At 37.1% G+C, this 56,507-nt stretch carries 62 protein-coding genes, 1 tRNA gene and 2 pseudogenes (1 of these 65 running past the window's edge); 31 read left to right on the forward strand and 34 right to left on the reverse strand.

Translation table 11 applies throughout. The features are described 5' to 3' along the window. From H4J67_RS00005 to sufB, 10 genes and pseudogenes are all read right to left on the reverse strand, one after another. Positions 1–323: pseudogene (locus tag H4J67_RS00005) on the reverse strand (lipoyl synthase); the annotation flags it as partial. An 83-nt stretch (positions 324–406) separates the two neighbouring features. Continuing rightward, on the reverse strand, positions 407–493 hold the full coding sequence (locus tag H4J67_RS21150) for a hypothetical protein (protein ID WP_259369188.1): 87 nt from the start codon (positions 491–493) through the stop codon (positions 407–409). Continuing rightward, positions 487–906, reverse strand: coding sequence for a glutaredoxin domain-containing protein (locus tag H4J67_RS00010; protein WP_182202492.1), 420 nt, complete (start codon positions 904–906; stop codon positions 487–489). Before H4J67_RS00010 ends, H4J67_RS21150 begins: the two co-directional genes overlap by 7 nt. 72 nt (positions 907–978) lie before the next feature. Further along, positions 979–1,437, reverse strand: a complete 459-nt coding sequence (locus tag H4J67_RS00015; RefSeq protein ID WP_182202494.1) for a SufE family protein — start codon at positions 1,435–1,437, stop codon at positions 979–981. Next, positions 1,437–1,997 carry a putative Fe-S cluster assembly protein SufT gene (sufT, locus tag H4J67_RS00020; RefSeq protein WP_182202496.1) on the reverse strand — a complete coding sequence of 187 codons (561 nt, stop codon included), beginning with the start codon at positions 1,995–1,997 and terminating at the stop codon, positions 1,437–1,439. Before sufT ends, H4J67_RS00015 begins: the two co-directional genes overlap by 1 nt. A 70-nt stretch (positions 1,998–2,067) precedes the next feature. After that, positions 2,068–2,424 carry an iron-sulfur cluster assembly accessory protein gene (locus H4J67_RS00025; RefSeq protein WP_182176394.1) on the reverse strand — a complete coding sequence of 119 codons (357 nt, stop codon included), beginning with the start codon at positions 2,422–2,424 and terminating at the stop codon, positions 2,068–2,070. Positions 2,425–2,454: 30 nt separating this feature from the next. Then, complete coding sequence (locus H4J67_RS00030) at positions 2,455–3,702, reverse strand: aminotransferase class V-fold PLP-dependent enzyme (protein ID WP_182176393.1); 1,248 nt, start codon at positions 3,700–3,702, stop codon at positions 2,455–2,457. 2 nt (positions 3,703–3,704) lie between these two features. After that, positions 3,705–5,027: a Fe-S cluster assembly protein SufD gene (gene sufD, locus H4J67_RS00035; protein WP_182176392.1), complete on the reverse strand. Its 1,323-nt coding sequence runs from the start codon at positions 5,025–5,027 to the stop codon at positions 3,705–3,707. A 2-nt stretch (positions 5,028–5,029) separates the two neighbouring features. Further along, a complete protein-coding gene (gene sufC, locus H4J67_RS00040; protein ID WP_182176391.1) occupies positions 5,030–5,803 on the reverse strand; it encodes a Fe-S cluster assembly ATPase SufC in 774 nt (257 codons plus the stop codon). 94 nt (positions 5,804–5,897) lie between these two features. Beyond that, positions 5,898–7,340, reverse strand: a complete 1,443-nt coding sequence (gene sufB, locus H4J67_RS00045) for a Fe-S cluster assembly protein SufB (RefSeq protein WP_182176390.1) — start codon at positions 7,338–7,340, stop codon at positions 5,898–5,900. A gap of 456 nt (positions 7,341–7,796) precedes the next feature. On the opposite strand from sufB, the gene H4J67_RS00050 reads away from it, so the two are divergent. From H4J67_RS00050 to H4J67_RS00060, 3 genes are all read left to right on the forward strand, one after another. Next, the gene (locus tag H4J67_RS00050) at positions 7,797–8,255 is read left to right on the forward strand and encodes an SUF system Fe-S cluster assembly regulator (RefSeq protein ID WP_182176389.1); all 459 of its coding nucleotides are present in this window, start codon (positions 7,797–7,799) and stop codon (positions 8,253–8,255) included. Between the two features lie 1,651 nt (positions 8,256–9,906). Continuing rightward, positions 9,907–11,037 carry an FIST signal transduction protein gene (locus H4J67_RS00055; protein WP_182176388.1) on the forward strand — a complete coding sequence of 377 codons (1,131 nt, stop codon included), beginning with the start codon at positions 9,907–9,909 and terminating at the stop codon, positions 11,035–11,037. Next, the gene (locus tag H4J67_RS00060) at positions 11,030–12,931 is read left to right on the forward strand and encodes a bifunctional diguanylate cyclase/phosphodiesterase (protein ID WP_182176387.1); all 1,902 of its coding nucleotides are present in this window, start codon (positions 11,030–11,032) and stop codon (positions 12,929–12,931) included. Before H4J67_RS00055 ends, H4J67_RS00060 begins: the two co-directional genes overlap by 8 nt. 161 nt (positions 12,932–13,092) lie before the next feature. On the opposite strand, the gene H4J67_RS00065 is transcribed toward H4J67_RS00060, so the two are convergent. Further along, entirely contained in the window at positions 13,093–14,166 is a 1,074-nt protein-coding gene (locus tag H4J67_RS00065) for an OmpA family protein (protein WP_182202497.1), read from the reverse strand. A gap of 261 nt (positions 14,167–14,427) precedes the next feature. Here H4J67_RS00065 and H4J67_RS00070 point away from each other — a divergent pair, with 261 nt between their 5' ends. The 4 genes from H4J67_RS00070 to H4J67_RS00085 all read left to right on the forward strand — a co-directional run bounded on the left by H4J67_RS00070 (position 14,428) and on the right by H4J67_RS00085 (position 16,691). Beyond that, complete coding sequence (locus H4J67_RS00070) at positions 14,428–14,694, forward strand: hypothetical protein (protein WP_182202499.1); 267 nt, start codon at positions 14,428–14,430, stop codon at positions 14,692–14,694. Then, positions 14,694–15,518, forward strand: coding sequence for a mechanosensitive ion channel family protein (locus H4J67_RS00075; RefSeq protein WP_182202501.1), 825 nt, complete (start codon positions 14,694–14,696; stop codon positions 15,516–15,518). Before H4J67_RS00070 ends, H4J67_RS00075 begins: the two co-directional genes overlap by 1 nt. A gap of 19 nt (positions 15,519–15,537) precedes the next feature. Then, positions 15,538–16,071 carry an RNA polymerase sigma factor SigX gene (sigX, locus tag H4J67_RS00080; protein ID WP_182176383.1) on the forward strand — a complete coding sequence of 178 codons (534 nt, stop codon included), beginning with the start codon at positions 15,538–15,540 and terminating at the stop codon, positions 16,069–16,071. A 110-nt stretch (positions 16,072–16,181) separates the two neighbouring features. Further along, on the forward strand, positions 16,182–16,691 hold the full coding sequence (locus H4J67_RS00085; RefSeq protein WP_182202503.1) for a DUF3016 domain-containing protein: 510 nt from the start codon (positions 16,182–16,184) through the stop codon (positions 16,689–16,691). Between the two features lie 91 nt (positions 16,692–16,782). Here the strand turns inward: H4J67_RS00085 and H4J67_RS00090 are convergent, their stop codons facing one another. After that, complete coding sequence (locus tag H4J67_RS00090; protein ID WP_070374891.1) at positions 16,783–17,094, reverse strand: hypothetical protein; 312 nt, start codon at positions 17,092–17,094, stop codon at positions 16,783–16,785. 38 nt (positions 17,095–17,132) lie between these two features. Continuing rightward, positions 17,133–18,149, reverse strand: a complete 1,017-nt coding sequence (gene epmB, locus H4J67_RS00095) for an EF-P beta-lysylation protein EpmB (RefSeq protein WP_182176380.1) — start codon at positions 18,147–18,149, stop codon at positions 17,133–17,135. A 56-nt stretch (positions 18,150–18,205) separates the two neighbouring features. Between epmB and efp the strand changes: the two genes are divergently transcribed. Further along, entirely contained in the window at positions 18,206–18,775 is a 570-nt protein-coding gene (gene efp, locus H4J67_RS00100; RefSeq protein WP_070374890.1) for an elongation factor P, read from the forward strand. Between the two features lie 153 nt (positions 18,776–18,928). Here efp and yjgA read toward each other — a convergent pair whose 3' ends face one another. Beyond that, the gene (gene yjgA / locus H4J67_RS00105; RefSeq protein ID WP_182176379.1) at positions 18,929–19,453 is read right to left on the reverse strand and encodes a ribosome biogenesis factor YjgA; all 525 of its coding nucleotides are present in this window, start codon (positions 19,451–19,453) and stop codon (positions 18,929–18,931) included. Positions 19,454–19,560: 107 nt separating this feature from the next. On the opposite strand from yjgA, the gene pmbA reads away from it, so the two are divergent. Beyond that, entirely contained in the window at positions 19,561–20,928 is a 1,368-nt protein-coding gene (gene pmbA, locus H4J67_RS00110) for a metalloprotease PmbA (RefSeq protein WP_404842765.1), read from the forward strand. A gap of 113 nt (positions 20,929–21,041) precedes the next feature. Here the strand turns inward: pmbA and mgtE are convergent, their stop codons facing one another. From mgtE to H4J67_RS00170, 12 genes are all read right to left on the reverse strand, one after another. After that, positions 21,042–22,400 carry a magnesium transporter gene (gene mgtE, locus H4J67_RS00115; RefSeq protein ID WP_070374888.1) on the reverse strand — a complete coding sequence of 453 codons (1,359 nt, stop codon included), beginning with the start codon at positions 22,398–22,400 and terminating at the stop codon, positions 21,042–21,044. A 119-nt stretch (positions 22,401–22,519) separates the two neighbouring features. Next, positions 22,520–22,795: an HPr family phosphocarrier protein gene (locus H4J67_RS00120; RefSeq protein WP_070374887.1), complete on the reverse strand. Its 276-nt coding sequence runs from the start codon at positions 22,793–22,795 to the stop codon at positions 22,520–22,522. 13 nt (positions 22,796–22,808) lie between these two features. Beyond that, positions 22,809–23,663 (reverse strand): RNase adapter RapZ, encoded by an 855-nt coding sequence (gene rapZ / locus H4J67_RS00125; protein ID WP_182176378.1) that lies wholly within the window; start codon positions 23,661–23,663, stop codon positions 22,809–22,811. Positions 23,664–23,694: 31 nt separating this feature from the next. Then, complete coding sequence (gene ptsN, locus H4J67_RS00130; protein ID WP_182176377.1) at positions 23,695–24,150, reverse strand: PTS IIA-like nitrogen regulatory protein PtsN; 456 nt, start codon at positions 24,148–24,150, stop codon at positions 23,695–23,697. A 45-nt stretch (positions 24,151–24,195) separates the two neighbouring features. Next, entirely contained in the window at positions 24,196–24,483 is a 288-nt protein-coding gene (gene hpf / locus H4J67_RS00135; RefSeq protein WP_182176376.1) for a ribosome hibernation-promoting factor, HPF/YfiA family, read from the reverse strand. Positions 24,484–24,506: 23 nt separating this feature from the next. Then, positions 24,507–26,015, reverse strand: a complete 1,509-nt coding sequence (locus tag H4J67_RS00140; protein ID WP_182176375.1) for an RNA polymerase factor sigma-54 — start codon at positions 26,013–26,015, stop codon at positions 24,507–24,509. Positions 26,016–26,094: 79 nt separating this feature from the next. After that, a complete protein-coding gene (lptB, locus tag H4J67_RS00145) occupies positions 26,095–26,826 on the reverse strand; it encodes an LPS export ABC transporter ATP-binding protein (RefSeq protein ID WP_070374882.1) in 732 nt (243 codons plus the stop codon). Continuing rightward, positions 26,823–27,365, reverse strand: coding sequence for a lipopolysaccharide transport periplasmic protein LptA (lptA, locus tag H4J67_RS00150; protein WP_070374881.1), 543 nt, complete (start codon positions 27,363–27,365; stop codon positions 26,823–26,825). Before lptA ends, lptB begins: the two co-directional genes overlap by 4 nt. Beyond that, a complete protein-coding gene (gene lptC, locus H4J67_RS00155) occupies positions 27,346–27,912 on the reverse strand; it encodes an LPS export ABC transporter periplasmic protein LptC (RefSeq protein ID WP_182176373.1) in 567 nt (188 codons plus the stop codon). Before lptC ends, lptA begins: the two co-directional genes overlap by 20 nt. Further along, on the reverse strand, positions 27,909–28,454 hold the full coding sequence (gene kdsC, locus H4J67_RS00160) for a 3-deoxy-manno-octulosonate-8-phosphatase KdsC (RefSeq protein WP_182176372.1): 546 nt from the start codon (positions 28,452–28,454) through the stop codon (positions 27,909–27,911). Before kdsC ends, lptC begins: the two co-directional genes overlap by 4 nt. A gap of 1 nt (position 28,455) precedes the next feature. Then, the gene (locus tag H4J67_RS00165) at positions 28,456–29,421 is read right to left on the reverse strand and encodes a KpsF/GutQ family sugar-phosphate isomerase (protein ID WP_182176371.1); all 966 of its coding nucleotides are present in this window, start codon (positions 29,419–29,421) and stop codon (positions 28,456–28,458) included. Between the two features lie 43 nt (positions 29,422–29,464). Beyond that, entirely contained in the window at positions 29,465–30,448 is a 984-nt protein-coding gene (locus H4J67_RS00170) for a calcium/sodium antiporter (protein WP_182176370.1), read from the reverse strand. 316 nt (positions 30,449–30,764) lie between these two features. Here H4J67_RS00170 and mlaF point away from each other — a divergent pair, with 316 nt between their 5' ends. The 10 genes from mlaF (at position 30,765) to H4J67_RS00220 (ending at position 37,477) form a co-directional block, all read left to right on the forward strand. After that, positions 30,765–31,571: a phospholipid ABC transporter ATP-binding protein MlaF gene (gene mlaF, locus H4J67_RS00175; protein ID WP_182202505.1), complete on the forward strand. Its 807-nt coding sequence runs from the start codon at positions 30,765–30,767 to the stop codon at positions 31,569–31,571. Then, positions 31,571–32,347, forward strand: coding sequence for a lipid asymmetry maintenance ABC transporter permease subunit MlaE (mlaE, locus tag H4J67_RS00180; RefSeq protein ID WP_220471601.1), 777 nt, complete (start codon positions 31,571–31,573; stop codon positions 32,345–32,347). The genes mlaF and mlaE overlap by 1 nt, the downstream gene beginning before the upstream one ends. Before the next feature lie 56 nt (positions 32,348–32,403). Then, on the forward strand, positions 32,404–32,871 hold the full coding sequence (mlaD, locus tag H4J67_RS00185) for an outer membrane lipid asymmetry maintenance protein MlaD (protein ID WP_070374874.1): 468 nt from the start codon (positions 32,404–32,406) through the stop codon (positions 32,869–32,871). A 29-nt stretch (positions 32,872–32,900) separates the two neighbouring features. Beyond that, on the forward strand, positions 32,901–33,533 hold the full coding sequence (locus tag H4J67_RS00190) for an ABC transporter substrate-binding protein (protein WP_182176368.1): 633 nt from the start codon (positions 32,901–32,903) through the stop codon (positions 33,531–33,533). A 37-nt stretch (positions 33,534–33,570) separates the two neighbouring features. Further along, a complete protein-coding gene (locus tag H4J67_RS00195) occupies positions 33,571–33,885 on the forward strand; it encodes a lipid asymmetry maintenance protein MlaB (protein ID WP_182176367.1) in 315 nt (104 codons plus the stop codon). 12 nt (positions 33,886–33,897) lie between these two features. Beyond that, complete coding sequence (locus tag H4J67_RS00200; RefSeq protein WP_070374871.1) at positions 33,898–34,155, forward strand: BolA family protein; 258 nt, start codon at positions 33,898–33,900, stop codon at positions 34,153–34,155. Between the two features lie 28 nt (positions 34,156–34,183). After that, on the forward strand, positions 34,184–35,446 hold the full coding sequence (murA, locus tag H4J67_RS00205) for a UDP-N-acetylglucosamine 1-carboxyvinyltransferase (protein ID WP_182176366.1): 1,263 nt from the start codon (positions 34,184–34,186) through the stop codon (positions 35,444–35,446). 277 nt (positions 35,447–35,723) lie between these two features. Further along, entirely contained in the window at positions 35,724–36,173 is a 450-nt protein-coding gene (locus tag H4J67_RS00210; protein WP_182202507.1) for an SMI1/KNR4 family protein, read from the forward strand. Beyond that, positions 36,163–36,765, forward strand: a complete 603-nt coding sequence (locus H4J67_RS00215; protein ID WP_182176364.1) for a flavin reductase family protein — start codon at positions 36,163–36,165, stop codon at positions 36,763–36,765. Before H4J67_RS00210 ends, H4J67_RS00215 begins: the two co-directional genes overlap by 11 nt. Before the next feature lie 151 nt (positions 36,766–36,916). Then, complete coding sequence (locus tag H4J67_RS00220; protein WP_182176363.1) at positions 36,917–37,477, forward strand: TrmH family RNA methyltransferase; 561 nt, start codon at positions 36,917–36,919, stop codon at positions 37,475–37,477. Between the two features lie 43 nt (positions 37,478–37,520). On the opposite strand, the gene H4J67_RS00225 is transcribed toward H4J67_RS00220, so the two are convergent. Further along, positions 37,521–38,378 carry an endonuclease/exonuclease/phosphatase family protein gene (locus H4J67_RS00225; protein ID WP_310740480.1) on the reverse strand — a complete coding sequence of 286 codons (858 nt, stop codon included), beginning with the start codon at positions 38,376–38,378 and terminating at the stop codon, positions 37,521–37,523. A gap of 409 nt (positions 38,379–38,787) precedes the next feature. Next, on the reverse strand, positions 38,788–38,979 hold the full coding sequence (locus H4J67_RS00230) for a DUF3185 family protein (RefSeq protein WP_182202509.1): 192 nt from the start codon (positions 38,977–38,979) through the stop codon (positions 38,788–38,790). A gap of 441 nt (positions 38,980–39,420) precedes the next feature. Here H4J67_RS00230 and H4J67_RS00235 point away from each other — a divergent pair, with 441 nt between their 5' ends. From H4J67_RS00235 to H4J67_RS00250, 4 genes are read left to right on the forward strand one after another with little or no spacing between them, the layout of a single operon-like run. Next, complete coding sequence (locus tag H4J67_RS00235; RefSeq protein WP_182176361.1) at positions 39,421–40,383, forward strand: CsgG/HfaB family protein; 963 nt, start codon at positions 39,421–39,423, stop codon at positions 40,381–40,383. 11 nt (positions 40,384–40,394) lie between these two features. Continuing rightward, a complete protein-coding gene (locus H4J67_RS00240; protein ID WP_182176360.1) occupies positions 40,395–40,700 on the forward strand; it encodes a hypothetical protein in 306 nt (101 codons plus the stop codon). Between the two features lie 16 nt (positions 40,701–40,716). Further along, the gene (locus tag H4J67_RS00245; RefSeq protein WP_182202511.1) at positions 40,717–41,073 is read left to right on the forward strand and encodes a DUF4810 domain-containing protein; all 357 of its coding nucleotides are present in this window, start codon (positions 40,717–40,719) and stop codon (positions 41,071–41,073) included. Positions 41,074–41,078: 5 nt separating this feature from the next. Then, positions 41,079–41,777 (forward strand): GNA1162 family protein, encoded by a 699-nt coding sequence (locus H4J67_RS00250; protein WP_182176358.1) that lies wholly within the window; start codon positions 41,079–41,081, stop codon positions 41,775–41,777. A 125-nt stretch (positions 41,778–41,902) separates the two neighbouring features. Here the strand turns inward: H4J67_RS00250 and H4J67_RS00255 are convergent. Then, positions 41,903–42,208, reverse strand: a pseudogene (locus H4J67_RS00255) (ABC transporter permease); the annotation flags it as partial. 347 nt (positions 42,209–42,555) lie between these two features. Beyond that, on the reverse strand, positions 42,556–42,912 hold the full coding sequence (locus tag H4J67_RS00260; RefSeq protein WP_182176357.1) for a hypothetical protein: 357 nt from the start codon (positions 42,910–42,912) through the stop codon (positions 42,556–42,558). A gap of 1,016 nt (positions 42,913–43,928) precedes the next feature. On the opposite strand from H4J67_RS00260, the gene H4J67_RS00265 reads away from it, so the two are divergent. From H4J67_RS00265 to H4J67_RS00285, 5 genes are all read left to right on the forward strand, one after another. Continuing rightward, positions 43,929–45,254, forward strand: coding sequence for a site-specific integrase (locus H4J67_RS00265; protein ID WP_182202512.1), 1,326 nt, complete (start codon positions 43,929–43,931; stop codon positions 45,252–45,254). Beyond that, the gene (locus H4J67_RS00270; RefSeq protein WP_182202514.1) at positions 45,254–46,246 is read left to right on the forward strand and encodes a hypothetical protein; all 993 of its coding nucleotides are present in this window, start codon (positions 45,254–45,256) and stop codon (positions 46,244–46,246) included. The genes H4J67_RS00265 and H4J67_RS00270 overlap by 1 nt, the downstream gene beginning before the upstream one ends. 99 nt (positions 46,247–46,345) lie before the next feature. Beyond that, positions 46,346–46,534, forward strand: a complete 189-nt coding sequence (locus H4J67_RS00275) for an AlpA family transcriptional regulator (RefSeq protein WP_182202516.1) — start codon at positions 46,346–46,348, stop codon at positions 46,532–46,534. Next, the gene (locus H4J67_RS00280; protein ID WP_182202517.1) at positions 46,534–46,785 is read left to right on the forward strand and encodes a hypothetical protein; all 252 of its coding nucleotides are present in this window, start codon (positions 46,534–46,536) and stop codon (positions 46,783–46,785) included. The genes H4J67_RS00275 and H4J67_RS00280 overlap by 1 nt, the downstream gene beginning before the upstream one ends. Positions 46,786–47,082: 297 nt before the next feature. Then, positions 47,083–47,658, forward strand: coding sequence for an inovirus-type Gp2 protein (locus H4J67_RS00285; protein WP_182177218.1), 576 nt, complete (start codon positions 47,083–47,085; stop codon positions 47,656–47,658). 118 nt (positions 47,659–47,776) lie between these two features. On the opposite strand, the gene H4J67_RS00290 is transcribed toward H4J67_RS00285, so the two are convergent. Both H4J67_RS00290 and H4J67_RS00295 read right to left on the reverse strand, forming a co-directional pair. Further along, entirely contained in the window at positions 47,777–49,090 is a 1,314-nt protein-coding gene (locus H4J67_RS00290) for a hypothetical protein (protein WP_182202519.1), read from the reverse strand. Positions 49,091–49,496: 406 nt separating this feature from the next. Then, positions 49,497–49,721 (reverse strand): hypothetical protein, encoded by a 225-nt coding sequence (locus H4J67_RS00295; RefSeq protein WP_182202521.1) that lies wholly within the window; start codon positions 49,719–49,721, stop codon positions 49,497–49,499. Positions 49,722–50,414: 693 nt separating this feature from the next. On the opposite strand from H4J67_RS00295, the gene H4J67_RS00300 reads away from it, so the two are divergent. Next, a complete protein-coding gene (locus H4J67_RS00300; RefSeq protein WP_182174982.1) occupies positions 50,415–51,101 on the forward strand; it encodes a PEP-CTERM sorting domain-containing protein in 687 nt (228 codons plus the stop codon). Positions 51,102–51,857: 756 nt separating this feature from the next. Here H4J67_RS00300 and H4J67_RS00305 read toward each other — a convergent pair. Together H4J67_RS00305 and H4J67_RS00310 are read right to left on the reverse strand one after the other, a co-directional pair. Then, positions 51,858–51,934: transfer RNA gene (locus H4J67_RS00305), tRNA-Ile, on the reverse strand. 178 nt (positions 51,935–52,112) lie between these two features. Beyond that, positions 52,113–55,133, reverse strand: a complete 3,021-nt coding sequence (locus tag H4J67_RS00310) for a choice-of-anchor B family protein (RefSeq protein WP_182202522.1) — start codon at positions 55,131–55,133, stop codon at positions 52,113–52,115. Between the two features lie 142 nt (positions 55,134–55,275). Here H4J67_RS00310 and H4J67_RS00315 point away from each other — a divergent pair, with 142 nt between their 5' ends. Both H4J67_RS00315 and H4J67_RS00320 read left to right on the forward strand, forming a co-directional pair. Continuing rightward, positions 55,276–56,127, forward strand: a complete 852-nt coding sequence (locus H4J67_RS00315; RefSeq protein WP_182176349.1) for an MbnP family copper-binding protein — start codon at positions 55,276–55,278, stop codon at positions 56,125–56,127. Beyond that, a protein-coding gene (locus H4J67_RS00320) for an MbnH family di-heme enzyme (protein WP_182176348.1) crosses the window boundary here: on the forward strand, positions 56,120–56,507 show its 5' portion. 776 nt of this gene lie beyond the right edge of the window; 388 of the gene's 1,164 nt are visible here — the first part of the coding sequence; its start codon is at positions 56,120–56,122; its stop codon lies off the right edge, out of view. Before H4J67_RS00315 ends, H4J67_RS00320 begins: the two co-directional genes overlap by 8 nt.

Below are 56,507 nucleotides of genomic sequence, written 5' to 3' on the forward strand. Positions count from 1 at the left end.
CCATGCGCGACATCACAAAATGGACAGCGGCGAGTACAAATAGCACCCAAGATCATAAACGTTGCTGTGCCGTGGTTAAAACATTCATGTAAATTAGGACATGACGCTTCTTCACACACTGAGTTTAAATTATGCTTACGCATCGCTTGTTTAATTTCTGTTACCTTAGCGGTGTTACTTGGTATCTTTATTTTTAACCAACTAGGTTTTTTTAAGGTGGTTTCTTTTTCACTCGCAATAATTTTTACTGGAATAAAAGCCAACTTATCCGCATCACGAAGTTTTTCGCCAGCGACCAATAGTGATTGTTTAATGTTACTCATGATAGTGATCGACCTTGAGGCCAAAAAGTGACCTCCTACGTTTATAAGATACGGTATTGATTACGCTGTTGGCAGCTGTGTTTCTAGGTTATCAATTGCGTGGACAGGTGCATTATTTCAGACATTAAAGGCGCAATGGCTGAGAGTACCAACTTATGTTTAGCTAACATGCTTTTGCCCTCAAGTTTTGCTGTGACGACACGAAGGCTGAAACTGCATCTTCAAGTGGAACGGGTATAGTGCTCGCTTTAGTCTGCTTTGTCGCAGCACTTTTCACGGCTGCTGAAATAATGACTTTTAACTCGCCATTTTGATTGAGTTCGCTGATAATATCGCCGTCGCCAATCAACTGACCATTAGCCCAAACTTGAGGGAAAATTGGCCAATCTCTGTATACGGGTAATGCTGCTCGAATTTCTGGATTAGCTAATATATCCACAGAAACAAAATTTTCACTGCAAGCAATTAAGGCTTTTACGGCGATAGCAGAAAACCCGCATAGAGGTCGTTCTGACGTACCCTTCATAAAAATGATAACTGCATTATTATTGATATGTTCTTCAATTTCTTTCATTATATCCATTTATCACTTCTCGTAACCTTTATTATTAACTTATTGATATATTGGTTAATTTAGTTTTAATTGAAATGTGCTTCAACTATATTGCTTGGCGATGTGTAATATTTTTTTAACCATGGCACGTAAACCATTACCACGCATCGAACTTAAATGACTGAATAAATCAATGTCAGTAAAGAAGGCGTCGATATTAAAATTGGTTACTGCTTGAGGGGTTCTTTTATTAAAGGCACTGAGGACAATTGCCGCTAATCCTTTAACAATTTGAGCTTCGCTATCGACAGCCATCAACAACATATTATTTATTTCATCATATTCGCATATCAGCCATACCTGACTTTGACAGCCAACGATAAGATTTTCGTCTGTTCGATAGGATACGGGTACGGTAGAAAGCTCTTTGCCGAGGTCGATGATATAACGGTAACGATCCTCCCAGTCATCAAAGAAAATTAGTGTGTCTTTGATGTCTCCCGACTTGATTTCACTACCAAAAGGACTTTCTGATAAGCTGGCAATAGATAATTTAGTCATCAGAATAATCCCAGCTCTAATTGTGCCTCTTCCGTCATCATTTCACGACTCCATGGCGGGTCAAGTACTAAAATCACGTTTACCGTATCGACATTAGGCACTAGCCCAACTTTGTATTTTACATCCTCGACCAGTACGGGTCCCATACCACAAGCTGGAGCGGTTAATGTCATGGTTATGACGACGGTATGACCGGTTATTTTACAGCCATAGATCAAACCTAAATCAACAATGTTGACCGGCATTTCTGGATCGTAAACAGCAGATATCGCCTTCCAAACATTACTTTCCAGCACGGTTTTATTACCAGAGTGACCATCGGAGTCATCGCCTGATTTCTCTTCTGACAACTCAAAGACCAAGACAATAGGTTCAAAGCCGAGCGCATCACCATCAGTACCGTCAACGCGTGCCATATTACCGTTAATCAGCACGGTATATGCTCCGCCTAATGATTGGGTTAGAGTGACGAAGGTATCTTTTTTAATGGTGATTGGAGTTCCGTCGGGCACTAATCGTGCTGGACATTCTCTGTTCACTAAAATTATTTTTCTTTCCATAATATGCTTCTGTATGCCCCATTATTTATTAACGACTCATCAGTATTCTTCAATTTTTTTGAGTGAATAATTAGACTGAAAAGCTTTCACCACAACCACATTCTGCTGAGCTATTCGGATTAATAAACTTAATCACTTTGTTCAATCCCTGGGTAACACAATCAATTTCAGTGCCATTAACAAAGGGTAAGGCTTCTTGAGTGATGTAGAGTTTTAATTCATCGTCATTAATGGTGACTAAATGTTCTTCCGTACTGGGATTGTCAATAAAATCCAACACATATTTAAAACCATTGCAGCCACTTTTCGTTACTGAAAAACACAATCCAACTGCCTGCTTGTTTTTTATTTTTTGAGACAAATAAACACGAGCACTATCACTTAAAGACACACGTGGTTTATTTGGTTCAAAAGTCATTACAGTCATAATATTACCCTTGTTAATGTCAATTTTTCGTTAGAGGAATGTTCTTACTTTAGTCAATGCTGCAAATAACTTTGCCACTTCTTCTTCGGTGTTATACATAGAAAATGATGCGCGTACCGTGCCCAAAATGCCCAGTTCATTCATTAACGGCATCGTACAGTGATGACCCGTTCGAACAGCAATACCTTGTTGATTAAGCAAAGTACCTACATCGCTTGGATGCGCATCACCCATGAGAAAAGAAAAAATAGCCGTCTTATTTTCTGCTGTGCCGTAAATACGAATATCATCCATACTATTGGCTAACGCTGAACAATAATTAGTCAATCGCTGTTCGTGTGCTATAGCGCCAACTCGGTCAATGCTGTTTACATAATCGATGGCTGCTGCGAGTCCTATTGCACCCGCAATATTCGGTGTGCCAGCTTCAAATTTATAGGGTAATTCATTCCAAGTTGACTGTTGAAATGTGACCGTTTTTATCATCTCTCCGCCGGTTTGAAACGGGGGTAATTGCTCTAAATGAGCTTCTTTACCATACAACACACCGATCCCCGTAGGGCCAAATAACTTATGCCCTGAGAAGACGTAAAAATCACAATTCAGCTCTTGGACATCAACAAAACCATGACCAATGGCTTGTGCGCCATCTATCACTGTTATGGCATTAACTTGCTGTGCAGATTGCACTATTTCTTTAACCTGATTTATCGTACCAAGTGTGTTGGAGACATGTGTCATAGCAACAACTGCGGTATTTTTATTGAGTAACGTCTTATAAATTGAAAAATTTAGTTCGCCTTTTTCATTTATAGGAGCTACCACAAGTTTGGCACCACTTCGCTTTGCTGCCACTTGCCAAGGCACAATATTGGCATGGTGCTCCATTGCTGAAATAATAATTTCATCACCTGGTTTTAAAAAGCTTTGCGCTAATCCACTGGCAATTGTATTGATCGCTTCTGTTGTGCCTCTTGTCCACACTATTTCATGAGCATGTTTTGCATGAATAAAATTTTGCACTTTACTACGTGCATTTTCAAACAGCTCAGTAGCATTATCACTCAGCGTGTGAGCACCTCGATGCACATTAGCGTTATTCATACTATAAAATTGGCTAATAGCATCGATGACAATCTGTGGTTTTTGAGTGGTTGCCGCGTTATCCAAATAAATTAAAGGTTTACCTTTAACCTTTTGATCTAATATGGGGAAATCTTGCCGAATTTTTGCAATATTAAACCTGTTGTCTTGCTCAACTGCATCTATAGAAGACATCGTTATCTTTCTCCTTCGTGGTGTAATGAGGAAAGTAAACTAGATGAACGCTGTGTAACAAACTCTCGCACACTATTGTGTGGTAGTTGTTCGACTATTTCAGCAATAAAAGCCAGGCTCAATAGACGTTTAGCTTCGACCCTTGGAATACCCCTAGATTGTAAATAAAATAATGCTTCACTATTGATTTGACCCACTGTAGCACCGTGTGAACATCTTACATCATCAGCATAAATTTCCAGTTCAGGTTTAGTATTGATGGTGGCAGTGCTTGAAAGTAATAAGTTTTTGTTACTGAGCTCGGCCAATGTTTTTTGAGCGTTTGGATGAATATGAATGCGGCCATTGAAGACAGCATTAGCTTGGTCATCCACTAAACCTCGAAATACTTCATTGCTGCTACAATTTGGTGCGATATGTTGCATACAAATATGGTTATCAATGGTTTGTTGATGGCGACCGTAAAAACTGCCTCGAATATCATTACTTGCATACTCCCCCTGCAAAGACACCGTAAGATCATTACGTTTCAATTTAGAAGCAAGGCTAATTTGATGTTGCTGATAAGTGCTATGATGCCCTTGTTTTACACGATGATTGCATATGCTCGTGACACTCTCATCAAGTTGCAGTCGGCTATGGGTGATATGCGCCTTGTCATTTACAAAACATTCAATCACAGTATTAACCATTGACGTGTGTTTGAGTGGTGCGTCTTCATGCTCGATTATTGTCGCTTTACTGCCGGTTTCAGCAATAATTAATAATCGCATCATGTTTGTTTTCGGCTGAGCACCTTGTGTCAGATTTACGATGTAAAAGGGCTTGTCGACCTCACAATGCCCTGGGATATGGATAAGTAAACCATCTTCAAGTTGTGCACTGTTAAGGCTAGAAAAATAGTCGTGGTAGTAGTTATGACTGGTATCTAAATGATCAATAATGAGTTGCTGCTGAGCGGTGTTAGCTTTAGAGAATAAAGTGCTGTAAGGGTTACTATCAAGGTGTGATAATCCATTCGCAAATACACCGTTGACAAAAACTAAACGATACGCATTAAGGTCCTTTATTAAAGACTGCGAAAGTAATTCATCAATGTCGTCGTCACTTTTTGAATCGAGTACTTGTATGCTTTGTACGTCGAGTTGATCATCAGCTAACAATTCTTCAAGTTTAAGATATTTCCAATCTTCGGTTTTTTTGGTTGGTAATTGCAGCGCTTTTAAGCGTTCACTTGCCGCATCACGAATACCTTGTAACCACAGATTTTTTTGAGAGGTATACTCGTTGCTAAAGTCAGTCGTTATTTGCTGTAGATTATTCATGGTTAAACCTTAAGTGGATTTGCTGATTGCTCAGTTCCACTTTCTAACCAACCGTAGCCTTTTTCTTCTAACTCTAACGCCAGCTCACTTCCACCAGATTTAATTATTTTCCCGTCGGCTAATACATGTACAAAATCAGGTTGCACGTAATCCAATAATCGTTGGTAATGAGTGATCAAGATAAAGGAACGATCTGGACTGCGTAACTGATTGATCCCATCAGCCACTACTTTAAGTGCATCGATATCTAAACCTGAATCAGTTTCATCAAGTAGGCATAACTTTGGCTCTAACATTAGCATCTGCATAATTTCATTGCGTTTTTTCTCACCACCTGAAAAACCTTCATTCACACCACGCTTTAAAAAGCCAGCATCTAAATCAACCAGTCGACATTTCTCACGCGCCAGCTTCATAAACTCTACCGCACTCAAAAGAGGCTTGTTTTGATATGTATGGAGACACTCAAGGGATGTTTTTAAAAACTCAAGGTTACTGACTCCCGGGATTTCAACCGGGTACTGAAAGGCAAGAAAAATGCCTTCTCGTGCACGATTTTCAGGCGCAAGTGTTAATAAGTCTTTGCCTTCAAAGATGACGGTTCCATCGGTCGCATCATAGTTATCACGACCTGCTAGTACATTGGATAGCGTGCTTTTTCCGCTCCCATTTGGTCCCATAATGGCGTGGACTTCACCAGGTTTAACCTCAATATTTAATCCTTTGAGGATCTCTTTCCCATCAATCTTGGCTTTTAAATTTTTAACGTTTAGCATCTATTGACCTCATTATCTTTTAATCAAGTTTTATCAGTGTGGTAATACGACTGATGTCTGTTTCATGAAATTTTTTTGATCCCTTCGCAGCGCGTTATCCAACGGCACCCTCTAAGCTGATCTCTAATAGCTTCCCAGCTTCAACAGCAAATTCCATTGGCAACTCTTTGAAAACTGATTTACAAAAACCATTAACAATCATCGATACCGCTTTTTCAGGATCGATACCGCGTTGTTGGCATAGGAATAACTGATCTTCACTGACTTTTGATGTTGTCGCTTCATGTTCGACAATCGCACTTGGATTTTTGCTAACAATATAGGGGAAGGTATGTGCAGCACATTTATCACCAATTAAGAGTGAATCACATTGGGTGAAATTACGTGCACCTTCTGCTTTTGGTGATATATTGACTAATCCTCGATAGGTATTAGATCCTTTGCCAGCTGAAATGCCTTTTGAAATAATAGTACTGCGAGTATTACGACCTAGATGGATCATCTTGGTCCCAGTATCCGCTTGTTGTGCGTTTCGGGTTAAGGCCACTGAATAAAATTCACCAACACTGTTATCGCCAAGTAATATTACGCTTGGGTACTTCCATGTGATGGCGGAGCCTGTTTCAACTTGAGTCCATGATATTTTTGCGTTGGTATGGCAGATACCGCGTTTGGTAACAAAGTTATAGATACCTCCTTTACCGTTTTCATCCCCGGGATACCAGTTTTGAACAGTAGAATATTTAATTTGCGCGCCTTCTAGTGCGACTAACTCAACCACTGCCCCGTGCAGTTGATTTTCGTCTCTTGAGGGCGCGGTACAACCTTCAAGATAGCTCACATAGCTACCTTCATCAGCAATAATCAAGGTACGTTCAAACTGACCCGTGTTCATCTCATTAATCCGGAAGTAGGTTGACAACTCCATTGGACACCTAACCCCCTTAGGTATATAAACAAACGAACCGTCACTAAATACCGAACAGTTTAAAGCGGCATAATAATTATCTTTAACGGGCACCACAGAGCCCAGGTATTTTTTAATTAATTCAGGATGTTCGATGATTGCTTCTGAAAGTGAACAGAATATTACGCCAGACTCGGCAAGCTTTTCTTTAAAAGTGGTAATAATAGAAACACTATCAAATACTATATCAACGGCCACACCAGCCAGCATTTCTTGTTCATGCAATGGAATACCTAGTTTTTCGTAGGTACGAAGCAGTTCAGGGTCAACTTCGGCTAAACTTTTAGGTGCGTCGTCCTGACTTTTGGGACTTGAATAGTAGGCAATGGCTTCAAAGTCTATTTCAGGGTAATTGACTTGCGCCCATTCTGGACGCTTCATTTCTAGCCATTGTTGGTAGGCCTTTAAACGCCATTCCAACATGTATTTGGGTTCATTTTTTTTGGCTGATATTTTTCGTATGACATTTTCATTTAATCCAGGATCAAATGTTTGCATTTCAACATCGGTGATAAAACCCGCGTCGTAGCTGGAATTAATACGCTCATCAATAACATTGCTTTCGCTCATAATGATTAACTCTCTTTTTGTCGATGTGTAAAGTAAATAGCGTGGTGTCACAGACCAAATCATAAAAAACATTAATTTGGCAAGGATCTATCTTTAACGGTTATTTAAACGCGTAGATGATCTCGATTGTATTTTGTGAAACGCTAACACCATAAAGAATACTGATTTAGTAATGTATGTCAGTTTATATGACACGTAAATTTAATACAATACTAAATTAGTATTTATTGTTGTTTGGGAGAGTGGAATGTTTACTCGATGAGATAACGCTTAACCTTTGTTTTACATATTATCTAAAATGTTACAACTTGCATTTTTTAGGTTTTATTTCAGAAGTATCTTAGCGTTTATTAAATTTACTGGGTGGTATTAGGAATAAAAAGGAATACTATTGGGGTATACTAGTAAATATAATTACTGACCAGATGAGGTGAGTAAATTTTCGAGAGAATACTTATGATAAGAATTAGCCGCATGGCCGATTATGCGCTGTTGGTGGTATTAAAAATGTGTGGTCGCGATGAGCTAATTACGCTAGAAAGATTGTGTCAGCTAACGGCATTATCTCTACCTACCGTGCGTAAATTGATGCGGTCACTCATCCATAACAATTTAGTGGAATCAGTTAGGGGATCTCATGGGGGTTATAAACTCAGTAGTCAATCTGATCAAATATCGATTGCAGAAGTGATTGAAGCCATCGATGGGCCTATTGCATTAACAGAGTGTGTTAAGTCGGATGGCGGTGATTGTGAATTGGCAGATACATGTGGATTACAAGGAAATTGGAATATTGTTAATCGTTTGATTTCCAATGCGCTTCACAACGTGACACTAGATGCAATGGGGCAAGAGCCTATGGATGTTAAACGCTTGAAGTCAACATTCATAGAGGTCTGCGACCAAAACGAATAAGTGTTCAACAATAGACAAGCAATAATATATTTTTCAAATTAGCTCGCCAAGTTGATAAGTGTTTTTAGCTGTCTCGCCTGCTCTTTAGATAAATATTTTAATTCAGCTATTTTAAGATTAAAAAAATATTTACATGTGTTAACTATAGAGCTTTCCAACCTCATCAATCTATTAATAGTTTTATCTATCATTATCAGTAATTTTATCGATTGTTGTTCTTATGTCAATTTCTAAGTGCCTGATATAATTAAGTAATGGTAGAAGGTGAAATGACCACCAATGCAGGCTGTCAAAGTATAGGTAACATAAAACGTTTTTTATAAAATGACGATACCTACTCTCCATACTGATATATCTTTTATATTCTTGGCGGAGTGTAAATTGGCGATTTATCGCTTATTAAACTGTTCTACATAATTTAGAATTTAAAACAAGCGCCTCCTACTATGTATAAACCAGTTTTTGAATATTGCTTTTGTTTATGATGGTTTATTATTTTTATTCGAACAGACTTATCTGAGGCGTTACTCTACTTTGTGTGGGTAATAATTTGGGTAATTCATCATGTTTTGTATTTAGGTAACAAAGGAACTTTTTGATTGCCAAAGGATCCTAGCTACTCGCTATAACCTTAACCGCCGCACAGATTGGTTAAAGGTTTCAATATCTATGTTAAAAGTTACGTTGAGTTTTTACGCCCAAGTTATTGACTGTTGTTTTTTAGTAGCGTCATCCTATTTTCGTGTACCCTCTGCTCTTATTGTTTAGCTTCATTGGGCGATAGCTCTGCTCTCTATTTACTCTTAGGAAAAATATACTTCTGAACTAGGGCTGCTTTGAAAACTGATAAAGCGTAATGAATACTAAATAAGCCAGTAAATTATTTAATATTCAGTTGGTTAACTTTAGTCGTGAGTTGGCAGAGGTATAAAGTGGGTATCACTTATGTAGTTAACGGTAATATTCTTTGACAAAAAAGTAAGTGGAAATTAAATGAATTCTATTTTTAAGTGCCACGGGTATCATATAGGACTCTCTCTTCGTGTCAGTTTAAAATAGTGGTTATAAAAACACTAACTTATTTTATAGGGGGGGGAAGATCAAAATGTAACAATATGATGGTTTAGTTCACACCAAATCATGAGACCTTTAGGTGCATAAATAAGTAATAAATAAGTAATAAATAGGCAATAAAAAAGATAAAAAAAACTGCATTGCACACTTGATAAGGGAGCCCTTATGAGAGATCTCTTTTATTCTCAGCAATGTCCAATGATATGGCGATGGTCACAACAATGGAATTCATATTTTCCTATTATAAGCTGGTAAGCTACCTAAAAAATTATAAAAATGCCTAATGAACGTTTAATAAAAACCAACTACATATTAAGTATATTACAGTCCAGTAAAAGTAAATCATTCGCCCAAAATTATATAGGCCTTTAATCTCGGTTAACGTATCAATAAATTTGACTGAAAATAAAAAATTATCCTATTAAGTTTATTTGCTATAGTTAAAAAAGTCATATGAAATAATATCAGTTTATACAAATGATTAGGCGCAACGTATAACGCGTCAGTATAAAACATTTTATTGGTGTTTGTAGTATTGCGAAATTACCCGTTTTTATAGTTAATTAGTAGGTGCCCCATGAAGTTTCATCAGAACACTTACCTTTTAGGCAGATGGGAAAGCCCCATCGAGAGTATTGAAAAAGCTAATCTTGTTTTACTTTTTGGGAACCGAGACCTTGTTAAAAATGAAGCGATAATGGCAGATATACGCTGCCACTACCCAAAAGCAGATATTATTGGTTGTACAACAGCAGGTGAAATTCAAGGAACAAAGATCTATGACGACAGCTTATGTTTAACAGCTATTGAATTTGACTACTCTTTTATCTCTGTTCAAAGTGCATCAATTACTGGTAGCTCTGTACTTGAGGTGGTGAAAAATCTTGCTGATGGCCTTAATAAAGAAGGGCTTCGATATGTGATGGTATTGTCAGATGGGCATCAAATAAATGGCACGGAACTAGTGAATGCTTTGCAAGCTTATTTACCTAAAGATATATTAGTCACAGGAGGCTTAGCAGGTGATGGCACCAACTTTAATGAAACACTTGTCTGGCATAATAATGCGACTGAATTAGGGCAAATTGTTTTAGTGGGTTTTTATGGTGAGAGGTTATCGTTGGGCTATGGTTGCATAGGCGGATGGGATGCGTTTGGCCCTGACAGAACTATCACTAAATCCAAAAGTAATGTGCTTTATGAATTAGATAATCGTCCTGCTCTAGCTTTATATAAAAGGTATTTGGGTCCACATGCCGATGATTTACCGGCCTCAGCTTTATTATTCCCTCTGGTTTTAAAAATTGATAATAAAAGAATGACAAGAACCATTTTGAGTATCAATGAAGAAGATGGTTCGATGACGTTTGCAGGAGATGTGCCTGAAGGCGCAACAGTACAGTTAATGCGTGCTAATACCAGTAGCTTAATTGATGGTGCTGAAATTGCTGCAGAACATGCGTTGAGTAGAATACCCAATAATTACAGTAATGGCTTAGCCATACTGATCAGTTGCGTAGGTAGAAGAATAGTCTTGGGTAATTACTGTGAAGAAGAAGTTGAGGTTGTTAAAGATATTCTGGGTGAAAAATGGGCATATACAGGATTCTACTCTTATGGAGAACTTTCACCGATGTTAAACAGTGAGGCTTGTGCCTTACACAACCAAACAATGACCATTACTACTCTATGTGAAATAGATGAATAGGTTATTAAAGCGTCTGATAAAAAGACATTTACATGAATATGATAATCATAAAAGTATTAAAGACTTTATTAGTGGTATTGACGATATTTTTGCCCAACAGCAAGACGAACGTGAATTTATGGAGCGCACTCTCACGCTGTCTTCTACTGAACTCAATGAAATTAATATCAGTTTAAAAGAAAACCTTGCAAAAAATGAAAAAATTCAGCGCCATTCTGAAAAGCTTATTGCTAAGCAAGATGCTTTATTTAATGCAAGTACAGAAGCTATTTTTAGCTTTAGTCCTGATAATATCATCGAAAAACTTAACCAAGCAGCCATTGATTTTTTGGATTTAGATGTTGATCGCTTAAATAATGGCGAAGTACTTACTTGTGACTTATTTCTGTCAAGATTAGTAAATCATGATAGTTTTTCTAATGATATTCAGCCGATAAGAGATAATGAATTAGCGGTAGTGCATGGCTTCTTTGATACTATAGATCACCGTTCTTACGAGTTTTACTCTGTGCCTGAAGTTGTAGATGGTGATTTTTTTGGCCGAGTTTGGTGTTGTCGTGACATCACTGATGTTAGAAAAAATGAAGCACTATTGAAGTATAGAGCTAACCATGACGCCTTAACTGACTTACCTAATCGTTCATTAATTTTAGATGTGTTAAACCATGCCATCGCTATGGGGAAACGGCATAACCTAAAAGTAGGTTTATTATTTATTGATTTAGATGACTTTAAAAAAATTAATGATACCGCAGGGCATCAAGAAGGCGATCGGTACCTGATTGAATTTGCAAATCGTATCCAATCAGCATTAAAGGCGGGTGATATTTTAGGTCGTTTAGGAGGGGATGAATTTGTCGTGATCCTAGAAGACATAGATGATATTTCACATGTGGTTCAAATTAATGAACGCATTTTAGCGTTATGTAAATTGCCTTTTTATATTAAAGATAAAAAATACTATATGTCGTGCAGTATTGGTGTAAGTTTATCGCCTGATGATTCAGTTAGCTCAGATGAGCTTATTCGCAAAGCTGATATGGCAATGTACCAAGCTAAAGAATCAGGGAAGAATACGTACCACTTTTTTGATAAAAAATTAGAGAAAATTGCACTTAATAGCGTAATGATTGACGGCCAATTACGTGAAGCGATTAAAGAAGAAAATTTTGTACTGCATTATCAACCTAAAATGCGCTTAAAAGATAATTCTTTGTGTGGTGTAGAAGCGCTTATTCGTTGGCAAAAAACACCTAATGAACTTGTTTATCCTGACTGCTTTATACATATAGCAGAGAAAAACGGTTTAATACGAGAGATTACCTATTGGCTATTAAACAAAGCTTGCCAAACATTAAAAAGTTGGGAAAACACTTCGTTAGCTAATATTCCAATGTCGTTAAATATTTCTGCCATTGACTTTGCCGATCCTTACTTTGTTGAACAAGTCTTTCAACTTATTGATAAGTATAATATCAACCCTGCATTATTAGAACTTGAATTAACAGAATCAACATTTTTTAATGATATAGGCTCAGTACAAGAAAAAATTAAGAAATTAAAGTCAAAAAAAATAAAACTAGCTATTGACGACTTTGGTACTGGCTTTTCTTCATTTGCTTATTTACGTGATATGGAGTTAGATTTTTTAAAAATAGATAAAAGTTTTGTCTTAGGCATGCTTGACGATGAAAAGTCTCAAGCTATTGTTAAAAGTATTATTGATGTGGGCATTAATTTAGGCTTCAAGATTGTCGCTGAGGGTATTGAATCGGCAAGCATTATGGCATTACTAACGCAACAAGGTTGCCATATTGGTCAAGGCTACCATATGAGTAAACCTATTACTGAAAAAATGCTTTTAGAATTTTCTACTGATACTTTAAAGAAATAGTGCAGGGTAGCTAATATATGTTGAGCATGTGATAACTCGTCATTTCAGTTTAATATTGCGCTTTATACACATTTAGTAAACTGATTTATCAAGAGACTTTTATTGAGAGTAATAAAAAAGGGAAGCTAAAATGGCTTCCCTTTGGGTTAAGCTGTTTAGTCTTATTTTGTAATCACTTTTTTAACAACAGTTTCTATTTTCGCTACAACTCTGCGGTTCACACTATTGTCTGCAAGCGAAGTTCCTTGAGCAATCAACTGTGTTTCACCAAAGCCTTTTGCAGATAAACGACTAGCATCGATAGAAAACTTATTAATTAATAAGTTTTTAATGGTATCAGCACGTTTTTGCGAAAGCATTAGGTTATATTTTTCACTACCTGTAGCTGAACTGTGTCCTTCAATAACAACACTTGTGTTTTGGTATTCTTTCATGAAATCAGCTAAACGCTGAACATCATCAATCATTGCTGGCTTAACAAGTGAACTGTTATTTTCAAAGATAACATTTAACTTAATTTCGACTGATTTTTCTGAATATAACGTACAGCCTTGTGAATCAACTTTTACATTTGCCGGTGTATTAGCACAACGGTCATTGTTATCACTAACACCATCGCTGTCAGTATCAGCCATCATCACTTTTTTAACGACTGGCGTTGTTGACTTCATTGTTTCCATAACAGGTTTGTTAACAACAGCTTTGTTAACAACAGGTGATTTTTTAACATCGCTAAAAGTATATTTTACACCTAATTTAATACCTTGATCTGTTTGACCGTAATCAAGATCGCGATAAACAGCAGCTTCGCTGTATAGAGAGAAACGATCATTAATTTGAAGGTTATAACCAGCACCTACATTAGCCGCATTATAACTTCTAACATTATTAAAGCGCTTTACACCAGTGAAAAGGTAGAAACTGCTATCTTCAACTTTATAAATTGCATCGATACCGGCACGTGTTCCGTAATCTTTATCATTACCATTTTCAATGTCGTAACGTGTTTTAGCTAATTCTAAACGAATATCCCAGCGCTCATTAATAATTTTTTGTAAATCAATACCAAGGCTTTTGCCCGATTCAATTTGTTGCCAGTCAGTATTGTGTTCTTTGTTTGTATCTGACTTGATGTAGTCGCTAAACACACCAAGCTCCCATGCTTTATCAATAGTTTCTGCAGCTAGTGGAGAGCTTATTAATGCAGCTATCAGAGTCATGTTAAAAGTTTTCATGGATAAATCCTTATTAAGTTTCAGGTAATGCGATGTAATTTCTGGCTCTATAACGGATAAGGAACTAAAAAGTCACAAGTTTTTCTTAATTTTACTAAATTAACGTTAAAACTCAAAATTGTTTAGCGTAAAATGCACCCGATTTAAAAAAGTTAATGTGTATAGATAAAAATAAGAATAAAAAACATACAGATTTAATGTGACTTTTTAATGGCTCAATCGTTAAAGAATAAAGCGATAAAACTATTGCTCGAGGATGAGATGAAAGACATAGAAAAGAGTTTAGCGAAAGAATTAAGCTGTGATGCAGATGTTGTTTTTAGTACATCAGATGATGAGCTTTTTAAGCGTGCAACATTAACAGCAAATAATCAGCAAGGTACAAAAGATCTTGTTGCATTGGGCTTAGCTTCACTTTGGGTTGTTTTTATTAGCCTATTTATGAAAGTTTTAAAACCGATATTTAAACAGATGGCACCTTGCCCAAAGATAACAAGCAATAGCATAACTAATAATGAGAATAGATAATGGATACTGAAAACATCACCGACAAAGCTTACTCTGGCTTAATAACTGTTTGGCATAAAGTGGTTACTTTTTTACCTGATTTAATTGTTGCTATTTTATTTCTACTTGTCGGTTGGATTATTTCAACACTCATTAAAAACTTTCTTAATAAATCATTAATTAAAATTGGTTTTGATACGTTTTTAAATAAACTGGGGCTAGATTCACTGCTGAAAAAAATGGATGTTACTTTAACGGGTAGCCAAGTTGTTGCTAGTCTTATTTCGACATTCTTCTTACTTATCTTTTTATTAGCGGCTCTAGATATTTTAGGTTTAAACGTACTTTCCGGCTTAATCGACACTTTGGTGTTGTTTTTACCTAAATTACTTGCTTCACTCGCGGTCTTCATTTGTGGCTTCTTTGTTGCGCAAATTGTTTTTAATGGTGTAAAAATAGCCGCTAAGAATACGGGTGTTGACTATGGCCGTTCCGTTGCCGAAGTATGCCGCGGTATTATTATCGTTATTACTGTTTCTTTATCTATTACGCAATTAGACATAGATGTTTCTCTGCTAAATAACATCATGACAGTACTTATTGGCAGTGTCGGTTTAGCGGCGGCTATTTCTTTAGGTATCGGCACTAAAGCTATGGCCCAAGAAATTGTTGCTGGCGTTTATCTTCGAGAGATGTACCAAATAGGTGACGTTATTGAAGTAACAGACATTAAGGGCACCTTAGCTGTTATTGGCAGTGTTGCGAGTAAAGTGATGGCAGCCGATGAGTCGCTAACGACGATACCGAATACTTTCTTATTAGCTAATAAAGTTATTAAGCAATAGTTGAGGCTTATTTTACAGTTTGACTACGTTTAATGAACGCGAGCTTGTTGCCCTAGTGCAAGCAAGCCTGCCTTATGATACGCGTCTTTTTCAGCAACTAATTACACCTTATTTACCTATTTTAAAAGGATACTGTGTAAAGTTACTTAAGCATCAGCCTGATGCCGAAGACGTCGTACAAGAAACAATTATAAAGGTACTCGCCCACTTAAAAAATTTTAAGTGGGCGGTATCTTTTAAAGCATGGCTATTTAAAATTGCCCATAACGAATGTATCAATAAGATAAGAGATCGCCGTTGGGATACTATCGAACACAATGATGAATATCTTGAAAATATAATCGATGATGACAATAGCCACGAAGATTTTGGCACAGCACTTTCATTATTAATGGTTAACCTGTCCTTTGCTGATCGTAATATTATGCTACTACGCTACCGCACAGGTTTGGAATTTCAAGAAATAGCCGATATTTGTCACCTCAATATTTCAGCGGTAAAAATGCGTCATAAAAGGGTTGTAGATTTTTTACAACAACGATTAAAGCAGTAAAGTTAAGTAACTTGTGTAACTATGGTTAAGATAATTTTAGTGCCGTTTTTATTCAGGGTAAATATAAAAAGTCACTCGGCATTAATAAACTTTATGGTTAAGGATATATGATGATTAAACCACTATTCACTTTATTGACTGCTTTAATACTAAGCAGCATGATCTTTACGATTCCTACAGTACAAGCTGCTAAGGTGAACATCACTTGGACAGAGCCTGATAAATACCGAGATATTGATTCAGGAACCGAAGGTCGAAAACGCTTTCGAGAAAATATGTTTAACGAATTTGAAAAACATTTATCAAAACTTGCCAATGCATTACCTGCATCTCAAATACTTAATATAGACGTAACAGACATTGATTTAGCCGGTGATGTTCTCGCCAGTGGTCTACATCAAATCAGAGTGATTAAAGACCTTTATTTTCCAAGAATAAAACTATCATTTACATTAATAAATGCTGAGAAAGTCATAATACTTAGCGATAATGTTAATTTAAAAGATATGAGTTTTATGATGGGCGGACGCTTAAAATATAGAAATAATGCATTAAGTTATGAAAAAAAATTGCTTGATGATTGGTTTAAAAATACTTTTGCAGATTATGTTGAAAAATAAGCGTTCCATTTTTTAACGTTAGAGAAAGCAAAAGGCCATCTTTATAGTGCAATAAAGATGGCCTTTTTATTTTTACTTTTAATCTGTACCGTTAATGAGTAACCGTTGCACTGTTTTCAAAGTTCGCTAAAACGGTAAAAAGCTTTTCTATTTTCTTTACCGTATCTATTAACGTTTGTTGATCTGATGTTTTTTGCCAAAAAATTAAATCGTTCGCGACTTCTTCAACATAAGGCTGAAAAGTATTTGCCGAACATTTGAAACCAGCGTCTGCTTTAAATATTGCCTCAAAGCTTGCTTGCTTGTTTTTTCTTAAATCAGCTAAAGTCGCATCAGCGGCTAGCGATTTTTTTAAAATAATTGAAATATTATCAACGAGTTGTTTACTAACAGTTGCGCTCATAGTGTCTCTATATTGACGATTGTTTTGATATATTGCTATTATGCCAAATTGATGGGCGTTTTGTTAGCTTCTCCCGCAATTTCTCGTACTAATTTTGGCATTAAAAAGCCAGGTAATATCGCCATCATTTTTTGGACAATTATTTTTGCCTCCTCTTCACAAATATCAAAGTGAGCAACCCCTTGTACGGGATCAAACATATGTAAGTAATAAGGTTGAATACCACTATCAAATAAAGTTTCACTGAGTTGACATAAGAGTTTGGCATCATCATTCACTCCTTTTAATAATACGCTTTGATTAAACAAAGGAATTCTTGCCACACGTAGTTTTTCGAGTGCTTGCTTTACTTCATCATCGATTTCATTAGGGTGATTAATATGTAAAACCATGGTTGCCTTTAATCGACTTTCAGACAAAATGTTCACTAATGATGTTGTTATGCGTTGTGGGATAACAATGGGTAAACGCGTATGAATACGCAAGCGTGTCAAATGTTTAATCGGCTCAAGTTGTTCAATAAGCCACTGTAGATGATCATCACTTGCCATTAAAGGATCGCCACCACTAAAAATCACTTCATTAATTTCAGGATGATCGGCAATATATTTGAGTGCTGGCTGCCAGCGAACTTTATTGGGACTGTTTTCATCATAAGGAAAGTGGCGACGAAAACAATAACGGCAATTAACCGCACAACCTGACTTTATTATCATCAATACTCGGTGCTTATATTTATGCAATAAACCTTCGGCAACCGTGTCGTGTTCTTCTAGTGGATCCATTGAATAGCCATCAGAGATAACAAACTCATCAGAGAGTGGCATAACCTGTTTAAGCAGCGGATCGTTAAAGTCGCCTTTTTTCATTCTTGTAATAAAAGGTCGAGGTACACGGACCGGAAATAACTTACGTGCGGAAAAGTGTTGCAGATAATCTTGGCTGTCAATTTCTAGCATATCTAAAAGCTTTTTCGGATCTGTAACGACATTACTTAACTCTTTTTGCCAAGAAATGTGCAATTGTTCGCTTATTTGGGGTATTATCTGCGGCATTTGTAATTTCAATTTAAATCTCTGCGTTATTTGTTTGAGTATAAGAGAACATTCATATGGCTAATTTTAGTACAAACCAATTTAAGGCTGGCCTTAAATTAATGATTGACGGCGAACCATGTAACATTTTAGAAAACGAATTAGTAAAACCAGGTAAAGGCCAAGCCTTTAGCCGGGTAAAAATTCGTAAACTTATTTCTAATAAAGTCTTAGAAAAAACCTTTAAATCAGGCGAGTCTTGCGAAGGCGCTGATGTAATGGAAACCGAGCTAGCTTACTTGTATGCTGACGGTGAATTCTGGCATTTTATGAATAATGATACCTTTGAGCAAATTGCCGCTGATGAAAAAGCAGTTGTAGATTGTATTAAATGGTTAAAAGAAGGCGATCTTTGTACCATTACTTTATGGAATGGTTCACCTATCACAGTAACAACCCCTAATTTTGTTGATCTAGATGTTACAGAAACAGATCCAGGATTAAAAGGTGATACTGCCGGTACGGGTGGAAAACCAGCAACGTTACATACCGGTGCGGTTATTCGTGTACCGCTATTTATTCAAATTGGTGAGACAGTTAAAGTGGATACGCGTACAGGTGAATACGTATCGCGTGCAAGTAAATAAGCACTTTTAACGATTATCTACTGCGCTATTTTCAATAAGCGTTTTAATAAGTAGCCAGTGCATTTTGGCTATTTAGGTTTATTATAATTTAGCAATGAATAAAATTTAGTATTAAAAAAACCTGCTGATGCAGGTTTTTTTATAGATAAACGACTAGTTTATCTGTCTGGTATGAAGTTTTAGATAATCAAATAGCTCTTTGTAATACTTGCCAAGCTTTTCTGCTTTTTTCTCTTTTGCCGCTTGTCGTACTAATTGACGTAGCTTTTGTCTTTCCATCGACTCATGCTCGTTCAGTAAAGCTTCTACAAAGTCATTACCTTCATCAATAGCGTCATCGCGCATCTTTTCAAGTTTAACAAACTTAGCTGTTTCTTGTTGATGCTTATTTGCCATAACATCAAGAGCATGTTTAATTGGCTCTAAATCAGATTCTGATAATATTCTTGCCAAGTGGCGAACATGGCGACGTAATGCTTCATGTTTGTTTTTAATTTTATCAGCTAAAATTAAGGCGTCCTTAATCTCCTCAGTAAAAGGAATTTTACTGCGCTGATGCTTAGATAAATCAATAAGCGACTGTCCAAAGATTTGTAACTGGATCATTTCGCGCTTTACTTCTGATTTACTTTTTAATTCTTCATCTAATTCATCGATATCGTTAGCAGAGTCGGGCATAATATTCGTTATTAAAGTGATAATTATCGCTATTATACTCGTAAGTGCTTATGGTATACAGCGCATATTCTCCAATTTCCTGCATTTATAGAAGAAAACAATAAATTATGACTGAAACGATGAACGCTAAACAATCGATGAACGAACAATTAAGAGACGTTGAGCAACGTGTAGCACAAGTACTCGACTTAGCAAAATCGCTAGGAGCAGATGCAGCTGAAGCTTCTATAAGCCGCCAACAAGGGTTAAGTGTTGGTACGCGGTTTGGTGAAGTGGAAACGGTTGAGTTTACTAATGACGGTGCATTGGGTATTACTGTTTACCAGCAAGGTCGTAAAGGGAGTGCTTCAACCGCAGATTTATCAGAAGCGGCTTTAAAGCAAACAGTACAAGCGGCGGTTAATATTGCAAAGTATACCTCTGTTGACGACTGTTCAGGATTAGCAGACAAGGACATGCTTGAAATGTCGCCTGCTGATTTAGACTTATATCACCCAAAAGTTTTAACAACAGACCAAGCTATTCAACTCGCCAAAGAATGTGAAGACAGTGCGCTAGCGTATGACCCTCGTATTACTAACTCAGATGGTGCCTCACTTGATAGCTTTGAAGGCTATAAAGTGTATGGTAATACCAATGGGCAAATTGTTGGCTATCCGAGCTCTCGCCATAGTTTAAGCTGTGTAATGATCGCCTCTGAAGGTGATGATATGCAAAGAGATTATGCTTACACCGTTAATCGTGATTTTGACTTAATGGATAATGGCGTTGCTATTGGTGTGCAAGCATCAAAAGAAGCGCTATCGAGATTAAATGCTCAAAAATTACCGACAGGAAAAGTACCGGTGATGTTTCGTGCCGATATTGCTAATTCAATTTTTGGACATTTTATTGCGGCGATCAGCGGTGGTAATTTATACCGTAAATCATCTTTTTTAATGGACGCTATTGGTAAACAAGTTTTTCCTGACTTTTTAAACATCAGTGAACGCCCTCATATTTTAAAGGGCTTGGCGAGTAGTGCTTTCGACAGTGAAGGCATAAAAACGGTTGACCGTGAAATTATTGTCGATGGTTGTTTAGAGACCTATCTATTAACCAGTTACTCAGCACGTAAACTAGGGCTTAAATCTACTGGTCATGCCGGTGGTATTCATAATTGGAAAATTAACGCCAAAGGTTCTGCCAATGGTGGTGATTTTAATGCCATGTTGAAAAAACTTGGTACTGGCTTTCTTGTCACTGAATTAATGGGACAAGGCGTTAATGTAGTCAATGGCGATTATTCACGTGGCGCTGCCGGTTTCTGGGTTGAAAACGGCGAAATTGCTTACCCGGTATCAGAAGTTACCATTGCAGGTAATTTATCTGATATCTTTAAAGGCTTAGTAGCAGTCGGTAGTGATGTTGATTTACGAGGCAGTATTTTAACGGGTTCATTGTTAATTGAAGAGATGCAGGTTGGCGGTAATTAATCACACCCTGCTATTTTAACAAGGTACATTTGATTACTAAAACCAGCAGACCAACAATGAGATCTTGAAAAGCTATCAAGATCTCAATAAGCCCATATCTAGTTTAGGTGAGGTTAGGTTAGGAATAAAGTTGCAGTTCCTAAGAAAGCGAATATTCCAACCACATCGGTAATCGTTGTTAATATCACACTACCAGCGAGAGCAGGGTCAATATTCATTCGTTTTAAAAACAGCGGGATAGCGACACCAGCGATACCAGCAGCGGTTAAATTCATTAACATTGCAAAGGCTATTACGCCACCAAGCATTAAATTTTGTTGCCAAATAGCCACAACACCGGCAATTAATACCGCCCAGATAACGCCATTCAGAAAACCAACAGCAAGTTCTTTTTGAATGAGTATTCTCGCATTCGAGTCGCCAACATGGCCTAGTGCAATGGCGCGAACAACCAGTGTTAAGGTTTGGTTACCGGCAACACCACCCATACTAGGCACTAAAGAATTTAAAATAGCTAAAATAGCCAGTTGGCTTAAAACACCTTCGAACATACTCGATACAGCAACAGCCAGTAGTGCGGTAATGAGATTAACGCCAAGCCAAATAGAGCGTTGTTGTGTGCTTTTTAAAACCGGAGCAAAGGTATCAGCTTCCCCATCTAAACCCGCCATACTCATCATCGAATGTTCGGCATCTTCACGAATAATATCGATAACATCGTCTATCGTGATACGACCAAGCAAACGACCTTCATCATCAATCACTGGTGCAGAGAACCAATCAAATTTTTCAAAGAGTTGTGCTACGTCACTATCAGACAAATGCACTTGAATTGCTTCAATATCTTTATCAATGAGTGTTGAGACGATAATTTCAGGTTTGGCGGTAATTATCGCCGCTAGAGAAACGGCGCCAATAAAGTGATTTTTACCATCGACCACATAAAAAGAATCGGTCGCTTCAGGTAAATCACCTCGTAAGCGTAAATAGCGCAATACCACATCAACCGTTACATCGGGACGAATTGTTATGGTATCAGTGTTCATGATACCGCCAGCGGTATCTTCTTCAAATGACAACGCGGCTTCGACTCGACCTCGGTCTTGCGAATCCATAGCACTTAATACTTCTTGATAAACACTATCGGGTAGAGTACGTAAAACTTCAGCTAAATCATCAACATCCATACCTTCAGCAACGGCGGCTAATTTTTCAGGGCGGATAGTTTTTAAAATACCTTTTCGAACTTCCTCATTGAGTTCTTCAAGTACTTCACCGTGATTATCTGCGTCGATAAGTTGCCATAAAACGGCACGACTTTTCGAGTGAGATGACTCTAATATTAAAGCAATATCATAGGCTGGCATGTTCTGTAGTAATTTTCGAACGTGCACAAACATACCGCTACCAAGTGCTTCATTGACTTGTTGCAGGCGTTGATGATTTTGTTGTTGCTCTGATATTTCCGGCATAAAGTTTTCCTGTGCCGCAGTAATACGAAAATTATATTGTCTATATCTTAGTCAAGATGCGCTGGATAAGGTATTATAATGAATGATAACGTAACTTTATTTTTTATTCAGTCTTTTTATCATTCGTCTTCATCAAATTTATCAGAAAATAACTGGCATACATCGTTAAGTGCTTGTTGAGCATCTTCTCCTTGGGTAATAACCTCTACGGTTTTCCCAAAGCCACCGGCCAGTAACATTAACCCCATAATACTGCTGGCATCAGCTTCTTTGCCCTCTAAGCAAATAGTAACGTTAGCATTAAGCTTTTGGCTTAACTGGGCAAGTTTAGTGGCAGCACGTGCGTGTAATCCCAGTTTATTGCTAATGGTTAATGATTTATTATATTTTGGCATACAGTGACCGTTATTAAGTGCTTTGTATTTTAATGTCGCGATGATGAGATTGAACATCTTCGCGTTCTTTTCTGAGATTGTTTGCTAATATTTCCGCAATATAAACTGAACGGTGTTTTCCACCTGTACAACCAATAGCGATAGTAATATAGCTGCGATTGTTTCTTTCTAAGTGGGGTAACCACGTCATCATAAAACTGTTAATTTGCCAGATAAATTTAGTGACAATCGGTTGGCTAGCAAGAAAGTCTCGCACGGGTTGATCTAAACCAGTAAAACCTTTTAAGTCTGTTTCCCAAAAAGGGTTAGGTAGAAAACGTGCATCAAAAACATAATCTGCGTCTTGTGGTACACCGTGTTTAAAGCCAAAAGATTCAAACACCACCACCATAGATGCCGAGGTTTTGCCCAAAATTCGCTCACGCACTAAATCAGATAATTGATGAGGTGATAACTGGCTGGTATTAATATACAAACCCGCACGCGTCGAAATAGGCTCAAGCAGCTTTTTCTCTAAAGAGATGGCTTGGTCGAGTGGAATATTTTGTTTAATTAAAGGATGCAAACGACGCGTTTCACTAAAACGTCGAATAAGATCAGAGTCATCGGCATCTAAATACAGGATATCGAGTTTTACCGTTTTTGGCAGATAATCTAATATCTCTGAAACATCATTAGGGTCATTGGGTAAGTTACGTACATCTAAACTAACCGCTACTTTGTCGTAATCATTAATAACGGTATGTGCTAATGCAGGCAATAAATTTACCGGAATATTATCGACACAGTAGTAGCCTAAATCTTCGAGTACACGTAAGGCGACACTTTTACCTGACCCTGAGCGACCACTGACTATCAAGAGTTTCATTTGAGTTTTCCTGGGTTATTATTAGATTTTATTAACGTTGAGCATGCTTTATTATAGTAAAAAGCTCTTGCGAATCTTTGCATTTTCTTATTTGCTTTGCGAATTGTTTAGTACTAAATATTTGCGCAATACTTTGTAAGGTATCTAAATGTTGTTGGCAGTTTTCTTCGGGTACAAATAACGCAATAATAATATCGACAGCACGGTTGTCTATCGCATCAAATTCAACGGCTTGTTCACTGGTCAGCAATACAGCAATAACTTGTGACGTGTTAGTTAATCGACCATGAGGAATCGCAATGCCATTTCCTATACCGGTAGATCCAACTTTTTCACGCGCCATTAAGCTTTCGAATAATTGATGAGTATCAATATTGTCGAATTTTTTTGCCGCAGTTGTGCTAATTATTTCAAGGAGTTTTTTTTTGCTTGTACCCTTAATTGCACACAGGGTGCAATCAAGGGTAAGGATATCTTGCAACTTCATTATACTACTTAGATTCTTTGGTGAGTGAACAGGCGATAAACAGCATTAATGCTGATTCGTTTTACCTTTGTACTTTAATATTTGCCGGTCAAGCTTAACAACAAGACTATCAATAGAGGCATACATGTCAGCATTTTCAGCTTTTGCATGTAAATCAGAGCCACTAACGTGAACAGTCGCTTCAGCAATTTGATTTGATTTTTCAACGGTGAGAACAACATGTACATTATTGATATGATCAAAATGTCGGCTTAATTTTGTCATCTTAGTCGTGACGTTTTCTCGTAAAGCTTCGGTAATGTCAACATGGTGGCCAGAAAGATTAATTTGCATAAGCTTAATTCCTCATCTTTTCGTTAAAGTAAACTTTTTCGTTGGTTAGAAGGTGGAATAGAAAGTGACTCTCGATATTTTGCTATGGTACGTCGAGCTACATTTATCCCTTGGTCGGCTAATAAATCAGCCATTTTACTATCACTAAGTGGTTTTGCTGGGATTTCGGCGGCAACAAATTTTTTGATTAGTGCACGAATAGCTGTTGATGAGCATTCGCCACCGCTTTCGGTGCCAACATGGCTTGAGAAGAAAAACTTCAGTTCGAAAATTCCACGTGGCGTATGCATGTACTTTTGTGTTGTCACTCGTGAAATGGTTGATTCATGCATATCGACAGCTTCGGCAATATCATTTAAAACCATTGGACGCATGGCTTCATTACCATGTTCAAAAAAGCCAATTTGACGTTGCACAATACAGTTTGACACTTTTAATAAAGTATCATTACGGCTTTCTAAGCTTTTAATAAACCATTTAGCTTCTTGTAAATTTGAGCGAATAAATTGTGTGTCCGCTGTCGACTTCATCGAACGTGACATCGAAGCATATTGCTGATTCACCGAAAGTTTTGGCGCAGTATCAGGGTTTAATTCGACCACCCAACGGCCATTTTTCTTTTCAACAGACACATCAGGAATAACGTACTGGTCGTCACTCTTCATCACACTATCGCCGGGTCTAGGGTCAAGTGATTGAATAAGACGTACCACTTCGCGCAGTTGGTCTTCTTTCAGTCGAGTTTTACGCATTAATGTACGATAGTCTCGGCTACCCAGCAGATTAATATGGTCACGCAAAACTAACTTACTTTCTGCTAGCCAAGGTGTAGCTGGGTCAAATTGATTAAGTTGAATGATTAAACATTCTGAAATTGAACGAGCAGCGACGCCGACAGGATCAAAGAGGTTAATACGTTTTAGTACCACCTCTATTTCATCAAGCTCTACTCCTTCAATGGCAACACTTTCTAAAATGTCTTCACTAGATACCGTTAAGTAACCGGCGTCATCAACCGCATCAATAATTGCTGTCGCTATAGTGCGGTCTGTTTCGGTAAAAGGGCTTAATTCCATTTGCCAGCGCAAATGATCTTGAATAGAGTCTTGGGTCTCGCCTTGGTAAGTATAATCTTCTGAAGAGGGGCCTGAACTTGAACTTGCTGCACCAGCTGTGTAGTTATCATCCCAAGTGGTATCCATGTTTAATTCTTCAGGGATATCGTTTTTGTCCATGGCTTCAGTAGTGGTGATTTCATCAATGGTAGGCGTAGCGTCTTCGCTACCATCAGAAGCCGGGGCTTCTTTAACATCACCAGTACCGGCAGTGTGAGCTTCTTCAAGGTTGTCAGTACTTTTATCTTCGGGATTATTTGAAGACTCATCCATTTCTAATAATGGATTGCTTTCTAAGGCTTCTTGAATTTCTTGTTGAAGCTCTAACGTAGACAGTTGCAGCAATTTGATTGCTTGCTGCAATTGTGGCGTCATGGTTAATTGTTGTCCTATGCGGAGTTGTAGAGTAGGGCGCATTTAGGTCATTAACTTCCTATTATTTTTAATGGGATATTTTCGTTTTTTTCATACGAAGATATTATTCACTTACTGACTACTATAGCGTGAATTGTTCACCAAGGTATACATCTCTTACATGTTGATTTGCAAGAATTTGATCTGCAGTACCTTCTGCAATAAGTTCACCATGACTAACAATATACGCATGTTCACATACATCGAGAGTTTCACGTACATTGTGATCAGTGATCAACACACCAATGCCACGTTCTTTTAAGTGTAGAATAATTTTTTTAATATCACCTACTGAAATTGGGTCAACACCAGCAAAAGGTTCATCTAATAAAATAAATTTTGGTTCAGCAGCTAAAGCGCGGGCAATTTCTACTCGGCGGCGTTCACCACCCGATAAGCTCATGCCTAAATTATCTTTGATATGACCTATGTTGAATTCTTCAACAAGATGTTCTAATTTTTCTTCACGTTCAGCATCTGATAATTCTTTTCGTGTTTGTAAAATAGCCATAATATTATCGTAAACACTGAGTTTTCGAAAAATAGAGGCTTCTTGTGGTAAATATCCGATGCCTTTTCTAGCACGCTCATGCATAGGCGCTAACGTCAGGTTTTCGTCATTTAAAATAATATCGCCACTATCACTTTCAACCAAACCAACGATCATATAAAAAGAAGTTGTTTTTCCGGCACCATTTGGGCCCAGTAAACCGACTATTTGTCCTGCTGAAACTTGCATACTGACATTTTTAACCACTTTTCTGCCTTTATAGGCTTTGGCAAGGCCTTTTGCCATTAGGGTGCTAGTGCTCATAAATTAATTTTTTCCTGAGTTTTCGCGTCTGTGGTTGTCGCTTTAATTTTTTCTTTTGGCTGAAAAATCGTTTTAGTGCGTTCGTTAGATTTACTTTCAGCATTAACATACTGAGTGGCAATATTGTAAGTAATTCTACTGCCACTAACTTCACTGCCTTCTTGCTGTAATAGCGCATTTCCTGAAATGATCACTAAATTATTTGCAGGCTCATATCTTATTTCGTCGGCTTGTAAGCTAAGTGGAGTGCCATCGGCTAAGGTTTGTTTAAAGGTTGCTGGCTTCCCTTTAGCGATGTAGGTTTTTTCTTCACTGCCTGATTGAGTCAGCACTTGTACTAAATCAGCACGTATAACTAATGAACCTTGAGTGATCACCACGTTATCAATATAGCTGAATATTTTATTTTTAAGATCAACGGCTTGTCTTGAAGCGTTAATTTCAATCTTTTGTTTTATATCAAATTTTTCAGCGAAAGCTGACGAAAATAGCGGAGTTGATAACAATAAGCACAGTAGGCTATTTTTTAACAATTTCATAAATTGATTTCACATGTTTAGTTAGTGTCATTTGGTTGGTGTTTAAGTCGACAATTAAACCTTTACCATCGATGGTAAATCCTTTACCGATAATTTTAATTTCTTGTTCTGAACTTATGATGTTAGTTTTTAGATCAAGTTCAAAGTATTTTCCTTGAACTTCTTGTAATAAGCTATCGGGATCTGTTGCTAACAGGCGGACATGCTTTTCTAATTTCACCCGGTTGTTATTGTATAATATGCCTTCATTGGCAGATATTTTCCATGCGGGCGCATCATTTTTTGGATGAAGTGTGTATTGAGGAAACTCAAAGTTGGTAATACTTAACTCAGGGTAATGTTCCATACGATGGGCATCAACAACATAAGCTAAACTTCCTTGATGTTTATAAACATTACTGTGTAAATTTTCGGCAATAAAATCAGGGGTCAGCGTCTTATCAATCGCTTGTAACTGTGGTGCTGAGGAATTTCTCCATTCAATTATACCGTAAACGCCTCCCGCAATTAGAAAAAACAACAAAGTTAAACTATAAAGTCGATTCATATACTCGCACCCGAAGCATTTGCTAAGGTGTTTTGGCTAAGCATGATTAAATCGCATATTTCTCGAACAGCACCAAAACCGCCATGGTTAAAAGTGGTGTAATTTGCGATAGATAAAATACTTGGGTGGGCATCTTGAACAGCAATACCCAAGCCTACGGCTTTGATACACTCATAATCAGGCATATCATCACCAATATAAGCAATTTCCTCGAGGGATAACTTTAATTGCTTAGCCATCGTTTTCAAGGCGGGTAATTTATTTTCTTCACCTTGCACTATATATTTAACATTTAAGGCTGACATACGTGTTGCGACAATATTTGATGTTCTCCCGGTGATCACCGCTACATCGACACCGCTGGCGCCTAATGCTTTTATGCCGTAGCCATCTTTAGTGTGAAAAGCTTTTAATTCTTCACCATCGTTACCCAAATAAATACGGCCATCAGAAAAAACGCCATCAATATCACATATCAGTAGCTTTATTGTTTTCATGGTATTGAATGCTGTGTCAGTAATTTCGCCATAGAGTGTTTGCATATTAGATAAGACCTGATTTTAGTAAGTCGTGCATATTCATTGCGCCAATAGGTATATTATTGTCATTAACAATAATTAAACCATTAATTTTTTTGTCTTCCATGATCTTTAAGCCTTCGGCGGCTAGCATATCTTGATGAGCTACAGTGGGATTTTTTGTCATCACTGATGCAATAGTATCGAGATGTATATCAATACGTTCATCAAGAATACGACGTAAATCTCCGTCAGTGAATAAGCCTTGTAATTGACCACTCTCGTCGACTACCGCCGTCATCCCCAAACCTTTTAACGATACTTCAACCAACGCATCCTTAATTTTAGCATTAGCATTTACAGTTGGTAAGCGCTCACCACTATGCATTATATCGCTAAGACGAAGTAATAGGCGTTTTCCTAAACTACCACCGGGATGAGAGAGTGCGAAGTCGTCAGCGGTAAAGCCGCGAGCATTTAATAAGGCAACAGCGAGTGCATCACCCATTACTAGGGTTGCTGTGGTACTTGATGTTGGCGCTAATCCTAGTGGACAAGCCTCTTGTGAAACAGCAACACAGACATGGGTATCGCCTAGTTTTGCTAAGGTTGAGGCTGGATTCCCCGTCATCGCAATAAGTTTAGCGCCAATACGTTTTATGACTGGCACTATTGCTAACACTTCACTGGTTTCGCCCGAGTGCGAAATAGTTAACACGACGTCATCACCGGTAATCATACCTAAATCACCGTGACTTGCTTCACCAGGGTGAACAAAAAAAGAAGGTGTACCAGTGCTCGCCAGCGTTGCAGCAATCTTGCCACCGATATGGCCTGACTTGCCCATGCCAGCAATAATAACCCTACCTTTACAGTTAAACATTAACTGACAGGCATATTCAAAGTTCTCATCAATGTACTGGGCTAACTCTGCAATAGCCTGTTGTTCTATGTGAATAACGTCTAACGCTAGTTGTTTAAAATCGTTCATTATTAGCCCGTTTTTATTTTGTAAATTGCTATTATAGTGTTTGTTATTGCTTTATTTGACTAAAAAGTAGCGCTTGATAAGCGATAAAAGCGCCTATTAATAACAAACCTTTTAAGCGGCCAATGCAAAACTTTCCGGCACGACGAGTAAAACACAGTATAAATAATAATACGGTAACGCCAAGCATGTAAGGAGCGTCACGTGCTGCGGCATCTGAATCTACTTCGCCCGGTGCAATTAAGCCAGCGAGCGAGAGTACGGCCAAAATATTAAAGATATTAGAGCCAATAATACTCCCTAGCGCTAAATCATCTTCTTTCTTGATAATACTCATAATACTTGCCGCAAGTTCTGGCAAGCTTGTGCCAACGGCAATAACGGTCAAACCAATCACTAAGTCACTGATGCCAAATGCTTTAGCAATAAAAACGGATGAATCGACCAGGTAGCTAGCACTCATAGGTAAGAAAATAATACCAACGACTAGCCAAAGTAAAGATTTAGGTTTGCTAACCGCGTCTGGCACTTCTTGTTCTGCTTCAATGATCAATGGATCATCAATTGGCCGAGTTTTAGAGGCTCTTATGGTGATAAAAAGTAACGCAAATATATAAACAAAAAAGCCGATCATCAGTGATAAGCCTTCGTTAAAGCCAAAGTAATCGTCAGAAAGCATCCAATAGGCTAGGGCGGTAACAATTAAAATTAATGGAATTTCTCGTCTTACCGTTGATGAGGAAACGTTTAAAGGTTGAAATAATGCTGTTATACCGAGTACCAAAGCAATGTTAGTAATGTTTGAACCGATTGCGTTACCGATAGCTGTATTATTGTTACCGTCTAAAGATGCTGTCGCTGCAATCATCATTTCTGGAGCAGATGAACCCATGGCAACAATAGTTAAACCAATAATCATCGGTGAGATACCAAAATTTCTTGCTAATGATGAGGCACCAAAAACAAATTTATCAGCACTCCATACCAGAGTAACAAGTGAAACAAGTAAAATTAGAATCTGTAATAACATTAAGGGCTCCTATATTAAGAGCGTAAATTGTCGCTGGTTGCGAAGCAAAAACAAAGAGAAATAATCAGATCTTGGTAAAAAAGTGCCCAAAAGGCGGTTTTTTTACATGCCATTGTTAAAAAATAGCCAAAGTAAAAATTTCGTTAAAGCAAAAATATATCTTCTGAGAGTAAAATCTTACACTTTATTACGTTTTTACACGCTTTCTTACGATTTTTATTTACATTTTTAACGCAATTTTAATGACGTTTTTTGATTGCTCAGGTAAAATTCACCTGACTTTAATAATAACAACCAGTGACGTTATATAAATCTTATGCCTGAAAACTTGGTCGATATCCAGAACCTTACGTTTAAACGTGATGAACGAGTGATCTATGATGATATTAGTCTGTCGATCCCTAAAGGAAAAGTTACCGCGATAATGGGGCCAAGTGGTATTGGTAAAACCACCTTATTACGTTTAATTGGCGGTCAACTCAGACCAAATTCAGGTAAAATACTTTTTGACGGACAAAATATTCCAACATTATCACGCAGTGCACTTTATGAAGCGCGTAAACGTATGAGCATGTTGTTTCAAAGTGGCGCGTTATTTACCGATATGAGTGTTTACGACAATATTGCTTTTCCGATGCGCGAACACAGTACCTTGTCAGAATCGTTAATTGAAAAAATGGTATTAATGAAACTTGAGGTCGTTGGTTTACGCGGTGCACGAAATTTAGCACCTGGCGAACTTTCTGGTGGCATGGCACGAAGAGTTGCCCTTGCCCGCGCTATCGCCTTAGACCCTGAACTTATTTTGTATGATGAGCCTTTTGCGGGACAAGACCCTATTTCAATGGGTGTTATTGTTCGTTTAATAAAAGATTTAAATGAAGCATTAGGTTTAACCTCAGTTGTGGTCTCACATGACGTTACAGAAGTAATGAGTATTGCCGATTACATTTATATTATTGCTGAAAAGAAAATTATTGGTCATGGCACACCGTCAGAGATAAGTAAGCAAACATCACCACTGGTGCAACAATTTATTCAAGGTGAGGCTGATGGTCCCGTACCATTTCATTTTCCTAGCGCCCCTTATCAAGATGAATTAATGGGTAAGGAGCCTAAATAATGAATAGTTTACAAAGTTTAGGGCATAACATTATTGCCACGATTACGGGATTAGGGCGAGCAATAGTTTTATTACTTTCTGCATTGCTTCATGTGCCGAATGTACGTAAAGGCTTCCCTCTATTGGTGCAGCAGTTATATTCTGTTGGCGTACTTTCACTGATGATAGTGGTGGTATCCGGTTTATTTATTGGCATGGTTATCTCGCTACAGGGCTATACTATTTTAGTGGGCTATGGTGCTGAAGGCAGCTTAGGACCTATGGTCGCACTCTCTTTACTCCGTGAATTAGGCCCTGTGGTTGCGGCATTATTATTTGCAGGACGTGCAGGTTCTGCATTAACCGCCGAAATTGGTTTAATGAAAGCAACAGAACAATTATCAAGTTTAGAGATGATGGCAATTGATCCGTTACGTCGTGTGATTGCGCCAAGATTCTGGGCAGGGTTTATTAGTTTACCTTTGCTAGCCGCTATTTTTTCTGCCGTAGGAATATTAGGTGGTCATCTTGTTGGTGTTGAATGGTTAGGCGTAGACAGTGGCACATTCTGGTCAGTGATGCAGGCTCAAGTTGATTTTCAAAAAGATATTCTTAATGGGGTGATAAAATCGGTTGTTTTTGCATTTGTTGTCACTTGGATAGCTGTTTATAAAGGTTACGATTGTGTACCAACATCAGAAGGTATTAGTCGAGCGACAACTTCAACAGTTGTACAATCATCATTATTGGTTTTAGGGTTAGATTTTGTATTAACAGCATTAATGTTTGCGAATTAATGTTTGCTGTTAGTTAATTATTTATAATAATTTTTATTTTAGGTTTGGTGGAAGACATGGTGTCGAAAAAAATTGAGTTAATGGTAGGTTTATTTGCAGCAATAGGTATTGCTGCGTTGCTTATGCTTGCGCTGAAAGTTGCTGATAGCGGTATTTCCGGTAATAGTGAGACATATCAACTTTATGCTAAGTTTGATAACATTGGCGGTCTAAAAGTTCGTTCAGCGATAAAAGTGGGTGGTGTTGTTGTCGGTCGTGTTAGTCATATTACCATCGACGCAAAAGATTATACGCCGGTAGTCACTTTAGATATTTATACACAGTATATTAATTTTTCAGAAGCAACGTCGGTCTCTATTTTAACCGCAGGTTTGCTGGGTGAGCAATATGTTGGCTTACGACCTGGTTTTGTTGATGAATCGGTAGGCACGCTAGTTCCAGGTGACTTCATTGAAGATACTAAACCAGCATTAGTACTAGAAGAATTAATAGGACAATTTTTATTTAGTCAAGGAAGTGACTAGCTGGTTTACCAATGGAGAGTAGAAATATAATGAAAAAATTATTTACAGTAATAATTGCTTTAGCATTAATGGTGAGTATTAGTGCAACAGCAAAAGCGGTTGATAGTAAAAATCCGTACGCGATGATCGAAACGGTAGCGAAAGTAACGTTTAAACGTTTTTCTGACGAACAACCAGAGATTCGTAAGAACCCTGAAATATTGAAAGATATCGTTCGTGAAGAGTTGATGCCTTACATTAATTACCGATATGCAGCATTGAAAGTTATCGGTTTTAAAAACTTTGAACAAACAACTTCGCAAAGCAGAGCTGATTTTGTTGATGTTTTTAGAGAGTATTTAGTTACCTCATATGCACAAGTCTTTACTTTGTATAAGCAACAAGAAGTTGAATTTGAACCAGAAAGAGACTTTGATGACGCTAAGGTTGTTGCTGTTAGAACCTCGGTTTTAGACCCAGGTAGACCCCCTATTGATATTTCATTTCGTGTCAGAAGAAATACTACAACCAATGAATGGAAAGCTTACGATATGGTCGCCGAAGGTGTTAGTTTACTTGATAGTAAAGAAGTAGAACTTAGCGGCTTAATACGTCAAAAAGGTTTGCCATACGTTACTGAAATGTTAAAAGAAAAAAGCGATCAAAAAATCGTTTTTAAGTAGCGTTAATAGGCTATTTCTGTGATGATTAGGAATTGAAGTGAAGAAAATTAGTTTTATTGAAAAAGATTCCAGAGTTGTTTTTAGTGGTGAATTAACCTTATTAACTATTGATAATTCATTTGAAAAAAAATCAAAAGCTTTGATTAAATCAGGGGTATTAATCTTTGATTTGTCGAATGTTTCAAAAGTCGACACGGCTTGTTTAGCTTGGTTACTTGCCATGCTAGAATTAAGTAATAAGACTGACTGCCAATTAACTTTTGATAATTTACCAAAAGATTTAATTAAATTAGCTCAGTTAAGTTGTGTTGATATGTTCTTACCAAAAACTGATAGTACCCTTAATCAGTAACCGGAGATAAATGTGGAAGTTTCAGATATAGAAAAATTACTTAATGATGCCCTAGAACTTGATGAGTTACATGTTGCATTTGATGGATCACAATGCAAAGTGATTGCGGTTGCAGACTTTCTTGGTGAATTAAGCCGTGTAAAGAAGCAACAAGCAATATATGCACCTTTAGCAGAGACTATTAAAGCGGGTGCAATTCATGCGGTATCGATTAAAACTTTCACAACGTCAGTGTGGCAACGTGAAAAAATGTTTAATCTTCCGCTTTAAATTTTCATAACCAAATAAGAATATTCTATTGGATGCATTTAAAATAACAGGTGGTACGGCCCTAAAGGGTGAAGTAACCATCTCGGGCGCAAAGAACGCCGCTTTACCGATATTAATGTCAGCACTTCTCTCTAAGACACCGATTACATTTAGTAACGTTCCTAAGTTAAATGATATTGAAACGACGATTAAATTGCTAAGTCAATTAGGTGCTAAAGCTCATTGGTCTGGTGATAATGAATTAGTTATTGATGCAAGTACCATAGCTCATTGTCGTGCATCTTACGAGTTAGTTAAAACTATGCGCGCGTCTATATTAGTTTTAGGTCCGTTATTGGCGCGCTTTGGTCATGCAGAAGTTTCTTTGCCTGGCGGTTGTGCTATTGGCGCAAGACCGGTGAATTTACATATTCATGGTTTAAAGTTAATGGGCGCAGACATAGACGTTGAAAATGGTTATATCATTGCTCGCAATAATGGGCGCTTAAAAGGTGCGACCATTTTTATGGATACGGTAAGTGTTACCGGCACTGAAAACTTGATGATGGCTGCAGCATTAGCCGACGGTATTACCACGATTGAAAATGCTGCCCGCGAACCAGAAATTGTTGATTTAGCTAAGTGCTTAAACGCTATGGGCGCTAAAGTTTCTGGCGCAGGTACAGATACACTGAGCATAGAGGGTGTTGCCGAGTTATCAGGCACACAGTATCGTGTTATGCCAGATCGTATTGAAACAGGCACTTTTTTAGTGGCTGCTGCGGTTACTCAAGGCAAGGTTAAGTGTTTAAATACAGATCCTAAAGCTTTAGAAGCGGTTATAAGTAAGTTACAAGAAGCTGGCGCAGAAATTACCTCCGGTGATGATTGGATTGAGCTAACGATGAATCAGCGACCAAAAGCGGTTAATATTCGCACTGCTCCTCATCCTGCTTTTCCTACGGATATGCAAGCACAGTTCGTGACAATGAACGTAATTGCAAAAGGTATGGCAACGACAACAGAAACTATTTTTGAAAATCGTTTTATGCATGTTCCTGAACTACAACGCATGGGAGCTGATATTAGTCTCGAAGGCAATACCGCTATTTCTTGTGGTGTTGAATCACTTAACGGTGCGCAAGTAATGGCAACAGACTTACGTGCATCAGCAAGTTTAGTGATTGCTGGCTTAGTGGCGACCTCAGAAACACAAGTTGACCGTATTTATCATATTGACCGCGGTTACCAAAATATTGAAGATAAACTACAAGCACTTGGTGCGAATATTACACGCATTAAAGCGAGTTAGTCTGAAATTAAGATAAAAGATACGATTGATTAAAGCACCTTTTTAGGTGCTTTTTTTATCGCTCAATATAATGAATGGCTTAGCTGCATATTATCAGTGTTGTTATTTTGCTGAAATAACCAGATAAGTAAACTCGTTACGCTATTAATTAGCAATACCCTATTCTCTTAAACTGCTAGAATGCGACGTTATAGGTAAGCTTGAACAAAGCACGATAAATTGGCAAGTTATAAAGTGTTCAATACAAATAACACAGTAACAGAATGAGAGTATCCAGATGAATAGCATTGATCTTTTTGTAAAAAATTGGGGCAGTAAAAGCGCCATGGTACCGATAGCCGGTGAGGATATAACCGAGCTAGAATTAAAATTATCTGCTTACATGCCTGATGCATATAAATATTTGATCTCGACTTACGGTTTGGTACACACGCCAAATGTATTAACTAAAATCTGTGATTTAGGTGTCGATATTACCGAAGTACAAGATTTTTTAAGCCTTGATGATGTTTTTTCGCTCTCAAAGTTATATGAAATGACCGGTATGCCAAAAGGCCATATCTTGTTTGCATCTGATTGTAAGGGCAGTATGTTTTGCTTCAAACTTAGTGATTGTACGCACAGACAAGCAGACAGTGCAGTATGGTTCTATGATCACACGGCGGTAACGGTAAAAAAGGTCGCTAATTCTTTTACAGAATGGCTGGAGGCATTTAATGAACTTTGATATTACAGAACTTGGCGTTCAGGAAAAATATCGCCTACTCAATGGTGGTGTTACACCAAGACCAATCGCTTGGATCAGTACACGTTCTAAAGACGGTGTTGACAATCTTGCTCCTTACTCTTTTTTTACGGTGGCCAGTTGTAATCCTCCGGTACTTCTCTATACGCAGGTAACACAACGCAGTGGTCTTGATAAAGACACCTTACAAAACTTAAGAGAAACGGGTGAATGTGTTATCAATATTGTAAATAGCTCATTATTGGCCCAAATGAACAAAACAAGTGCCAGTATTAGTCTCGATGAAAGTGAGTTTGACTTTGCCGGGGTTGATAAAATAGGTAGCTGTAGCGTGGCACCATTTTCGGTTAAAGCGTCGCCAATTCGTTATGAATGCACATTAAGAGAACTTATTACTCTCGGTGATTTACCTGCTGGGGGAACGCTTGTGCTTTTAGATGTAAAGTCTATTTATGTACGTGATGACCTATACAACGAAGCAGGGATAAACCAAGTGTTAATTGATTCTGTTGGTAAAATGGGCGGCGATGGTTATAGTCTCACTTCAGAATACATAGCCCTTGAACGCCCATAAATTGCAATAAAGGTTTGTTTAATTAGTTAACCGTGACGAACTGAAAATATCAAATATCAAATATCAAATATCAAATATCAAATATCGACCTCATCTATTAGTCAGACGACTAATAGGTGAGGTCGATTAGCATCTAATAAGAGCCGCTATCATGCATTCAAAAATACAATTAAGTAAAGAAGATCTCCGACAAGATAAACCGACCCGCGACGAATATGTGAAGCAGGCAAAAATTCCTTTAATATTGGTTTTAGATCATGTCACTAATAGCTACAACATAGGTGCATTTATTCGTTTGGCGGATGCTTTTGCTATTCAAAAAATTATTGTTTGTGGCGAACTCACAATCTCTGATAAAAAATTGAAAAAGGCCTCTAGAAATGAAGCGAAATGGGTCGATATTGAATACAGTGATAGCACGACGGCAAGCTTACAATCATTAATAGACGACGGTTATACTGTTTTTGGCGTAGAACTCTGTCAGCAGTCGGTTGACTATAAAGAGATGACCTACCCAACTGCTTGTGCATTAGTGTTAGGTAATGAACGCAAGGGCGTAAGTGAAGCGGCATTAAAGCTAAGCCATCATCAAATACACATTTCTATGTTTGGTATGGGTAATTCTCTGAATGTATCAACGGCTGGTGCTATCGTCTTAGCTGAGTGCGCTGATCAAATCCGCAAAATATCAGCAAATATAGTTACGGATTAATCCGTTATAAAACGTTAGCCATTAACACAGAACGTTTATTGGCTTAACTTGTTTCACCGGGCTTTGGTACATCACCTTTACTAACATTTTGTTGTTCAGATATTTCTTGTGACCACTTATGCTCAGCCGTGTCTGCTTTTATAGCTGCTTGATTATTACAACGCAGTGCAGTAAACGATAGTTGGGTTAACAGTGGAAAATGGTCTGAACCGATTGACGGTAAACGCTTAATTTTTTGCAGTGTAAAATGTTTGCTGTGAAACAAATGATCTAAAGGCCATCGAACCAATGGGTAGTCGACATGAAAAGTGTTAAATACTCCTCGTCCAACGCGAGGATCGAGTAAACCACTAATTTTATGAAACAGTCGTGTGGTAGCTGACCAAGCAACATCATTAAGATCGCCTGTCACAATAACGGGTTGTTCACTGTCAGCAACACTTCGAGCCACAATCATCAGCTCAGCATCACGCTCTGCAGATTCAGTATTCTCTGTTGGGCTTGGCGGCGCAGGATGAAGAAAATGCACTCGCACTTTATCGCCGCTACGTAATTCTATTGTGGTGTGTATTGATGGAACATCTTTTTCAACTAAATAACAGATTTCTTGTTCGGCGATAGGTAATCGTGAGAATACATGCATGCCATAGAGGTTATCAAGTGGGCATTTAACGCTATAAGGCATGTCAGTTTCTAGGACGTTAAGCTGTTCTTCCCACCATAGGTCTGATTCTAGTGTGACTAGCACATTGGGCTGATGTTTTTTAATCAGTGCTATCAGTGCATCGGCATTACGATTGGGTGTCAGAACATTTGAAGTAATAATACTAAGTTGTTTATCAGCATCAGATTCAGTAGAGTTTTTAACCTCTTTGGGATAAATAAAAGTATAGGGTATTATTCAAGATAACTGCCATATCAAACAAAGCGTTGTGCTAATAATCAGTGCCTGCGTACTTACTCTTTGGGGATCAAGAAAAATAAAATAGGCGAGTAACAAAATCGTTGCAAGTATAGTGAACTGTAAGCAAGGAAAATCCATACCTCTAACAATCCAATGGGGATGTCGAGACAAGGGCAAAAGGGTTGTTAGCACAGTAAACAGGGTGAAAAATGTGAGTATGGTTAACATTGATAGCCTAATCTTGTCCGCTTAATCTTAATATCTTGCTACTGTCGATATTTTCGTGATTAATTTTTACTGATGCTTATAATAGTTGAAAATAGAATGAGCTATTTATTGAAATAAATAGCGCTAAGCCTAGTTTACCCGTAAATACTTATAGGTGTTTACGGGTAAAAATCAACGGTTACTTTACTCTTGTGATACCGATAACAACAGCAATAACACCACTGATCAATCCTGCCCAAGCTTCAATAGGCGTATCACCGCTTAACGTGCGAGTAAGTTGAGCGCCAGCTGAGTCATAAATATTATAACCCCAAATCGCGAGAGCAACACCAACAATGATAAGGGTAATACCAATAATTTTATTATTCATTTCTACTCCAAATATTTATAAGACGATAGTTTAATCGCGTGAATACTAACGAAAGCATATAACGCTACGTTAACAGTTTATCTACCACTTTCACCAATCAAAATATAATTCGACAATTTAATCACACGGTAAAAACGTAAATAAACTCAACATTAGCTTAAGTGGTAGGCCTACAGATGAAAATTTCCCATCGAAATTGCCACTTTAAATAGGACTTATAGTTAACTTTTATCACTGATATTGTACTTTAGCCGAGTTGGCTTACCTTAATTATGTAAGACATAACGTACATAATTAAGTGTACATAGACTACATTTAGCTTTTTTTATATATGTATAATATTACTATTAAAATTTGTAACTACATGTAGTGAATGTAATTTTATTAAGACTTTAACGGTACATTGAAGTATCGATATTATAAAAAAAGGAACGTACCACCATGAAAAAATTGTTAATTGTATCATCTTTGCTACTTGCATCAGGTTGTGCAACGGTAAAAGATTCAACCGTCACGGAGACGAAACAAAAAAAGGCGGCTGTTAGCCAAACATTGCAAGCGGATGTCGTCAGTAAAAAATACCTTAAGCGCAAAGTTGCGATAGGACGTTTTACTAATGAAACTAAATACGGACAAAGCTTCTTTATTGATAAAAATAATGATCGTATTGGTAAGCAAGCTATGGATATATTATCGGCTAAGTTGTTTGAAACTGATCGATTTATAATGCTTGAACGTGCAGATCTAGCGCAAGTTGAAAAGGAACTTTCTATTGGCGGTGAGACGAGTCTTAAAAATGCGGCTGACTTCTTAATTGTTGGCTCTATTTCAGAGTTTGGCCGTAAAAACACCAGTGAAGTAGGAATTTTTTCAAGAGTTAAAAAACAAGAAGCCAATGCAACAGTAAACATTCGATTAATAGATGTATCAACAGGCCAGATAATCTATTCTGAGTCTGGTAAAGGGATCGCATTCTCTGAAGCGGGCAGTGTCATGGGCGTTGGTGATAAAGCAGGCTATGACAGTTCGCTTAATGATAAAGTGCTTAATGCGGCTATTACCGATTTAGCCTCAAATGTTATTGAAAACATGCTTGATAAACCTTGGAAATCTTACATTCTCTCTTCAGATGAAGGTAACCTCATTATCTCTGGCGGTAAATCTCAAAATATTTCTGAAAATTCTAAATTTACTGTTTATAAATCAGGTAACAAAGTTAAAAACCCACAAACAGGAATGTTTATTACCTTACCCGGAAAACCTATAGGTAACATTGTTGTGCTGACCTCTATGGGTGACACCCCAGAAAGTGAGATATCAATTGCTTCAATTTCAACAGGTGATTTTAGTCAATACATTGCATCAGGTGACTTCTCTTCGTTATACATTCAAGAAAGTAAATAAAGGATTATAAAATGAAATTATTAAAAATATCATTGTGTGTTTTTATTGCCATGTACTTAAGTGCTTGTGGTTATAACGAAGGAGTTCGAACTGCTGAGCCCGTATCATATGTTTACTTCACTGGAAATGCTGAAGGGGCAGAAGTGACAGTAGGTAAAGGAGAGGCTTTCGTTGTTGATAAATTAGGTGCACGTAACATTTATAAGGTTGCTACGGGTAAACAACAAGTAACGATCACCAAGAATGGTGTAACAGTAGTTAACAGGATTGTACTGTTAGGTGACGGCCAATCAAAAGAATTTAATGTACCTAAATAACAGCTAAGGACTCACAATGAAAACTAAAATTTTAATGATGGCTTGTGCAGTACTGCTAGCAACTGGTTGTGCAAGTGGGCCTAAGCCTATGTATGACTATGGCGAATATTCAGAGTCATTCTATGCAATGAAAAGAGATGCGGGTGAAATTTCTGAAGGCGAATGGAAGTTTGCGTTAGAAGATGTTATTCAACGCTCTGGTAACCAAGGATTACGTGTTCCGCCTGGCGTATACGCCAATTTAGGTTATTTACACTTAAAGTTAAATAATACCACCAAGGCAATTTCCTATTTTGAGTTGGAAAAAAGTGTTTATCCAGAATCAGTTATCTTTATGAATAATTTGATCAGTAAAGTTAAGGTACAGGGATAGTGATTATGTTTAATAAGTCTAGAACGTTGTTGGTTGCTCTCGTTGTTGTTTTTGTTTCAGGCTGTGTGAGTAACAACCTCGTCACTAAACTAGACGAATTCCCAGAGATGTATAATGAAAAACCACGTTCATTATTAATAATGCCACCAATCAATTTAAGTACGGCAGCAGATGCGAAAGATTATTATGCGACTACGGTAGAAATGCCTATCGCGTTTCAGGGATATTATACTTTTCCATATGAGCTAACGTCAGAAATATTGAAACAAGAAGGTATTTATGATGCTGAACTTGTTTACGACATGCCGCTTAATAAATTTCATGAGTACTTCGGTGCGGATGCGGTGTTATTTACCAAAATACTTAAGTGGGACACTAGCTATTTGGTTATTGCTTCAAGCTTAACCGTATCAATTGAAGCAGAAATAAAATCAACCAAAACATCTTCGACCTTATGGAAATACACCGGCACGGTTGTTGTTGATCTTAGTGGTGGAAATAATGGTGGTGGTTTAGCTGGATTGATTGTTGGCGCAATAGCTACAGCGGTAAACACAGCAGCAGCTGATTACACCCGTTATGCAAGACAGGCTAATAGCCGGTTTGTTGGTACAGTACCGGTAGGGCCTTACCATCCGCTCTACCTTAAAGACCAGAAAGTTCAAATTCTGCAGCAAGCCTCAGAAAATAATAGTGCTAAATAACTCACTATAAATAATGCAGGATATTGTGTGAAAATAAAATATAAAAGTGGCTTAGTTTCGCGACACTTTTATATTATTTTCTTCACTCAAATACCTCACCTTATGCAATGAAACCATCATGTAAGCTAGTCGAGTGTTTTCTTAAAACGCAGCGCTGAAACAAGTAAGCCAAAACAGGTAAAAGCAATTAACCATAGCATATCAAAACTCATTTCAATAACGTCAACATCACGAAATACTACAGCTCTTATTAAGCGAATAAAGTGTGTCGCTGGCAGTGCCTCAGCAATATATTGTCCGGGCAGTGGCATACCTTCATAAGGGAACATAAAGCCAGATAATAATATAGATGGCAGTAAAATTAATATTGTCATTTGCATTGATTGTAATTGGTTTTTAGCAATTGTAGATATAACTAAACAAGTACTCAGCTGGCGAAAATAATAGTTTTATACATATACAGTTCAATTAATTACCTTGGTCAAAAAAAAATCACTTTCTTTCTGTCATATTGATTAAAATACAATGTTTTGGCAAATATTACAGCTTATTTCCTTAATTATATCGGTTATATTTTGTTAAAAATATAATAAAATATTGCTAAGTTTGGTTTACGTATCAGTGTTTCTTAACCTGATATCTCACCTTCTGTTTAAATCAATATTCAGTAGTGCTGAAACAGATATATTTGCTTAGCCTGATGTTGAAATAATCTCATTACCTGGTCTATTCAAAGCTATAAAAAAGGTCACTAGTATGACTAGCGACCACTTTAGGCTTAATGCTCCTGAGGATAGGCGACAACCCAATCAGTTGGTTCATCACCTTGTTTATCAAATTTATATTTAACAGAATCAAATCCACAGCTTTTTACGAGCCCATTAAAGTCAAAAGGTTGCTTTACGCCTGCTTTTGATTCCATGAATGCCGCATCGCTTGGTATCATAACTTTTGCATGTTCAGCTGAGATCACAAATGCAGCTTCGGCTAATATCAGATCGTTATTATGGCGCTTGATAATCTGAGCATTTCCTAAGCTATTTCCATCTAAATCTTTGAACTCGAACTCTTCTGGATGATTAATCTCGATAACATCACCGCCATCAAGTTGATATGCAATTAACATGTTTACCATTGTTTATTTATCCCTATTTTATTTGTTTTTATTTCTTAGAGGGCTTTGAACGATCATAGCCTAGTAAGCAAGTTCGATCTTATACTACATTAAAAATAACAAATTATTATTGATATGAACGTACTTAAAACAAAGTTTTGCTAATAATTTACTATTAACCATGATAATCAATAAGCCGGCGTGATAATAAAAACCTTTCTAGCTTAACTGAAGCAGCAGAATGTTTTTTTAAAGTAACAAAATAGGGAGTGTTAAAGAGTAAATAATCTACTTAGTTGTGTAGATACAAAATTTGCAAAGCTAAACGCATTTTTATAAACAACTAAACCGCTTAGTTATTTGCTTCATTAACACTTTGTGAGTAACGTTGATAGATTTATTAGAAACCTAAAGCTAGAGGTTGTAAACCACTTCAGAGTACTCCATTACCGACTCTTGTAAGAACATAATAGGTTGAGATTATACGTATAGTAAAAACCACCCTCATCCGATATGTCAAAAGTTTAGCACTCATCTTATATTCAAGCAGTGGATCTTTACACCAACACTACTGTGGTAAGCCTACCGTTTTGAGATATCTTAAAGGGGGAGGGTATTTATGCAGATTTTTGACATCGCAAGAGTGAGTGCTATCGCACATGACATTATTGGAGTCACTAAAACAGAATAAAATTTTCACAATACATTTTTAATGGTGAAAGGTGACTACAGTGATAACTACAGTTAATTTTAAGATTGAAATTTATTGTTAGTAAATACTAATTAGAATAATAATATTTGAAGTGGTGGCCCCTCCCTGACTTGAACAGGGGACCTGTCGATTATGAGTCAAGCGAAGTATAGTTTTCATCAAATAACATCAAGCAACAAACCCTATATAAACCCTTGATTTAAATGGGTAACAATTCCTTGTGGGCTTTCCTCCTGTTTTATATCCTTTCATTAAGTTACACTCTAACTAGACCCACAACTAGACCCCGTTTCAAATAAGGTCTAGTTAGCAACAAGGATGAAAGATGGCAAAATTAACCCCAAACAAGATCACAGGACTACTTAAAAAGAATTCTGCATACTATGTGTCAGATGATGACGGAACCAAAGGAATGGGGCGCTTATGCGTTAAAATTTATCCTAGTGGCAGTAAACGCTTTGTATTCAGGTATTTTGTTGGAACTAAAGCCAATTTCATTTTAATCGGCAATGTACCGAACGATGGCGGAAAGACTAGCGATAAAGCACTTGGTATGAGCTTGGCAGATGCTAGGGAAAAGGCTAAAGAATACGGAGCTATGTTACAGCGTGGGGTTGATCCAAGACTTGAACAGGGGATCATAAATCAAGAAAAAGAAAATCAAGTAAAGCTTGAAGCACAAAAGGGAAGTATTGAACAATTATTTACAAGCTATACTGCACAAATGGAAAAAGACGGTAAGCGTACATTTAAAACCGTACTATCTGCATTAGAAAAAGAAACCTATCCATTTATACCGCCAGCAACCAAAGCCAAAGACGTAACCAAAGACGATTTAATTAGTGTATTGGCCCACATGATAAAGCGTGGGGCGAATACTCAAAGTAATCGAGTAAGAAGTTATTTGATGGCGGCATTTAATTATGGCCTGTCACATGATAACGACCCTGCAAATTATATCGGCACTGCTAAATTTGGTTTGTTGTATAACCCAGTATCGGCAATTCCTAAGCAAAAATCAGCAGAAAAGGTTGGTGAGCATTTTCTTAGCAATGGAGAGGTTAAGTTGTTGCTCTTGGATTTAGATAGTGAATTTATCCGCTTTCAAATGGGCCAGCATATCCGAAACTTAATGAGCTTATGTTTTTATACAGGTGGTCAACGACCTTATGAGCTTGCTAGCTCAAAGTGGGACGCTATAAATTGGGAGGCTAAAACCTTACTAATCACCGCTGATTTATCAAAAAACAAAAGACCTCATTTAATCCCCCTAACAGATTCAGCTATAAATATTTTAACCAAGCAAAAGGTTGGGAGCTGTAATGGTTTTATATTTCCGCACAGGCTCTCTGAGGAGCGTCATATTAACTTAGACTCATTATCTAAGGCTGTTAGTCGATATTGTGAAAACAGCGAGATACGCTCGTTTATACCTCGTGATATTAGACGAACCTGTAAAACATTAATGGGGGAGTTAGGAATTAGTAAGTCTATTAGGGATAGACTGCAAAATCACGCCTTACAAGATGTTAGTTCAAAACATTATGACCGTTATGAATATATGCCTGAAAAGCTAAGGGCATTAGAAATATGGGAGCGTGAATTGAACAATGTTGCTGTTAACAATGTAATAGCTTTAGGTGGTCAATAATGAACGATAACTACATAACTTTATTCGTAAAGATGTCGGATGAAGATGCTCTTTTAGAGCAGAAGCTTGAGCAACAAAAACTGGATGTTAGTAATAAAATTCATATAGCAATTAAGCATCAAGAACCACTTAAGGAATTACAAGACTTAGAAATGAAATTGCATTGCTCAATACGTGATTTAAAAGGTGGTGTATATGCTAATAAAGGGCAAAGAATGCCAATAAACTCGACTGAGCTGGCGCAGAGTTTATTGGAAAAAGCTAAAAGAGTGGCGAAGTTAGAAATAAATTTTATTAATGATCAATTAGATGAATTAAGAAAAAAAATGAGATTAATAAAAGATCGCATTGAAAGCATAGTGTCTTTTTCTATAGAGCATGAATTAAACAAAAAATTTGATGATTTCGAGTTTATCATTAAATGTTGGGAATTTGAAAAGTCAGATATTTTTGACAAACCTGAACGTTGCGAACGTGCATTTGCTATTAACAGTATACCTATGATTGCCAACAATCTAATAGGTTACTACATTAAAAAGTTAAGGTTAATTCAATTTAGAATTGGTGAGCTTAATTTATATAAAGATAATGGAACTCAAGTTGATGCACTGATTTCAGATTGTGGAATAGTAATGAGTTGTGATGATGACAATCTTGTATTTAATGAGATATTTTTAATGGGGCAAAGAGCTGGAAATTTAAATAATATAGAATCAAATATTAACGCTTTAATCGCAACAGGTCGCTCACAACGAGAAGCATCTTCAAAGTCAGATTGGGCCAATGAATTAGCTCAACAAGTATATTTAAATTTTTGGATATACGGTAAAGCACCCACGACAAATGAAGTCGAAAGAAAATTTCCAAGCTTAATAAATGATAGAAAAACAAAAACTGTCGGTGATCAATTAACTAAACAGAGAAAATATTACTCTAATATCGATAACAGAGTCCCCATTGTAAAATCCAAAGGAAGAAATAAAAAAATTTAATACACCATAAGCCCTTTTGGTGTTTTGCCCTCAGTGTCTATTTTTGATATCTGCGTAGAATTACACGTGCTTTCAACAAACTTTAAGGAATTATAAAGCATGTCAAACAATCAAATAATGACTCTGGCTGACTTAGCCAAACTGATAAATAAATCAAAAGTTACAATTTGGCGATATTGGAAAAAAGATAGAGTATTGCCACCCCCTATTTTACTTAACGGTAAATGCCTTGGATGGAAGACCTCAGTAATCACTCAATGGTTAGATGATAACCAAGGGAGTGTCTAATGAATAATCCAACGCTAACACAAGTGAAAATCATACAAAATCATCTTGAGAATATAGGGCCAATCAACACAGATGAAGCTCGGTTAATGTATGCAATAGTAGACGTGCCAAGAGTTGTTTCTACATTAAGTAAAATAATGAACATTCGGCATATACCTATAAATAATCGTAGCCCCGTAACAGGGAAAATAAGGGGGATTATGAAATATGTATTAGAGCAAAAAGAAAAACCTATATCCGATAAAACATAAATGAATAATCGAAAATAGGCTTAGGTATTAATACTGGTGGTTCAAGTTTGACGGCAAGGGCCACCAGCTAACAAAGGATTATATACATAAATTAGAATTATGAACAACCACCTGATAAAACCTCAGTTAAAAATACTATATTGTGTATGTAATAAGGTGAAATCTGATTATGGGGTTTTAGGTATGCGATTATTTTTATTATCACCTAGCACCTTATTATTTACTGGATTTAAACTGCAATAGTAATTACTAACTTTGGTGGGGGTAATTAATAATATCTAACTATGTCTTTTTATTATGAGTAAATATTCCACTACATCAGAATACATTATTGTAGATAAAGAAATTTGGTCAATTAATGCAGGCTATAGTAATGCTGGCTATCCGTTAGCTATTTATACCAAGCCAATGAAAGCAATCATCAATCAACTTAATGCAATGACTAAGCAATACAGCAGAGTGTTAGTTGTTAGGTTTGATCTGCACTTAGAAGAACACACTGGTAACAATGAACAGTTATCAAAATTCATAAAATTATTTTTTAAAAGGCTCCGAGCGAGATACAAGCTTAATGATATTGGTTATGCATGGTGCAGGGAACACGAACGCTCAAAGCAGCAACATTACCACATGGCGATATTCATTGAGGGACGAAAAATTAGAACACCATTTAGCTTATGGGAAATGATTCAAGATGCATGGTGGTTTGTGCAAGGTGGTCACATGACAATGATACCTTATCGCATGGTTAAACGAGATGACTTTCAATCACGGCAAGATGCCATTTATCATTTATCCTATTTAGCTAAAACTAGGGGTAAAGGTTATCGACCTATGCAAACTAAAGACTATTCTAATAGTAGGTTAAAATAACATCACTTTAATATAGGATACCAAACTAAAACTTGGTGACTAATCTTTACCTAAATGGAATGATATTTTTTTATATGAAATATCATTCAGTACTTTTTACTAAAATAATTTATTTCCTTTATAAATTACGACTTGCTTTAAGTCGACTAATTATCTTCTCCTGATAAACTTTAACAGTAGAAAAACTTTGTATTTTCATAAATAAATCTGAGGCAGTTTCTTTTGATACTTTTATCAAATTAATACCCTTATAAAATGCTGGTGCTTTTGTTTGTTTCGTGGCGTTATCAGAAAAAATCAAATTTAACTTTACTACACGTGCTAACTCTTCTTGGTAGAGAAAAAAGCCCCTTAAATGTGTATCCTTTATTTTAGGGGGAGTAGAGCGCTCTGTTGTTAAAATTTCGTCAATTAGCCTGTTTAATCTACTGCGGAATTCAATCGCTTCATCCATAATCTCAAGCCATTTTGTTTCGGTACCCGATAACAGGGATAAGAAATATAATGTTCGGGCTTTGTTATAATTAATGAAGCCTGGCCACATAATATCTTCACTAGAAATATTAAGTGCTCTATCAAACTGGTTGCATGCCGACTTTAAATACATTGATACTTCTTCAACAATTGATGGAGATATAGACCAAATTTGATCATTGACCAAGCAGAGTCCATCAATAGATAAAATGTCTAGTTTACCCATGTTTAAGGACTCTTTTAGCAAGTGCATCCCTTTTTTGTTGTAATACAAACCAAGGTAATTATGATAAATCGTCTTTGTGACAGGATTACGAAGTATTGGACCTCGAACATGGAGTAGGTCTGCATGGATATTGAAATTTCCATCAGCGACAAAGCTTTGGTATGACACCACTGCTTTAAATAACTTTATAGTTTCAGTTATTTGAATTGAATTTCCTTTGCTTACCGAATGTAATATATCTAGACGGTTATCTACTAATGATAATATCTTATTCATACGCTTTTTATAGGTTATTTTATCATTATCAGAAGCATTGAAAACAGCAGGGAATAAGACGATAAGGTCAACCATGTACTGTAATGAATCAGCAAAGAGGGCGGCAGTACTAGACTCTTTTTTCAACTTATACTCAACTAAATCAAAGAGTTCTTTGTCTAGTGTTTTTTCGTCTTTAGACTTGAATCGATTGATTAACTCAGGGAGTGAGGTTACATAGTTTTCATTATCAAGGATATTACCTTCCATTTTACTTATGTTATTCACACTATCGATTGATGTGTATGTTCTGACAGCGATAAACAGAGCTAACATTGAAATACAAAAACTAACTGTTGATATTGTAAAGTTAAGTAAATCTTTGCCTTCCTTAAGAAAATAAACCCACACACCAAGGAAAGCAGAAAGAATCATTAGTACAGAGATTGAGAAATATAATATTTTTGTCGTGCTCATTTATCTTCCTATATTATTCACTTGTAGAGTTCTAATTAGTGCAAAAATCTCATTATTCAACTGTCTCATTAGATCAGAATCATAATTTTCATTAATATCACACAAGATAAGGTATTAGGAACCATAAAACTAATTTTTTAGTGAAAACTTAAAAGTCATGTTTATCTTTTAGTTACGTAACATCAAAAGCTTATTATAAAATAAGACAGGTTTATTTTATGCTATTACATTATTTACACAGGGGGAGGCTAAGCCTATAAGTTATTTTTTTAATGTATTTTAAAGTAATGAACTTAAAAACAGGAAAAATTGGAGGGGTCCGAACAGAGGCATAATTTCATGTGTCGGACCTTATAGCTTTACAGAATAAATCTATTTAGCAACGTGAACTATTGCGTGTATATGTTTATCTACTTGCGTTAATGACTGGATCATCATTGGCCTTCAAAGTGGCAACTTCTGATCTTAAAGCACTTAACTGCTCGTTAGTTTTTTTAGATTCAGTAATTAACTCACTTAATTTATCTTTTGTTCCGAAAATAGCGAATGGTAATAAAAACCATAAAATAGCTAAAACCACTAAAAATAAAATAACTGCTACACCAACACCACCGCCTAATAACTCATTCATCACAAGTCCCTTTTATAATATAAGATTAAAATTTCATATGATTCATGCAATTAGGCTAATGCTTGTTATAGCATATTTAGCAATACTGATTGCATGAACCACATTCAACATCTCATAAAACGAATATATTTGATAGAAATAGATTATAAATACTTTCAATATTAGGGGGATTATCAATCTATAGTTCTCTTGCATTATAAAAAGAGTTTTAAAGACCTTAAAGAATGAACTGGACAATTACATCAGTTGTGCCACCTAATTGCATCAGAACTGCCAGTCATTATCATCTAATACTGTCACCTAATAACATTAGGTTTGCCACTAATAAATATGATCACTTTGTGCGCATTCCTGACGTTAGCTACTGGTTGTTCTTTAGGTCAAGTGCTAGCCAAGAGCCGTCATAGCCGAACCAATAAACGAACGACTCTAGTTAGCAGTAAGCGGATCGTCAGGTTTATTTACATCTTTTCAAATTAAATAAACATGAAATTATTTAGGTAATTGTATTATAAGAACAATTAAGTTCCGGCATGGATCGTGCTTTCTATGTCGTTAATAGACAGTAGTCTCTTCCCATTTTCTAATCCTAAGCACTTGCCGTGTAAAGTTTTTCCTAATTTGAAGTCCTTACCTCTGGAATAAGTTGTCCTGCTATGGGGCATCGCAATTTATGTAATATGGAAAGATCAAATGAAATTTAGAATATTAAAAACCACTATAGTTAGTACATTCCTGTTAGTTAGTGGTTTAGCAGAAGCAGGGCTTATTTCACATAACAATTATTCACTCAATACCGATACCAATATTATAACAAATAATGGGACAGAGTGGCTCCAATGGGATGTAACGATTGGTGAGTCTATTAGTAGCGCACTAGGTACGTATGCGAGTGAAGGATGGATGCTAGCTAGCAATTCCCAGATGGCAGGTTTATTTTCGGATTTCGGATGGGGCAGTTCGGTACAGGAGGATGGACATATATACACTAGAGGGACATTTAGTGCACGCACGGACGATTCTTCTATGGACAAATTTATCGAGTTATTTGGCACCACCACGAATAGCCGATGCCGCGAACGTAGCGGTGCCGGTGGTTTTACTTGTAGTAGAATAAGTTCTTTTTACGGAAGCGATTTAGATGACGACGGGTATTATAAAGCAGTGTATATAAGTAGTGATTATGTATATTGTCGGGATGGTTGTCGGAACAACGAGGATGAGGCACAGATTGCCAGCGATTATTATGCTAATGTAAGCTATGTAAGTAGTGAAGCAGGTATCGCTTTGGTCCGGGTGGTAGAAGTTCCTGCGCCGTCAACAGTTTTAATTTTCGCATTAGGCTTGATGGGGTTAGCAGCACGTCGATTTAAGAAATAAGCTTAAAAAGTTCGTTTCATATTCTACATATAATTTCGACGACGGTATGCCTACATAAACCCATGTAAGCCAATGTTGTCGATAATCATCAAGAAGCATCTTCCAGTTTGGTTGATGCTTTTTTGATCGCCATGATAGTGGGAATGCCACAAACGCAGTAGCAGTTTTTATGCGGCTCATAAAGCTGCGTTAATCGACGTATGTGATTTTGTAATGTCTTCTTAAGCTCACAAAGCGACAAACAAAATACTCCAATGCTTTACTGTTGCTAACTTCCGCAAAGTGGCAAAAGTGAGCATTAGCAGTGTTCAACTTATCCAAAGTGACAGCTTTAATAAGGCCAAATATTGTGGCATAGTTAAATGTAATTGGTTTTTTTAGGTAAATGCAATTACGTGGCACTGCTGCTAGAGATTCTCCAATAAACCTCAGATAACCTAAGATAAACCTAACATAACCTAAACCTCACCTATACGAAAATGCATAAACCTATCAAAACCTTACTTTCAAACTTAAATAATTAACCTAGCATTGATAGTATTTGCGGTTTATAAAAAGACTTTGTAGTGTCAATAATTGTTAAGTTTTTCGGAGTGTTCTACTTAAAAAAAGTTATTGATAGTCTTTGAAGAAATATAACTAAGAAAATCATAAGAAAAAGAATAAATAAATGCTAACTAGACCCACAACTAGACCTTGTTTAGAAATTTTACCTATTTTGTTAGTGGTTGTTAACCTGGTGTGTACTGGTAGAAGTGGTGGCCCCTCCCTGACTTGAACAGGGGACCTGTCGATTATGAGTCGAATGCTCTAACCAACTGAGCTAAGGGGCCATCTTTTTATCCGCTTTAAATTGAGACTTCAACTTAAAGCGGCGTGAAGTATAAGCATTTTTTATTTTGTTGTCACTAGCGTATTTTTAAAAAATGGTAAATTTTACGTTGTTCGCTTAATTGTTAGGCAATACGGGTGATTTTATATCACTATTGCCTAAACCTTATTACTTAATCTTTACTTTTTTCTAACCAATAAAGATAACGAAAGCATAGTTAACCAAAATATTGAACCACCAGAAGATTTTTTTGGTGTCGATGTCGTTGTAACTACTGCAGGTGAAGCCACTACTGAAACGATAATACTCTCAGCTGTTGATAAACCTTTAGAGTCTGTAGCAGTAAATTTAAATGTTAGTGACTCAGTCGTATTGGGTGCTGTGAAACTTGTGATTAAAGTATTGGCATTAGATAAGGTTACATTCGAGCCGGCAGTTTGCTCCCAAAGATAGGTCATCGTATCGTTCTCTGCATCTCTTGCTTGTGCTGCTAGACTTTGTGTTCTTCCACCGGTTAATTCGACATTCGCTCCTAAGGTAACAACAGGTGCGGTATTCAATGGAGGTGCAATAACCGAGATAGTAAGACTCTTTGTCGTTGAAGCGCCCCTAAAGTCTGTTGCCGTGAATTGAAACATTAGAGATTCAGCGCTATCGGGTGCTGTAAAGCTTGCTGATAAGGTCTCAGCATTTGTTAATATCACCTCAGAGCCTGACGTTTGCACCCATAGATAAGTCATAGTGTCATTTTCATTATCACTTGTTTGTGCTGTTAAACTTTGTGTTTGACCGGTGTTTACTTCAAAATCTTCACTGAGTGTTACTAAAGGTGCGGTATTTTGATCGTCATCAGCGATAGTAAACGTTATTTGAGCATTACTGCCAAGGTTGCTATCGTTAACGCTTGATAACGCTAGGGTAAAGGTCTCACTTTCTTCTTCTTCGGTATCATCAAGAATCGTTAGGATAATTTCTTTAGTATCACTTTCGCCGTCAGCCCAAGAAACTTGGCCTGATGCATCAAGCATATCGCTGCCGATAATAGCTTCTCCTGATGTCAGTTGATACTCAAAGGCAATGTTACCTTTTGTGCTACCCATACGATTTACGTTAACAATGTATTCACCTACATTTTCTGCAATAGTTTCTTGGTCAAATTCAAAACTTCCACTGCCATTATCGACTAACCCATCAATATTGATGGTGTTGTAATTATTAGCACCGAGCGTAGCACCATCGGTTGGATTATATAATCGTATAAAAAATGATTCTGCTACTTCGATACTTGTTGGATCATCAGCAATGACAATACTAATTGTTTTGTCTGTATTATCATTTGCTGCCCAAGTCAGTGTGCTACTTGCTACTGTGTAATCACTATCTTGTTTCGCACTACCCTGAATTACCTGGTAACTAACTGCAGCACTTGCACTGGCATTTGAGGCATTACGTTGTACCGTTAAGTCAAAGGTTGTTCCTTGAGCGGTTTGTGTGCTTTTATTTTTAAAGCCAAACATACCTTTAGTTGAAGCATTGGTGTTGTCTTTTAATACATAGAGCCCACTATTAATATCGCTGACTAAAATATTTCCAGAAGGTAAAAACGGATAAACGCCCCAAGCACCATTAAAACTAGCATTATTGCTTGGTGTGAAAGTATCAAAAAAGCCAACCTCTGTCGGAGTTGTCGGGTCTGTTATATCTAAAACAGTTAACCCTCGTTCATAGTTAGACATATAGTATCTATTGCCACGAACAAAGCCATTATGATCTATAGCTCTGGTAGGACCTGTCCACTGACCTACTTGTGTTGGATTATTGAGGTCTGCAATCGAAAATATTCTAACGGTAGAGTTTAAACCTCCGCGCTGTTCATCAAATTCGTCATGTAATAAAATAAACTGTTTGTCTTCTGTTCCCCAGCCAGAATGTACATACTTATTATTTTGGGTAACATCGTTATAACGGGCTGTACCTAATTGAGTTGTGTTATTAGGATCAGTGATATTCCATAACTTCATAACGTCCTCATTAAAATCAATGAAAACAGTACAACTACCCGAGGTTAAGCCACAATCATTAATCGAGCGCTGGTCATCTATTACCAAAGAAGCGCCATCATGAGTGTAACCATTACCAAAGTTATTAGCGTTAATATTTACCAAAGTTTTTGGGTTTGCTAATGAATAACTTTGAAAGGCACCACTTTTACTATTTGCGCCAATAAGCTGCAATGAAGCCGTTTGGTTAGGCAGGGTAATATTAAGGGTATGGTCTACATTAGTTATGTAAACATTATGTGATGTGCTAACAACATTATTCTTCTCAACTAGGCTTATCGAGTTAGGGAGGTTGTTAAGGTCAATAATTGCTACACCGCCATTATTTCCTTCAGTGGTCACGTAGGCATAGGCTTGCCATAGGTTAATATTTTCATCAAAGTATTGGTAAACTTTAACATCTCGCCAAGAAGAGTTAACTCCCCGAACAGTACCTACTTCAACAGGAGTGGTGGGGTTGGTAACGTTAACAACTGTCACACCATTATTTACACCCATTATGGCAAATTCATTATTGGTATTTAAATCTACATGCCCCCAAATATCGTTACCTGCGCCGGGTTTACTCGACATTTGTGATAAAGGAAAGTGAGCAAGTAAATCGATATTATTACAGTCGAATACATCTGCCTTACCACTTATGCAAGCCTCATCAGATTGGCTTTGACTTAATTGGTGATAACTGGCAAGTTTAAGTGTCAAGTCTTTGTCTTTAACAAAGGCTTTACCGTCGGCAATAACCCTAAAACCATTTTTTCTTAATTCATCAACCATATTAGTTGGAATATTATATAAAGTGGTTACATTAGACTGCGGGCTTTGTGATTGATAATGATCGAAACGATTATAGCCTCCAAAAACTGGCACAAGAGCACTTTTTAAAAAGAATAACTCTTCACTGGAAGTGATGGTAAATTCACCCGAACCCACAAGTACTTTATCACCCTTGTTCGCTTGACTAACTGCATAGGCTATTGTTCTGCATGGTCTAAGAACATTATCACATCTTTGCTTATCTACACCATTGGTTGCGACAAACCTGGATTTGTCATGTTCTGAGTGCGCAAATATATTGGAAGAAAGTATAAGTGATGATATTGAAATAATTGCAATACCCATGGGTAGTGATATTTTAGCCATAATGTACTCGTTTTTTATTTAGCTGCTCAATATTTGATGGCTTTACCATAGCAAGTTAACGTACAATTTAAAACCAACTCGTTAACATTACCTTAACTTCATGTAAATATTACTTTGCATTCAACGATTAAGCCTTATTAAAATGAACTGTTATATATTAAAAAAAATCTTATCTGTCACTACTCTTTTTGGGCTAAGTGTTACGTTACTTTCAGGATGTTTTCAAAAAGAGTCCCCAATAACACTCACTTTTCAACCGGTTTATAAGCAGGTTGCTTTGAACTGTGCCAGTCACTTCAGTGGTAATAATGAACAACTCCTAGGTACGGCCTCAAAAAATTGGCAGTATCAGCAATTACAGTTTTTTATACATGATGTTGAAGTTAACACTAAAAAAAGTGGTTGGCAGTCATGGTCGATGACAACAAATGCTCATCAAGCAGAGAATGTCGCCTTATTGGGAGAGGTGTGTAATGAAGAAGGTGAGCAAGACTATTGGCAACTTGAATTAACCCCTCTAAAAGAAGCGAGCGTTATAACCGATATTCGTTTTACCTTAGGTGTGCCGTTTGCATTGAATCACCTTAACCCATTAACACAGCCTAGCCCGTTAAATGAAGCTTCAATGTTCTGGGGATGGCAGGGTGGTCACAAATTTATGCGTGCAGAGTTAGCTTCACCCGATGATGATTGGCTGTTTCATCTGGGCTCTATCGGTTGTAAAGCCTTAAGTCCTGTTCGTTCACCAAAAAGTGAATGTTTGTACCCTAATCGAGTTGTCGTTTCTTTGCCTTTCACTTCACTAATAACTACGATCGAGTTTGATTTATCAGCATTAATTACTGATATAACATTAACTCGTGCAAACAGTTGTCAGTCATCGGTTGATGAAGAAAGCTGTAAAGTGTTATTTAAAAATCTAGGGATAAATACCAATAATACAGATCAGTCTATGTTATTTAAAACAAACCTTAAGGCGCAAATAGATGGTTAGTCAACGTTTAAAGGCAGCAACACTTTATTTGTCGGGCTTAGTAATGCTTTGCTTATTACTGCAATCATGTAGTGATAATAAAGAGTTAGCAGGAGAATATCAGTGGCCCATTATTGAAGGTTTTCCTAAGCCGCAAGTACCACAAGATAACCCGATGACCCAAGCAAAAGTCAATTTAGGTAAACAACTCTTTTTTGATAAAAATTTGTCAGCTAATCAACAACAAGCTTGCGCCAGTTGCCATCATCAAGAGTTTGCTTTTGGTGAAAATATCCCACACTCATTCGGTAGCACCGCACAACCACATCGACGTAATGCCTCTGCTTTAGTTAACATAGCGTATAACAAAACATTAACGTGGGCACACGACGGTTTAACCT

The organism is Colwellia sp. BRX10-4, assembly GCF_014077465.1.
GTDB lineage: Bacteria > Pseudomonadota > Gammaproteobacteria > Enterobacterales > Alteromonadaceae > Colwellia_A.

Excerpts from the sequence above, each read along its gene's own strand:
- H4J67_RS21150 (WP_259369188.1), bottom strand. The coding sequence starts at position 493 with ATGTTAGCTAAACATAAGTTGGTACTCTCAGCCATTGCGCCTTTAATG.
- H4J67_RS00010 (WP_182202492.1), bottom strand. The coding sequence starts at position 906 with ATGGATATAATGAAAGAAATTGAAGAACATATCAATAATAATGCAGTT.
- H4J67_RS00015 (WP_182202494.1), bottom strand. The coding sequence starts at position 1,437 with ATGACTAAATTATCTATTGCCAGCTTATCAGAAAGTCCTTTTGGTAGT.
- sufT (WP_182202496.1), bottom strand. The coding sequence starts at position 1,997 with ATGGAAAGAAAAATAATTTTAGTGAACAGAGAATGTCCAGCACGATTA.
- H4J67_RS00025 (WP_182176394.1), bottom strand. The coding sequence starts at position 2,424 with ATGACTGTAATGACTTTTGAACCAAATAAACCACGTGTGTCTTTAAGT.
- H4J67_RS00030 (WP_182176393.1), bottom strand. The coding sequence starts at position 3,702 with ATGTCTTCTATAGATGCAGTTGAGCAAGACAACAGGTTTAATATTGCA.
- sufD (WP_182176392.1), bottom strand. The coding sequence starts at position 5,027 with ATGAATAATCTACAGCAAATAACGACTGACTTTAGCAACGAGTATACC.
- sufC (WP_182176391.1), bottom strand. The coding sequence starts at position 5,803 with ATGCTAAACGTTAAAAATTTAAAAGCCAAGATTGATGGGAAAGAGATC.
- sufB (WP_182176390.1), bottom strand. The coding sequence starts at position 7,340 with ATGAGCGAAAGCAATGTTATTGATGAGCGTATTAATTCCAGCTACGAC.
- H4J67_RS00050 (WP_182176389.1), top strand. The coding sequence starts at position 7,797 with ATGATAAGAATTAGCCGCATGGCCGATTATGCGCTGTTGGTGGTATTA.
- H4J67_RS00055 (WP_182176388.1), top strand. The coding sequence starts at position 9,907 with ATGAAGTTTCATCAGAACACTTACCTTTTAGGCAGATGGGAAAGCCCC.
- H4J67_RS00060 (WP_182176387.1), top strand. The coding sequence starts at position 11,030 with ATGAATAGGTTATTAAAGCGTCTGATAAAAAGACATTTACATGAATAT.
- H4J67_RS00065 (WP_182202497.1), bottom strand. The coding sequence starts at position 14,166 with ATGAAAACTTTTAACATGACTCTGATAGCTGCATTAATAAGCTCTCCA.
- H4J67_RS00070 (WP_182202499.1), top strand. The coding sequence starts at position 14,428 with ATGAAAGACATAGAAAAGAGTTTAGCGAAAGAATTAAGCTGTGATGCA.
- H4J67_RS00075 (WP_182202501.1), top strand. The coding sequence starts at position 14,694 with ATGGATACTGAAAACATCACCGACAAAGCTTACTCTGGCTTAATAACT.
- H4J67_RS00085 (WP_182202503.1), top strand. The coding sequence starts at position 16,182 with ATGATTAAACCACTATTCACTTTATTGACTGCTTTAATACTAAGCAGC.
- H4J67_RS00090 (WP_070374891.1), bottom strand. The coding sequence starts at position 17,094 with ATGAGCGCAACTGTTAGTAAACAACTCGTTGATAATATTTCAATTATT.
- epmB (WP_182176380.1), bottom strand. The coding sequence starts at position 18,149 with ATGCCGCAGATAATACCCCAAATAAGCGAACAATTGCACATTTCTTGG.
- efp (WP_070374890.1), top strand. The coding sequence starts at position 18,206 with ATGGCTAATTTTAGTACAAACCAATTTAAGGCTGGCCTTAAATTAATG.
- yjgA (WP_182176379.1), bottom strand. The coding sequence starts at position 19,453 with ATGCCCGACTCTGCTAACGATATCGATGAATTAGATGAAGAATTAAAA.
- pmbA (WP_404842765.1), top strand. The coding sequence starts at position 19,561 with ATGACTGAAACGATGAACGCTAAACAATCGATGAACGAACAATTAAGA.
- mgtE (WP_070374888.1), bottom strand. The coding sequence starts at position 22,400 with ATGCCGGAAATATCAGAGCAACAACAAAATCATCAACGCCTGCAACAA.
- H4J67_RS00120 (WP_070374887.1), bottom strand. The coding sequence starts at position 22,795 with ATGCCAAAATATAATAAATCATTAACCATTAGCAATAAACTGGGATTA.
- rapZ (WP_182176378.1), bottom strand. The coding sequence starts at position 23,663 with ATGAAACTCTTGATAGTCAGTGGTCGCTCAGGGTCAGGTAAAAGTGTC.
- ptsN (WP_182176377.1), bottom strand. The coding sequence starts at position 24,150 with ATGAAGTTGCAAGATATCCTTACCCTTGATTGCACCCTGTGTGCAATT.
- hpf (WP_182176376.1), bottom strand. The coding sequence starts at position 24,483 with ATGCAAATTAATCTTTCTGGCCACCATGTTGACATTACCGAAGCTTTA.
- H4J67_RS00140 (WP_182176375.1), bottom strand. The coding sequence starts at position 26,015 with ATGCGCCCTACTCTACAACTCCGCATAGGACAACAATTAACCATGACG.
- lptB (WP_070374882.1), bottom strand. The coding sequence starts at position 26,826 with ATGAGCACTAGCACCCTAATGGCAAAAGGCCTTGCCAAAGCCTATAAA.
- lptA (WP_070374881.1), bottom strand. The coding sequence starts at position 27,365 with ATGAAATTGTTAAAAAATAGCCTACTGTGCTTATTGTTATCAACTCCG.
- lptC (WP_182176373.1), bottom strand. The coding sequence starts at position 27,912 with ATGAATCGACTTTATAGTTTAACTTTGTTGTTTTTTCTAATTGCGGGA.
- kdsC (WP_182176372.1), bottom strand. The coding sequence starts at position 28,454 with ATGCAAACACTCTATGGCGAAATTACTGACACAGCATTCAATACCATG.
- H4J67_RS00165 (WP_182176371.1), bottom strand. The coding sequence starts at position 29,421 with ATGAACGATTTTAAACAACTAGCGTTAGACGTTATTCACATAGAACAA.
- H4J67_RS00170 (WP_182176370.1), bottom strand. The coding sequence starts at position 30,448 with ATGTTATTACAGATTCTAATTTTACTTGTTTCACTTGTTACTCTGGTA.
- mlaF (WP_182202505.1), top strand. The coding sequence starts at position 30,765 with ATGCCTGAAAACTTGGTCGATATCCAGAACCTTACGTTTAAACGTGAT.
- mlaE (WP_220471601.1), top strand. The coding sequence starts at position 31,571 with ATGAATAGTTTACAAAGTTTAGGGCATAACATTATTGCCACGATTACG.
- mlaD (WP_070374874.1), top strand. The coding sequence starts at position 32,404 with ATGGTGTCGAAAAAAATTGAGTTAATGGTAGGTTTATTTGCAGCAATA.
- H4J67_RS00190 (WP_182176368.1), top strand. The coding sequence starts at position 32,901 with ATGAAAAAATTATTTACAGTAATAATTGCTTTAGCATTAATGGTGAGT.
- H4J67_RS00210 (WP_182202507.1), top strand. The coding sequence starts at position 35,724 with ATGAATAGCATTGATCTTTTTGTAAAAAATTGGGGCAGTAAAAGCGCC.
- H4J67_RS00215 (WP_182176364.1), top strand. The coding sequence starts at position 36,163 with ATGAACTTTGATATTACAGAACTTGGCGTTCAGGAAAAATATCGCCTA.
- H4J67_RS00220 (WP_182176363.1), top strand. The coding sequence starts at position 36,917 with ATGCATTCAAAAATACAATTAAGTAAAGAAGATCTCCGACAAGATAAA.
- H4J67_RS00230 (WP_182202509.1), bottom strand. The coding sequence starts at position 38,979 with ATGAATAATAAAATTATTGGTATTACCCTTATCATTGTTGGTGTTGCT.
- H4J67_RS00235 (WP_182176361.1), top strand. The coding sequence starts at position 39,421 with ATGAAAAAATTGTTAATTGTATCATCTTTGCTACTTGCATCAGGTTGT.
- H4J67_RS00240 (WP_182176360.1), top strand. The coding sequence starts at position 40,395 with ATGAAATTATTAAAAATATCATTGTGTGTTTTTATTGCCATGTACTTA.
- H4J67_RS00245 (WP_182202511.1), top strand. The coding sequence starts at position 40,717 with ATGAAAACTAAAATTTTAATGATGGCTTGTGCAGTACTGCTAGCAACT.
- H4J67_RS00250 (WP_182176358.1), top strand. The coding sequence starts at position 41,079 with ATGTTTAATAAGTCTAGAACGTTGTTGGTTGCTCTCGTTGTTGTTTTT.
- H4J67_RS00260 (WP_182176357.1), bottom strand. The coding sequence starts at position 42,912 with ATGGTAAACATGTTAATTGCATATCAACTTGATGGCGGTGATGTTATC.
- H4J67_RS00265 (WP_182202512.1), top strand. The coding sequence starts at position 43,929 with ATGGCAAAATTAACCCCAAACAAGATCACAGGACTACTTAAAAAGAAT.
- H4J67_RS00270 (WP_182202514.1), top strand. The coding sequence starts at position 45,254 with ATGAACGATAACTACATAACTTTATTCGTAAAGATGTCGGATGAAGAT.
- H4J67_RS00275 (WP_182202516.1), top strand. The coding sequence starts at position 46,346 with ATGTCAAACAATCAAATAATGACTCTGGCTGACTTAGCCAAACTGATA.
- H4J67_RS00280 (WP_182202517.1), top strand. The coding sequence starts at position 46,534 with ATGAATAATCCAACGCTAACACAAGTGAAAATCATACAAAATCATCTT.
- H4J67_RS00285 (WP_182177218.1), top strand. The coding sequence starts at position 47,083 with ATGAGTAAATATTCCACTACATCAGAATACATTATTGTAGATAAAGAA.
- H4J67_RS00290 (WP_182202519.1), bottom strand. The coding sequence starts at position 49,090 with ATGAGCACGACAAAAATATTATATTTCTCAATCTCTGTACTAATGATT.
- H4J67_RS00295 (WP_182202521.1), bottom strand. The coding sequence starts at position 49,721 with ATGAATGAGTTATTAGGCGGTGGTGTTGGTGTAGCAGTTATTTTATTT.
- H4J67_RS00300 (WP_182174982.1), top strand. The coding sequence starts at position 50,415 with ATGAAATTTAGAATATTAAAAACCACTATAGTTAGTACATTCCTGTTA.
- H4J67_RS00310 (WP_182202522.1), bottom strand. The coding sequence starts at position 55,133 with ATGGCTAAAATATCACTACCCATGGGTATTGCAATTATTTCAATATCA.
- H4J67_RS00315 (WP_182176349.1), top strand. The coding sequence starts at position 55,276 with ATGAACTGTTATATATTAAAAAAAATCTTATCTGTCACTACTCTTTTT.